Origin of the sequence: Buttiauxella izardii, assembly GCF_003601925.1 — a bacterium.
Classification (GTDB): Bacteria; Pseudomonadota; Gammaproteobacteria; order Enterobacterales; family Enterobacteriaceae; genus Buttiauxella; species Buttiauxella izardii.
Genome location: NZ_QZWH01000012.1, coordinates 1 through 57671, shown reverse-complemented (window position 1 = coordinate 57671; position 57671 = coordinate 1). Strand labels below are relative to the sequence as shown.

Here is a 57671-nt window from a genome sequence, read left to right as displayed (position 1 = left end):
TTCTGCGTGTTCCCGTTTTATTACGCGATTATTACCTCGCTTCGCACCGGGCAGGAGCTGTTTTTACCGGCCTATTTTCCGAGCGGCTACCACTGGGGCAACTACGTCACGGCGCTGGTGCAAAACGGCATCGCCCGCAGCCTGCTGAACTCGGTGCTGGTGGCGACCATCACCGTTGGCATCTGCCTGCTGGTGTCGATTACCGCCTCGTTTGCCCTGGCGCGCGTGCCGTTTCGCGGGCGTAAATTCCTGCTGTTTACCATTCTTTGTGTGTCGATGTTCCCGCAGGTGGCGGTGCTCAGCGGCATGTTTGAGCTGGTTCGTTTCCTGGGGTTGTACGATTCTCTCGGCGCGTTAGTGCTTTCTTACACCACGTTTTCGCTGCCGTTCACCGTTTGGGTGCTCACCACTTTTATGAAGTCGATTCCCGTTGACCTGGAAGAGGCGGCGATTGTCGATGGCGCGAAAACCTGGACCATTATCCGCCGCGTGTTCGCGCCAATTCTGGCTCCGGCGCTGGTCACGACCGGGCTGCTGGCGTTTATCGGCGCGTGGAATGAATTTATGTTTGCGCTGACGTTTATTATTTCTGGCGACAAACGCACGGTGCCGGTCGCGATTAGCATGTTCAGCGGCGCGTCAACATTTGAGCTGCCATGGGGCAGCATTATGGCGGCATCGGTGGTGGTAACGCTGCCGATTATCGTGCTGGTGCTCATCTTCCAGAAACGCATTGTCAGCGGGCTTACCAGCGGAGCGATTAAGGGATAACCATGGCGCAACTCGTGCTCGATAAAATTCAAAAACGTTACGGCTCGGCATCTGAAGTGATTAAACCGCTCGATCTCGAAGTGAATAGCGGCGAGTTTGTGGTGGTGGTTGGGCCGTCCGGTTGTGGGAAATCTACGCTATTGCGCATGGTGGCTGGGCTGGAGGAGATCAGCGGCGGCGAAATGCGCATCGACGGCGTTTGCGTCAACGACGATTCTCCCTCCGAGCGCGGCATCGGCATGGTGTTCCAGTCATACGCGCTGTATCCGCATATGACGGTGTACCAGAATATGGCGTTCGCGCTGGAGATGGCGAAGCTGCCGGTGAAAGTGATTGATGAAAAAGTGCGAGAAAGCGCGCGCATTTTGCAACTCGAGCCTTTGCTTGATCGTCGGCCGAAAGATTTGTCCGGCGGTCAGCGTCAGCGCGTGGCGATTGGGCGAGCCATTGTGCGCGAGCCGAGCCTGTTTTTGTTCGACGAACCACTTTCCAACCTTGATGCCTCGCTGCGCGTGCAAATGCGCATGGAAATCGCCGCACTACATAAGCGCATCAACGCCACGATTTTGTATGTCACGCACGATCAGGTTGAAGCCATGACGCTGGCTGACCGCATCGTGGTGCTGAACCAGGGGCAAATCGAGCAGGTGGGAACGCCGCTTGAGCTGTACGACCGCCCGGCGAATATGTTTGTCGCGCAGTTTATCGGCTCGCCAAAAATGAACCTGATCCCCGGCGTTTTTGTGAATGGCAACGCCCAGCGCACCGATGTGCTGCTGGAAAATCGTCAGCAAATTTCACTGCCAATTAACGGCGCGGGCGTGCCAGAGGGGCAAGCGGTGCAACTGGGGATTCGCCCGGAACACATTCAGCTTACCGAACTGGCGCAGGCGGATATCGAAGCCGAAGTGTTGTTTGTCGAGCAGATGGGCAACGAGACGCTGCTGTACGTCAATAGCGGCTACGGTAGCGAACCGCTGGTAATGCGCCATACTTTAAGGCTCGAAATTAAGCCCGACCAGCGAATCGGCCTGCGGCTACCGCCGGAGAATTGTTATCTGTTTAATCGCGACGGGCGGGCGTTTGTGCGGATTCCACCCTCATCCCAACCTTCTCCCTGAGGGAGAAGGAGAAAGCTGAATGATTCCCTCTCCCTGGGAGAAGGAGAAAGCAGAATGATTCACTCTCTCTGGGAGAAGGAGAAAGCAGAATGATTCCCTCTCCCTGGGGAGAGGGTTAGGGTGAGGGCGACCCTATCTACAAGGAGAAATCGGTGGAACAAAAATGGTGGCACAACGCGGTGGTGTACCAAATCTATCCGCGCAGTTTTATGGACAGCAATGGCGATGGCATCGGCGATATCAACGGCATCATCAGCAAACTCGACTACCTGCAACAGCTCGGCATTAACCTGATTTGGCTCTCGCCGGTTTACCGCTCGCCGATGGACGACAACGGCTACGACATTTCTGACTACGAAGATATTGCCGCCGAATTTGGCACCCTGGCGGAAATGGAAACCCTCATTGCGCAGGCCAAACAGCGCGATATTCACATCCTGATGGACTTAGTCGTCAACCACACTTCCGATGAACATCCGTGGTTTATCGAAGCCCTCAAATCCAAACAAAATCCGTATCGTGATTTCTATATCTGGCGCAAACCGGCGGCAGACGGCGGGCCACCGAATGATTTTCGCTCCTGGTTTGGCGGCAGCGGCTGGGCGTTTGACGAAGCCAGCGGTGAATATTATCTGCACCAGTTTTCAAAACGTCAGCCGGATCTGAACTGGGAAAACCCACGCGTTCACGAAGAAGTCCACGCCATGATGAACCGCTGGCTGGCGAAAGGCATCGGCGGTTTTCGCATGGATGTTATCGATCTTATCGGTAAAGAAGTGGACGCGCAGATCATGGCGAACGGCAAAAACCTTCATGCGCTGATTCGCCAGATGAACCGCGCCACGTTTGGCAAAGGTGATTTCGTCACCGTCGGTGAAACATGGAGTGCGACCCCTGACGATGCGCTGCTGTATAGCGGGGCCGAGCGAGAAGAGCTGTCGATGGTTTTCCAGTTTGACCACATCAAAGAGTTCTGGGACGAGCACGCCGGGAAGTGGCGCAGCAAGCCGTTCGAGCTGATGAGTTTTAAAGCGGTTATCGAGAAATGGCAAACCGCGCTGGCGCATCAGGGCTGGAATTCGCTGTTCTGGAGCAACCACGATTTACCGCGAGCGGTATCAAAATTTGGCGATGAAGGCGAGTTCCGTGAACCGTCCGCCAAAATGCTTGCCACCGCGCTGCACTGCCTGAAAGGCACGCCGTATATCTATCAGGGCGAAGAAATCGGCATGACCAACGTGCGCTTTGAGACCATCGACGATTACCGCGATATCGAGAGTTTGAATCTGTATAAGGAGCGGCTGGACGCAGGCGTGAGCCATGAAGAAATGATGCTCGGCATTCATGCCAACGGGCGCGATAACGCCCGCACGCCGATGCAGTGGGACGCCAGCCCGAACGCCGGTTTTACCTCGGGCACGCCGTGGATTGCCGTCAACCCAAATTACCGCGAGATCAACGTTGCGGCAGCGCTCGCACAACCGGATTCGATTCTATGGCATTACCAAAAAATGATTGCTCTGCGTAAACAATATCCGGTGCTGGTGTACGGCGATTTTCAGCCAGTTTTGCGAGATCACCCGCAGGTTTTCGCCTGGCTGAGAACGCTCAACGACGAGCGTTTATTGGTGATCAACAATTTTACCGCAGAACATCTGACGCTCGACATCCCGGAAGCCATGCAGAACTGGCACGGCGAATGTTTGATTAGTAACTATGCGCCGCGTGACAAGTTGGCGGTCAGCCTTGAGCTACAACCTTATGAATCATTTGCATTATTAATCGGGAGGTAAACGATGGCGAACTGGTGGAAAGAGGCGGTGGCCTACCAGATTTATCCGCGCAGTTTTAAAGACAGCAACGGTGACGGCATTGGCGACCTCAACGGCATCACCGAAAAACTCGATTACCTCAAAGACCTCGGCATCGATCTGATTTGGATCTGCCCGATGTATAAATCGCCGAATGACGATAACGGTTACGACATTAGCGATTACCAGGAAATCATGGCCGAGTTCGGCACGATGGCGGATTTTGACCGCCTCCTTGAACAAGTTCACGCTCGGGGAATGCGGCTGATTATCGATTTGGTAGTGAATCATACTTCCGACGAACATCCGTGGTTCCTGGAATCGCGTTCGTCACGGGATAACCCGAAACGTGACTGGTACACCTGGCGCGACGGCAAAAATGGTGCGGAACCGAACAACTGGGAAGGGATCTTTAAAGGATCGACCTGGGAATATGACGCCCATACCGAACAGTATTTTCTGCATCTGTTTACTCGCCGCCAGCCGGATCTGAACTGGGAAAACCTTGATGTACGCCGCGCGGTGTACGACATGATGCGCTGGTGGCTCGACAAAGGTATCGACGGCTTTCGCATCGATGCCATCGCGCACCTGAAAAAAGAACCGCTGCTGGCAGACGTGCCGAATCCGGACAAACTACGTTATGCGCCATCGATGAAAAGCCACCTGAACTACGACGGCCTGCTGGATTACGTCGACGATATGAGCCGCAACGTGCTCCAGCACTACGATATTGTCACCGTGGGCGAGATGAATGGCCTGTTTGCCGATCACGCCGAAGAGTGGGTGGGCGAGCACCGCAACCGCCTGAGCATGGTGTTCCAGTTTGAGCATGTGCGTTTGTGGGAACCGGAAGCCGGTTTGCGCCCGGAACCGGCGGTGCTGAAGAAGATTTTCACCGCTTGGCAAGAAGCGCTGGAAGGCAAAGGTTGGAACGCTTTGTATGTTGAAAATCACGATCTGACGCGAATCACTTCGCGCTGGGGCGACACCGAACACCACTGGCGAGAAAGTGCGACGTGCATCGCAGCGCTCTATTTTCTGATGCAGGGCACGCCGTTTATCTATCAGGGCCAGGAAATCGGCATGACCAATACCCGCTTCGAGCGGCTGGAAGATTTTGATGACGTGTCAGCGAAAAACATGTGGCGCGAAATGGCCGCGCAGGGCAAAAGCGAAGAAGAGATTATCGCCTTTCTGACCAATACCGGGCGCGATAACTCCCGCACGCCGATGCAGTGGAACGCCTGGCCGAATGCCGGTTTTAGCGACGCGAAACCGTGGTTTGCAGTGAATGCCAATTTTGAAATGATTAACGTCGCCAGCCAGCAGCAAGATCCCGATTCGGTGCTCAATTTCTATCGCGCATTAATCCAATTGCGTAAACAGGAACGCACGCTGATTTACGGGCGCTACGTGCTGGAACTGGAAGATCACGCGCAAATTTATGCTTATCGGCGGGTGCTGGAAGGCACTGAATTTGTGGTGCTGTGTAATATGTCGTCGAAATCTGCCCGCTGGACTGAGAGCGAGCTTTCGCTGGAAGCAGCAAGATTCCTGTTGGGGAACTACTCGCAGGTGGAAGAGGTTTATCGGCTGCATCCGTGGGAGACGCGGGTTTATAAGCTCGCGTAAACCATTTTGTCGGATGACGCTGGCGCTTATCCGACCTACGAAAAACGGTTTTGTAGGGTAGATAAGCGCAAGTGTACGCCCGGCTAATCGAAGTCTCAGAGCAACCCTATACAGTCACGGTGCGGCCTGCGTTATGATGTGCGCTGGTTTTTAACAAGGAGGGGTTATGTTGACGACAACATTTCCAGCTTTGCAGGCCACCACCCTTAACGCCATCAACACGCTGGGCGAGTGGCTTGCTCATAATGAGTTTGCCGCGCCGCCTGCGGTGGGTGATGCAGACATGATTATTCTCGCAGGCAATGCCGTGATCCCCACGATTGACGCCGCCTGTGAGCTTGCCGTCAATACCGAGCACACGCTGCTGATCACCGGCGGTATTGGTCATTCCACCACATTTTTATACGCCGCGATTGCAAAGCATCCCCGCTATAACACCATTCCAACCACCGGACGTGCGGAAGCGGCTATCATCAAAGATATCGCTATTCAGTTCTGGAAAATCCCGGCGGAAAAAGTGCTGACGGAAGAGAAATCGACCAACTGCGGCGAGAACGCCCGCTTTACGCACCTGTTAATGCAAGAGCAGAACCTCACGCCGGAACGCGCGATTATTATTCAGGACCCGACCATGCAGCGCCGTACCGTGGCGACGTTTGAGCGCGTCTGGCAGGGCGATACGCATCAACCGCAGTGGCGCAGTTGGCCCGGGTTTGTGCCGCGTCTGGTGAGCAACGAAACGCAAACTACTTTTGGCCCGGATAAAAAAGGGCTGTGGCCGGTTGAGCGTTACGTGTCGTTGGCGCTGGGGGAAATTCCGCGAATCAGAGACGATGCCAACGGCTACGGGCCGCAAGGGCGGGATTTTATTGCTCATGTGGATATTCCGTTGGCCGTCATTAATGCCTGGGAAATTCTGGCTAATGACGCCGCGCTGGCGCAATTGATGCACGAGCGCGGCTTGTAGCGTACTGCGATGACCGTTTTCACACCAGCGTGCTGAAAACGGTCATTTTCATGTTTCTGATATGTAGCCAAATTGATTCCTTTCTGTTGTTTTTATTGAATCTCATCACAATTCATGACCGTTTTGCCCGAATGGCGGTTGTTAAATCCTAAAGTGTTCACAAATGTTTTACATACATAAAACAAAACAGCGAACACAAAGGAGCCGGTCATGACTGCACCTGTACAACACCCGATGTATATCAATGGTCAATTTGTTCAATGGCAGGGCGATCAGTGGATTGATGTGATTAATCCTGCCACTGAAGCGCTGATTTCGCGCATTCCTGACGGTACGGCGCAACAGGCGCGTGATGCGATTGACGCCGCCGCACAAGCGCAAGCCGGTTGGGAAGCGTTGCCTGCTATCGAACGTGCGGGCTGGCTGCGTAAAATTTCTGCCGGGATTCGTGAACGTGCGAAATCCATCAGCGCGTTGATTGTTGCCGAAGGCGGCAAAACCCAACAACTGGCTGAAGTGGAAGTGGCTTTCACCGCCGATTATCTCGATTACATGTCGGAATGGGCGCGCCGTTACGAAGGCGAAATTCTGCAAAGTGACCGCCCTGGCGAAAACATTCTGGTGTTCAAACGCGCATTAGGCGTGACCACCGGAATTCTGCCGTGGAACTTCCCATTCTTCCTGATTGCCCGCAAACTCGCGCCAGCGCTGATTACCGGCAATACCATCGTCATCAAACCAAGCGAATTTACGCCGAATAACGCCATCGCTTTTGCGGAAATTGTTCATGATATCGGGCTACCGAAAGGGGTATTTAACCTGGTTCTGGGGCGCGGCGAAACGGTGGGTCAGGAACTGGCGAGCAACCCGAAAGTGGCGATGGTCAGCATGACAGGCAGCGTCGGCGCGGGTGAGAAAATCATGGCGGCGGCCTCTAAAAACATCACCAAAGTTTGCCTGGAATTAGGCGGCAAAGCGCCTGCTATCGTGATGGACGATGCGGATCTGGATATCGCCGTGAAAGCGATTGTCGATTCACGCATGATTAACACCGGGCAGGTGTGTAACTGTGCCGAGCGCGTGTATGTGCAAAAAGGCATTTACGACGAATTTATTACGCGCCTGAGCGAAGCCTTCAAGCAGGTGAGTTTTGGTGATACCGGCGAGCGCAACGATGTGTCGATGGGGCCGCTGATTAACGCCGCCGCCCTTGAACGCGTAGAGCAAAAAGTGGCTCACGCGGTGAGCGAAGGCGCACGAGTCTTGATTGGCGGCAAAACGCCGGAAGGGAAAGGGTATTTCTACCCGCCAACGCTGCTGGTGGATGTGCGCCAGGAAATGGCGATTATGCACGACGAAACCTTCGGCCCGGTGCTGCCTGTCACCACTTTTGAGACGCTCGAACAAGCGCTGGAAATGGCAAATGACAGCGATTACGGGCTAACTTCTTCGGTCTACACTCGCGATTTAAATACCGCGATGAAAGCGATTAAGGGGCTGAAATTCGGCGAAACTTACATCAACCGTGAAAACTTTGAAGCGATGCAGGGCTTCCATGCGGGCTGGCGTAAATCAGGTATTGGCGGGGCAGATGGCCGCCACGGTCTGAATGAGTATCTGCAAACTCAAATGGTCTATTTGCAGGTGTAATGATTTACTTTCTCATTTATAAATGATAATAATTATCAATAGTGCTTCAGCCTTTAGCTAACGTTCTGTTAGCTAAAGGTATTTCCATGCTATTGATAAGGATATTTATGTCTGCTCTCCCACAAACTCGCCTGCGCGTTTTACCTGCTTTGATGCTTTCCAGCCTGCTGTTTTCCGGTTCTCTGTTTGCTGACACCTCATTCACGGTTGAAAGAAAACCCGTTGGCAAAGGCGCGTACGAAATGGCCTACAGCGCGGATCAATCGGCGTTGTATGTCGCCACGTCCCAGAGTCGTAAAACCGACAAAGGCGGGGTGGTTTATCGTCTTGACCCGGCAACGCTGGAAGTGACTCAGGCGATTCATAATAACCTGAAACCGTTCGGTGTGGCGCTCAACAAGACCACCGGTACGCTGTTCCTCGGCAACACCACCAGCAGCGCGGTAACGGCGATTAACAGCAAAACCGGCGATGTGATTAAGTCACTGGTCGTGGACGAAACTAAACGTACCGAAACCGTGCGCCCGCTGATGCCACGCCAGTTAGTGGTGAATGAGGCGACGAATACGCTGTATATGGGCGGATTGGGCGAGTCGAGCGTGTTGTGGGTGATTGACGGCGACAAGCTCACGTTGCACGATACCATTAAAGATCTCGGTAAAATGGCGACGGGCCTGGCGATTGACCAGAAAGCGTCACGCATTTACATGACCAATGCCGACAACGAATTTATCGTTATCGACAGCAAAACCGACAAAGTGATTTCGCGCACCAAACTGGATAACGAAGGCGAGCATTTCTATCTGAATATTGCGCTGGATACCGCAAATAACCGTGCGTTTATCAGCGATTCCAAAACGCCGCAATTGTTGGTTGTGGACACTAAAACCAGTAAAATCATCAACAAAGTGGAAGTGCCGTTGGGCTTGGATGTGTTGTATAACTCGACGCGTAATGAAATTTACGTGACGCATCGCAAAGCCGGGAAAGTCAGCGTGATTGATGCGAAAAGCTACAAAGTGCTGGAAACGATCGATACGCCTGCCTTGCCAAATAGCCTAGCGCTTTCGCCAGATGGGCAGCAGTTGTATGTCAGCGTGAAACAGCCGGGCAGCCGTGAGAAAGAGCCATCCAGTCCGGACGATGTTGTGCGGATTAGCTTTAAATAAGATTCAAAAATGTCGGATGGCGCTAGCGCTTATCCGACCTACAAAAATGAATTCAAAGGGTGGATAAGCCACTGGCGCCATCCACCCTCTATACCGTTACTCGCTATCCGCCTTTTCTGCTTTCCCAGCCATCTGCGCCAGGAAGTCATAGCGTTTTTGCAAATCAACGGCAGCGTCTTTCCAGAGCTGTTCTGCGACTTCCGGCTGCTGCGCATTCAGGCGGCGGAAACGCTGCTCTTTCATCAACGTGTCAGCCAATGCGTCAGACGGAGGACGCGAATCCAGCGCCAGCGGTAGTTTGCCTTCATCCGCACGACGCGGGTCAAAGCGGTACAGCGGCCAGAAACCGGTTGCGGTCAATTGGCGCATTTGGTCGTGACTCAGCGCCAGGTCGTAGCCGTGTTCCTCGCATGGGCTGTAAGCGATGATCAGCGATGGCCCCGGATACGCCTCCGCTTCCTGAATTGCTTTCACCGTCTGGTTTAGCTGCGCGCCGAGGGAAATCTGCGCCACATAAACATGCCCGTACATCATCATGCTGACGCCGAGATCTTTACGCGCTTTACGCTTGCCGTGCTCGCCAAACTTGGTGACTGCGCCCAGCGGCGTGGCTTTCGACGCCTGGCCGCCGGTATTGGAATAACATTGAGTATCGAGCACCAGAATATTGACGTTTTCGGTCAGGCTTAAAACGTGATCCAAGCCGCCGAAACCGATGTCATACGCCCAGCCATCACCGCCAATCAGCCAGATTGATTTCTCAACCATCGCGTCGGCGTCGGTCATTAGCTGGCGCGCATCGGGATCGTCGATATTGGCCAGATGCTGGCGCAGGGCAGCAACTTGCTCGCGGCGCACTTCTGGCGTGGCGTCGCTGTGAAGCTGCTCGTTAAGTTCAGCAGGCAATTGGTCAGCAAATTTACCCACCAGGCGCATCACGCGGGCGCGGTGTTGATCCACCGTCAGGCGGAAGCCCAAACCAAATTCGGCGTTATCTTCAAAAAGTGAGTTCGCCCAGGCCGGGCCGCGCCCGTTGCCATCGGTGGTGTACGGCGTCGAAGGCAGATTACCGCCATAAATTGACGAACACCCGGTGGCGTTGGCAATTAACATGCGGTCGCCATACAGCTGCGTCAGCAATTTGATGTACGGCGTTTCACCGCAGCCGGAACACGCGCCGGAGTATTCAAACAGCGGTTGCAGCAGTTGCGAAGTACGAATGTCGATACGCTCAAGGCTGGTGCGCTCCATTTCCGGCAACTGAAGGAAGAAATCGTAATTTTCCTTTTCTTCTTCGACGTGCTCAAGGCGCGACATCATATTGATGGCCTTGATTTCCGGGTTCTGGCGGTCTTTCGCCGGGCAGACTTCGACGCACAAATTACAGCCGGTGCAATCTTCTGGCGCGACTTGCAGCACGTATTTTTGCCCACGCATATCGCGGGATTTCACATCCAGTGATTGCAGCGCGGCAGGGGCGTTTTCCATCGCTTCTGGCTGCACGACCTTGGCGCGAATCGCCGAGTGCGGGCAGGCGGCAACGCAGTGGTTACACTGGGTGCAAATGTCCGGTTTCCAGATTGGGATTTCTTCGGCGATGTTGCGTTTTTCCCACTTGGTGGTGCCTGGCGGCCAGGTGCCGTCTGGTGGCAATGCCGAAACAGGCAGCGCATCGCCAAGCCCTGCGAGCATCGCGGCGGTGACGGTTTTGACGAAATCTGGCGCAGCATCGGAAACCACCGGCGGGCGCATCGGGCTGGATTCGTTCACTTCCTGCAACGTGACTTCGGCGAGGGATTCACGGGCCAACGCCAGCGCCTGCCAGTTGCGTTCGACCAGTTCCTGGCCTTTGCTGCTGTAACTTTTGGCGATGGCACCTTGCAGTTCTGCCAGCGCGCTGTCACCCGGCAAAATGTGGGTGAGATGGAAAAATGCCATCTGCATAACGGTATTAATACGCGCCCCAAGCTGGCATTCGCGGGCGATTTTCGCCGCGTTGACCACGAAGAAACGCGCCTTTTTCTGGTTCAGCACCGCCTGAACTTCTTGCGGTAATCGATGCCAGACTTCATCGGCGTTGTATGGCGTGTTGAGCAGGAAAATGCCGCCGGGTTTCAGGCGCTCGGCCATCTGGTATTTGTCGATAAATTGCAACTGGTGGCAGCCGACAAAATCTGCTTTATCAATCAAATAAGTCGAGTTAATCGGCTGTTCGCTGACGCGCAAATGCGAAACCGTCAGGCCGCCGGCTTTTTTCGAGTCATAGACGAAATAACCTTGGGTATAAAACGGCGTCGAGTTACCGATGATTTTGATGTTGTTTTTGGTCGCAGACACGCTGCCATCGCTGCCGAGGCCGTAAAACAGCGCTTCGAGTTTGGCGCGGTTCGGCAGGGTGTTTTCTGGCAACGGTAAGGACAAATTAGTTACGTCGTCGTAAATGCCGACGGTAAAGCGCGGGCGCGGTTTCGCCTGGTTCAATTCGTTGAACACGGCCAGCACACAGTCCGGGCCAAATTCTTTCGACGAAAGACCGTAACGGCCGCCAATCACGCGCGGCAGGGTTTCGCGTTCGCCACGGTTAAAGGCTTCGGCCAGCGAGGTCATCACGTCGAGATACAGCGGTTCGGCTAATGCGCCGGGTTCTTTGGTGCGGTCGAGCACGGCAATCTGGCGTGCGCTTTCTGGCAACACTTCTAATAAATGATCGGCGGAGAAAGGGCGGAACAAACGCACTTTTAGCACGCCGACTTTTTCGCCGCGCGTCAGCAGTTCATCCACCACTTCTTCGCAGGTGCCGATGGCCGAGCCCATCACGATAATCACGCGTTCGGCCTGCGGGTGGCCGTAATATTCAAACGGGCGATACTGGCGGCCAGTGGCGGCGGCGAAGCTGTCCATCGCCTGTTCAACGTGTTGGTAAACCGCGTCGTACCACAGGTTGCTGGCTTCGCGGGACTGGAAATAGGTGTCCGGGTTGGCTGAGGTGCCACGAATCACCGGGTGTTCCGGGTTCAGCGCACGGGCGCGGTGTTCATCAATCTCTTTTTGCGGCAGCAGTTCCAGAATGGTGCTGTCCGCCAGCGGGACGATTTTGTTGATTTCGTGGGAAGTGCGGAAGCCATCGAAGAAATGAATAAAAGGCACGCGGCTTTTGAGCGTCGCAATATGCGAAATCAGCGCGAAGTCTTGAGCTTCCTGGACGCTGCTGGCGCATAACATGGCGCAACCAGTCTGGCGAATGGCCATGACATCGGAATGGTCGCCAAATATAGATAGCGCGTGGGTGGCGACGGTTCGCGCCGCGACATGCAAGACAAACGGCGTGAGTTGCCCGGCCAGTTTGTAGAGCGTCGGGATCATCAGCAGTAAACCCTGCGATGAAGTAAATGAGGTGGAGAGTGCGCCGGTTTGCAGTGCGCCGTGAACCGCAGCGATAGCGCCGGCTTCGGACTGCATTTCTACTACGCGAGGCGTATCGCCCCACACGTTTTGTCGCCCGTCCCCGGACCAGGCATCAGCAAGTTCAGCCATGGTTGAGCTGGGCGTGATTGGGTAGATGGCAATTACTTCGCTGGCACGAAACGCGACAGACGCAACCGCACCATTGCCGTCGATTGTGATCATGGGACACCCTTACATTGCGCAACAATAAGAAATCGAAAAGACCCGTATGCCTGCACGAGCCGAAGAATAATCATTTAATTCTAGCAAAGCCCACAAAAGGTGATTTTCGCTTTTGTGTCCTGCGTTGCGCTTTGATTGAGGTCGTGGAAAAGGGCGTGTGGGTGAGTTTTGCGCAATTAAGTGATCCGGTTTGCAAAATTACACACATTTTAGGGTTTTACGGCCTCGACGGAATGCCGCGCCAGCGCTTATGATTCTTAGGTTTTGCAACGTTCAGGGGGAGAAAAGTAATGCGCGCTGCGTTTTTAGTCGGTTGTGCGGCAATTTTATTGTCTGCGTGTAGTAGTGAACCACAGCAACAAGCCACCGCGGCTCACGTTCCACCGGGAATGCGTGCGGCAATGTCGAATCAGGGGCAGGCGAGTTGTGCAATGGTGGGTGGGACGCTGAGTGTGGCTCGTCAGTTGGACGGTTCGTCTACCGGGATGTGTGCGATGCCCAACGGCAAACGCTGTAGTGAAAACGCGCTTGCCGCCGGAACCTGTGGGGCGTTTTAGTTCATCAGATCGGCCAGTTTATAAACTAAAGTATGCTGGCTGGTTTTGAGCGTTAGCTGTTGTGGCTGCAAATCAACTTTTGCACCGCTGGTCAGCATATCGTTAATCATGTGATCCAACTCGTTAAGCTGCGGCTCCGCGCATAACATCATGGTCATTCCCAGACCTTTCGCTTTCAGCGTGCTGTCTTCCAGCGTCGCCTGGCCCATAAAGCGGTTACACATCGCACCGGAAATATGCATGTTTTCACCGAAGCTCAGCTCCGGCGTGCGTTTAATGCCGTCCAGCGGTTTGCCGTCTACGGTTTGCAGAACATAACGGTGATGTTGCAGATCTTGCGCGGTGACAGCGGATTTATCGCCCGATTGTGCACAGCCTGCAAGAACCATGGCTGCGAGTGCGATAGAAGCTAATTTTTTCATCTCTTTTCCCTAAGTTATTCAGTTCATCAATGAGTTGGCGACACTTTGGCAAAAAGTGCCGTGTGATTCTGTAAGGATAATCTTAAAACCACCCTCATCCCAGCCTTCTCCCTAAGGGAGAAGGGGCAGAGCGGTTTACCCCCTCACCTGAGGGAGAAGGAGCAGAGCGGTTTGTCCCCTCTCCTGTGGGAGAAGGAGCAGAGCGGTTTGTCCCCTCTCCTGTGGGATAAGGAGGAAAATGGTTTATCCCCTCTCCTGGGGGAGAGGGTTAGGGTGAGGGCGGCAATACGAAATCAATTCACCTGATTAACACAAGCCTCGCCGTTCTCTAACTGACGCAAATTCTCAAGCGTTGTCTCGGAAATGCTGGTCAGCGCTTCTGCGGTCAGGAACGCCTGGTGGCCTGTAAACAGCACGTTGTGGCAGGCCGACAGACGACGGAATACATCATCCTGAATCACGTCGTTAGATTTATCTTCAAAGAACAAATCGCGTTCGTTCTCGTAAACATCCATCCCCAAAGCACCAATTTTTTGGTTTTTCAGCGCATCAATCGCGGCCTGGGAATCAATCAAACCGCCACGGCTGGTGTTGATCACCATCACGCCATCTTTCATCTGCTCGAACGCAGTGCGGTTAAGCAAATGGTAGTTTTCAGGCGTTAGCGGGCAGTGCAGGGAAATCACGTCTGACTGTGCAAACAGCGTCGGTAAATCGACATATTCCACGCCCAGCTCCAGTGCCGCCGCACTTGGGTACGGATCAAACGCCAACAGGCGCATACCGAAGCCTTTTAAAATTCGCAGCGTCGCGATGCCAATTTTACCGGTGCCAATCACACCCGCTGTTTTGCCGTACATGGTGAAGCCGGTCAGCCCTTCGAGAGAGAAGTTGGCATCACGGGTACGTTGATAAGCGCGGTGAATACGACGATTCAGGCACATCATCATACCGATAGCATGTTCGGCGACGGCTTCTGGCGAGTAGGCTGGAACGCGAACCACTGGTAAACCGAGCTCTTTGGCGGCTTCAAGATCGACGTTGTTAAAGCCCGCACAGCGCAGCGCGATAAACTTCACGCCTTGTTTTTTAAGCTCTTCCAGAACCGGACGGCTACCGTCGTCGTTAACGAAGATACAAACGCCTTCACAACCATGCGCAGTTTTAGCGGTCTTCTCCGTTAACAAGAAGTCATAAAATTCAAGATCAAAGCCATATTCATTGTTAACCTGCTCCAGATACTTTTTGTCGTACTGTTTTGTGCTATACACTGCGAGTTTCATGAGACTTATCTCCAGAAAGAAATTAGTATGAAATTACCACGCTTAAAAATTTCTTACAAATTTTAAAATTTATTTTTAGTGATGATTTTCTGCCGTTCACTCAGGCCTGGCTACGCTTAAACCAGGCTCGACCTTCACGCCCGGTCCGATTCATGTAAGAATCATCGCATATGTCGGCTTAAATTGTCGCTGAATCAGGATATTAACCACCCATGAAGGGTAAATATAAAGCCATTATTGCGTTGGTGCTGATACTCATTCTGTTACCGTTAACGCTACTGATGACTATAGCCCATTGGCTGCCGACGCTTGCCGGAATCTGGTTGCCGCAAGGGACGCGAATCGCCATGGAGGCCAGCCCGCGCCTGAGTCGTGGTGCCATTCTGGTGCCCGATCTGCGTTATCTGGCCGGGGATTGCGAACTCGCCACGCTCAAAGACGCCACGCTAAGTCACCCCAAACGCTGGCGCATCCATCTCGACACGCTGAATCTCAATGTGGATTGCCTGAGTAAAATCCCTCTCGATCAATCGGGGCCAGCCGCGCCACGCTCGCTACAAGAGTGGCAATCCTTACTGCCTGAAAGCTTGTTAACTATAGATAGGGTCAATGTAACGCCGTTTCAACAATTCTCCGGCGCTTTACGTTTATCACTTTCTCCGCAGCAGCAAGCGCTGCATTACGACGGGCCATCGCTAAAAGTTGATGCTGAACTTAACGGCCAGATTCTGGAGCTGAAAAAGCTAAAAGTGCAGGCGCTGGCAGGGATGGAACCGGTCGAATTAGCCGGAACCGTGACCTTGCCGCTGATGACCGATGGTGTGCCGAAAAAAGGGCATCTGTCCACGAAATTGCATATTTCGCAAGAGCCGGAGTTGGTGGATTTGGTGCTCGACTGGAATGAAGACGAGGGCGCATTTATGGTGTCCAGACCCGATGCCACCGAAGCGCTGCTGAGTTTGCCATGGACTATCAGCGACACAATTTTTGAAGTCAACGGCGGGCAGTGGTTCTGGCCGTATGCGGGTTTCCCGTTGCGTGGCGGCGTTGCATTGCGAGTAGACGACTGGAAGCTGGGGCTGGAAAAAGCGGTGATCAGCGGGCGAATGAACGTCATTACCCAGGGAAACGCGGGCAAAGGCAACGCGGTGTTGAATATCGGCCCAGGGAAACTCAGCCTCGAAAACAGCGCATTACCGGTGCAATTAACCGGTGAAGCGAAGCAAGATGGGATGGTGTTTTACGCGGTGTTGCCAGGGGAAATTAGCGGCGCGATTTCTGATCCGAAACTGTTGTTCCGCCCGGGTGCGCTTTTACGTTCGCGTGGACGCGTCATAGATTCGATTGATGTCGATGAAATCCGCTGGCCGCTGGCGGGTGTGAGTGTCTCGCAACAAGGTGTGGATGGGCGTTTGCAGGCGATTGTTCGCGCTCACGAAAACCAGATGGGTAATTTTGTGCTGCACCTGGACGGACGCGCCGACAACTTTTTACCCGACGCCGGTCTATGGCGCTGGAAATACTGGGGCAAGGGTGAGTTCACGCCGATGCAGGCGAAGTGGGATGTGGGTGGGCAGGGCGAATGGCGCGATAGCGTCATTGAACTCAGTTCACTTTCTACCGGGTTCGACAAGCTCCAGTACGGCTCCATGTTAGTCAGCAAACCGCGCCTGAAACTCGAAAAACCGCTGCACTGGCAACGCGCTGAAACCGCACCGACTTTTGATGGCACATTCACCCTCAACGCCGGGGAAACCACCTTTAGCGGCGGCAGCACGCTTCCACCGTCCATATTAACGTTCAGCGTCAGTGGCGAAGATCCTGCATCGTTCCAGTACAAAGGTGATTTACATGCCGGAGCGATTGGCCCGGTACGCGTCAATGGCCGTTGGGATGGCGAGCGCTTGCGCGGTAACGCCTGGTGGCCGCAGCAAGATTTGACCGTGTTCCAGCCGCTGATTCCTGCCGACTGGAAGATGACCTTAAAAGACGGAACGCTGTATTCACAGGTCGCTTTTTCCGCCGCTGTGGGGCAAGGGTTTGAAGCGGGCGGGCATGGCGTGGTGAAAAGCGGCAGCGTCTGGATGCCCGATAACCAAATTAACGGTGTCGATTTTGTGCTGCCATTCCGCTTTAGCAATGGCACGTGGCAGTTGGGCACGGATGGACCGGTGACGCTGCGCATCGCCGAAGTTAAAAATCAGTTCAGCTCCACCAATATTACCGCCGATCTTGAAGGCTGGTATCCGTGGAGCGAAGCGCAGCCGCTGATGCTCAGTAACGTTAACGTCGATATTCTTGGCGGCAAACTGCGCGTGCAACAGCTCCGTTTGCCGCAGCATGACGCCGCGTTGCTACGCTTAGAAAATATCTCGTCGAGCGAACTGGTGACTGCGGTAAATCCTAAACAATTTACTATGTCCGGGCGCGTGAACGGCGCGTTGCCGCTGTGGCTCAATCATCCGCAATGGATTGTTAAAGATGGCTGGCTCACCAATCCAGGGCCGTTGACGCTAAGATTGGATAAGGACATGGCGGATGCCATCGTTGAAAACAATATTGCTGCAGGGGTGGCGGTTAACTGGTTGCGTTATATGGAAATTTCTCATTCCTGGACCCGAATCAATTTAGATAATCTGGGTCTGTTAACTTTACAGGCGAATGTGCAGGGCATAAGCCAGGTTGAAGGGAAAAGGAATGCGGTTCGGCTGAACTATAGTCATCAGGAAAACCTCTTTACGCTGTGGCGCAGCCTGCGTTTTGGGGATAATTTGCAAACCTGGCTTGAGCAACATACCGAATTGCCGGATGTGCGTTGTCAGACGCGGGATAAAGCTTGTGAGGAAACACAATGAAAATCGCCATCGCCACGCTCATGATTTCAGGGCTTGCTACGTTAACGGGATGCACGCCGCGTATCGAAGTCGCCGCGCCTAAGGAACCTATCACCATTAATATGAACGTGAAAATTGAACATGAGATTCATATTAAGGTTGATAAAGACGTTGAAACGTTGCTGAAAAATCGCAGCGATTTGTTCGGCCAGGAGTAAGCCAGATGAAAAATATCGTAAAGGGTGTTTTATTGGCGAGCGTGTTGATTAGCCAGCAGGCTTTAGCATTAACGCTGACTGAAGCCCGCCAGCAAGGGCGAGTTGGGGAGACATTAAGCGGCTTTATCGCGCCGGTTAAGCAAGATAAAGAGACGCTGGCGCTGGTAAAAAGCATCAACGAAGCGCGTTCAGAAAATTATCAGAAGCTGGCGGACAGTAATAATATTTCGGCAAATCAGGTCGCTGAACTTGCCGGGCAAAAGTTAGTTGCACGTGCGCAGGCGGGTGAATATGTGCGTGGAATTAATGGGCAGTGGATGCGTAAATAATATTATGCCTGTCACAGGGCATTATATTGTTCAAAATATATCTCTTAATGTTTATAAGTTTTTACCCTTCTAAGAAAGATCTCGCTGCAAAAACCCCACTTCCAGATTTTAACTCTGCTCAAACATGGTTTGGCAGAGTTTACGGCTATTGATTATATAACGCACTGATTTTCATAAAATAAGTACAAGATAAAAACATTAAGACAACATACAGAGATTAACAAAATAAAATATTGAGTAGAGAGAGAAAAGAACCTATATTGACGGCGTTTTTTACAGAGTGGTCAGTTTTTCTACATTTAATTATTCAACGGCGGGTTAACGAACCGGCAGTTGTGGGAGAGATATGATGACGGATAAAGTCCGTATTGATAGTTTCGGTGCTAATTCATTAAATGGTAACAATGAAACCTATTTGGCTCGACAGGCTGAATTTGAATCAAATGTCAGGAGTTATCCGCGCAAATTGCCTTTAGCTATCGCTCAGGCAAACGGCGTTTGGATCACCGATGTGGAGAATAATCAATATCTTGATTGTCTGGCGGGTGCAGGTACGCTTGCCCTTGGTCATAATCACCCTGATGTGCTGCAAAGCATCCAAAATGTCATTACCAGCGGCTTGCCGTTACATACATTGGATCTGACAACTCCGTTGAAAGATCAGTTCTCTGAATATCTTCTCTCTTTGCTGCCAGGACAGGGCAAAGAGTATTGCCTGCAATTCACTGGCCCATCCGGTGCGGATGCGGTTGAAGCGGCGCTGAAACTGGCTAAGAAAGTCACAGGCCGTGCAGGCATCATCAGCTTCTCTGGCGGCTACCACGGCATGACTCATGGCGCACTTTCTGTGACAGGCAACCTGTCTCCGAAAGAAGCGGTTGATGGCATGATGCCGGAAGTCCAGTTCATGCCTTACCCGCATCAGTACCGCTGCCCACTGGGTATTGGCGGCGAAGCTGGCGTTAAAGCATTAACTTATTACTTCGAAAACCTGATCAATGACGTTGAGAGTGGCGTGCGCAAACCTGCGGCAGTCATTCTGGAAGCGGTTCAGGGTGAAGGCGGCGTGAACCCGGCTCCGGCTGAATGGTTGCAGCGCATCCGTAAAGTCACCAAAGAACACGGCATTATGCTGATCATCGATGAAGTCCAGGCTGGCTTCTGCCGTACCGGTAAACTGTTCGCTTACGAGCACGCCGGTATTGAGCCAGACATCATCGTGATGTCTAAAGCAGTGGGTGGCGGTTTGCCACTGGCTGTATTGGGTATTAAGAAAGAGTTCGACGCATGGTCACCAGGCCACCACACCGGGACTTTCCGTGGTAACCAACTGGCGATGGCAACCGGCCTGACTACGCTTAAGCATCTGACTGAAAACAAGATTGCTGACAAAGTTGCGGCACAGGGCGAATGGCTGAAAGGCCAACTGGCTAACCTGCAAAAACGTTACCCGGTTATCGGCCAGGTTCGCGGTCTGGGCTTAATGATCGGTATCGAGATTGTTAAACCAAACGAAGCGCAAGATCACATGGGTTGCTACCCGTCTGACCCAGAGCTGTCCGCACTGTTGCAGAAAAACTGCTTCAAAGCTGGCCTGATTCTGGAGCGCGGCGGCCGTAACGGTTGCGTGCTGCGTCTGCTGCCATCCTTGCTTATCACTAACGATGAGCTGGCTATTTTCCTCGATAAGTTTGAGCAAGCGCTGCTGGCGTCTGGCATCAAACCTGTTTGAGCGGAGTGAGTGACCTGATGTCCGAACTAAACCCGATTCTGGCAGGCTCAGCCGAAAGCACTGATGCCTACCAGCAGGCGATTGCACAGGCCAGCGCGGCTGTTGTGCAGTGGCTACAGCAACCTGAGATGTATCAGGGTAAATCCGTGGCTGAACTGCGCGAGCGCATTCAGCTGGATTTCAATCCTCAGGGCCTGGGCAACCAGGCGGCTATCGAACGTGCGATTGAATATTTCTTAAAAGACAGCCTGTCGGTGCATCACCCACAATGTGTGGCGCACCTGCATTGCCCAAGCCTGGTGATTAGCCAGGCGGCGGAAGTGCTGATCAACGCCACCAACCAGAGCATGGACTCCTGGGACCAAAGCCCGTCAGCGACCATCATCGAGATGAAGCTGATCGAATGGCTGCGTGCACAAGTCGGTTATCAGGCTGGCGACGCCGGTGTATTCACCAGCGGCGGCACGCAAAGTAACTTGATGGGTCTGATGCTGGCGCGTGACGCATTCTTTGCGCGTCAGGGTCACTCTATCCAGCAAGACGGCCTGGTCGGCGATCTGCGTAAGATTAAAGTCCTGTGTTCTGAAAACGCCCACTTCTCTGTGCAGAAGAACATGGCGTTGATGGGCCTTGGCTATCAGTCTGTGACGCTGGTGAAAACTGACGAGTTCGCGCGTATGGATCTTAACGATCTGCGCGAGAAAGTGGCGCAGGCTCAGGCAAACGGCGAGCAAATCCTCGCGATTGTTGCCACTGCGGGTACTACCGATGCGGGCGCAATCGACCCACTGCGTGAAATCGCCGCACTGGCCGCGCAGCACCAGATTTGGGTGCATGTGGATGCCGCGTGGGGCGGGGCATTGCTGATGTCCGAGCAGTATCGTGACTATCTGGATGGTATTGAATTAGTGGATTCCATCACCCTGGACTTCCACAAGCAATACTTCCAGACCATCAGTTGCGGTGCCTTCTTGCTTAAAGAAGCTCGCCACTATGAATTGATGCGCTACCAGGCGGCTTATCTGAACTCTGAGTTCGATGAAGCAGCAGGCGTGCCAAATCTGGTGTCTAAATCTTTGCAGACCACTCGTCGTTTCGATGCACTGAAACTGTGGATGGGCCTGGAAGCGTTAGGTCAGAAGCAGTACGCGGCGATCATCGATCACGGTGTGACGCTGGCCCAACAAGTTGCACAGTATATTGCTGAACAGTCATCTCTGGAACTGGTGATGAAACCACAACTGGCGAGCGTGCTGTTCCGTTTCCGTCCTGAGCAACTGGCGGGTGCGGATGATGCAGCTATCGCACTGCTGAACCAGAAGATTGGTGACGCATTGCTGGATTCAGGCCGTGCGAACGTGGGTGTGACCGAGCATAACGGCGTGACCTGTCTGAAAATGACATTGCTGAATCCAATCGTGACGCTGGAAGATATTAAACTTCTGCTGGCGTTGGTTGAGAAAACAGCACAGCCATTAATTGGCTAAGTCTCTGGTTTGAGCATAAGAAAATGGGCGGTTTGATACCGCCCATTTTTATTTTTAACTCCCTCATAATATCCCCGTAAACAATCTGATTTTCACATATATAAATGTAATTACATTCATCATGACTATTATTCTTGTTAGGATAAATCCCAACTCGTTGATAAAGATTAAATATTTTTATTAAATCGCACTAATTGCAAAATAATATCCATGCAGTTAATATTGCCATTCATTGATTCCCGGATGGAATGAGATTTAACTCATCTCATTCATTGAGTGTGCCTGCGTTTCACGGATGATAACGTTATGATTATTCTGACAACATTAACTATTTTTATTTTAAAACTGTGCTATCCGCAATATGACTGGCATGGGCTGCGCAAACGGATTTTCTTTTGGTGGGCAATGAATTGCTTGTTTGCATTTGCCTTACTTTATACACAATGGTTTGGATTATCGTTTTTGGTTTCTTCTTTCTTATTAATATTTATGTTGTTGTAATAATTAAAACAATAAAAAAACGGCAAACAAATGTTTGCCGTTTTCATCAATGATTTAGATTTTCGTAGGGTGAATAAGCGTCATCCACCAAATGCAGCGAAACTTAAGCAGTTACGATGCTATCAATCGCCGCTTTCGCATCAGTCTGTGCTTTGGTCGCCACTTCAGGGCCGTAAGCAATACCTTCAGCGAACACGTAGTTCACATCAGTAATTCCGATAAAGCCCAGGAAAATGTTCAGATACGGCACCAGCAAATCGGTTGGGGTATCTTTATGAATGCCGCCACGGCTGGTCAGAACCACAGCACGTTTGCCTGTAATCAAGCCTTCTGGGCCTTTTTCGGTGTAGCGGAAAGTCACACCAGCACGCGCCACCAGGTCGAAATAGTTCTTCAACTGTGTTGGAATGTTGAAGTTGTACATTGGTGCGTTGATGACAATCACATCGTGAGCTTTCAGCTCGGCGATCAGTTCGTCAGACAATGCCAGCGCTTCTTGCTGACGTGGAGAAAGTGGGGCATCGCTTGGACGCAGTGCGCCAACCAGCTCACCATCCAGCACCGGGATTGGGTTTGCGGCCAAATCACGCACGGTGATTTCATCTGCGCTATGCTCTTCACGCCATTGTTCAACAAAATAGTCAGACAGCTGATTTGACTGAGAGTAACCTGCCAGGATGCTGGACTTCAGGACTAATACTTTGCTCATGGGTGATTCCTTTGTTGTGTTCATTCGGGACTGATTGCCCGTTGCTGTGGTGTACCACAAAATAATTCGAGCTGCATGAAGGCGGCGACGCAGTGAATCCCAGGAGCTTACTGAAGTAAGTGACTGGGGTGAGCGAGGAAAGCCAACGCACATGCAGCTTGAAGTATGATGGGGGTACTTTATTCACAATCCGATTGCAGTGATAGCGCAATATATCGAACTCAATGTTCGATTTTATTGAACAAGGCGTCAAAAGGCGTGGTGTGGTAATCTAGCGCTAATTGACGAAACAGACTTACCCGGCAGTGCGCTGCCCAGATGACTACCCAATGGAAAACATAAAACCCTCGCTGTCCTCATTATTCTCGCGTCTCGACGGCTTAATGTTACGCGACAGACAACGCTTCTCCCGCCGTATCCATGGTGCGAAGAAGGTGAAAAATCCTGAATCGCAACAGGCTGTATTAGATTCACTGGCCCAGGAAATCGAAGCGGCAGCCGGTAAGGTTCTGCTGCGCGAAGCCTCGCGTCCTAAAATCACCTACCCGGAAAACCTGCCTGTTAGCCAGAAGAAACAGGATATTTACGACGCTATTCGTGACCACCAGGTGGTTATCGTGGCGGGTGAAACGGGTTCCGGTAAAACCACGCAGTTGCCAAAAATCTGCATGGAACTGGGGCGCGGCTTAAAAGGGCTGATTGGTCACACGCAGCCACGCCGTCTGGCGGCGCGAACCGTCGCCAACCGTATTGCCGAAGAGCTGCAAACGGAGCCGGGTGGTTGCGTTGGTTACAAAGTGCGTTTCACCGATCATGTCAGTGAAAACACCATGGTGAAACTGATGACCGACGGCATTTTGCTGGCGGAAATTCAGCAAGACCGCCTGCTGATGCAGTACGACACCATCATTATTGATGAAGCGCACGAACGCAGTCTGAACATTGATTTCCTGCTGGGTTATTTGCGTGAGTTACTGCCGCGTCGCCCGGATCTGAAAATCATTATTACTTCTGCGACCATTGACCCGGAACGCTTCTCGCGCCATTTCAATAATGCGCCGATCATCGAAGTTTCAGGCCGAACTTATCCGGTCGAAGTGCGTTACCGTCCGATTGTCGAAGACGCCGACGATACCGAACGCGACCAGCTGCAGGCGATTTTTGACGCGGTTGACGAACTCGGCCACGAAAGCGCAGGCGACATTCTGATTTTCATGAGCGGCGAACGCGAAATTCGTGACACCGCTGATGCGCTCAACAAGCTGAATTTGCCGCACACCGAAGTGCTGCCGCTGTATGCGCGCCTGTCGAATAGCGAGCAAAACCGCGTGTTCCAGTCGCACGTTGGCCGCCGCATCGTGCTGGCAACCAACGTCGCTGAAACCTCCCTCACCGTGCCAGGCATTAAATACGTTATCGACCCCGGCACCGCGCGTATCAGCCGTTACAGCTACCGCACCAAAGTGCAACGTTTGCCGATTGAGCCGGTTTCACAGGCGTCTGCCAACCAGCGTAAAGGCCGCTGTGGGCGTGTCTCAGACGGGATTTGTATTCGTCTGTATTCCGAAGACGATTTCCTGTCGCGCCCGGAGTTTACCGACCCGGAAATTCTCCGTACCAACCTGGCGTCCGTTATCTTGCAGATGACCTCGCTCGGGCTTGGCGATATTGCCGCATTCCCGTTTGTGGAAGCGCCGGACAAACGCAATATTCAGGACGGTGTGCGCCTGCTTGAAGAACTCGGCGCGATCACCAGCGATGCCGATCTCAGCGTTTATAAACTAACAACATCGGGCCGCCAGCTGGCGCAATTGCCAGTCGATCCGCGCTTGGCGCGTATGGTGCTTGAAGCGCAGAAGTTTGGCTGCGTGCGTGAAGTGATGATCATCACCGCCGGTTTGTCGATTCAGGATCCGCGCGAGCGGCCGATGGACAAACAGCAGGCATCGGATGAAAAACATCGTCGCTTCCACGACAAAGAGTCGGACTTCCTGGCCTACGTGAATCTGTGGAACTACCTGGGCGAGCAGCAAAAAGAGCTGTCGTCTAATCAGTTCCGCCGCCAGTGTAAGCTCGATTATTTGAACTATCTGCGTGTGCGCGAATGGCAAGATATCTACACCCAGTTGCGCCAGGTGGTGAAAGAACTCGGCTTGCCGATTAATAGCGAACCGGCTGATTTCCGTTCCGTTCACTGTGCGTTATTGACCGGTTTGCTTTCCCATATCGGCCAGAAAGATGCCGATAAACAGGAATACACCGGTGCGCGTAACGCCCGTTTCTCCATCTTCCCAGGCTCCGGTTTATTCAAAAAGCCGCCAAAATGGACGATGGTTGCCGAACTGGTGGAAACCAGCCGCTTGTGGGGACGCATTGCGGCGCGTATCGACCCGGAATGGGTGGAGCCGCTGGCGCAACATCTGCTGAAACGCTCGTACAGCGAACCGCACTGGGAGAAATCGCAGGGCGCAGTGATGGCGACGGAAAAAGTCACGCTTTACGGCTTGCCGATTGTCGCCGCCCGCAGCGTGAACTACAGCCAAATTGACCCGGCGCTGTGTCGCGAGCTGTTCATCCGCCATGCGTTAGTCGAAGGCGACTGGCAAACGCGCCACGCGTTTTTCCGCGACAACCTCAAGTTGCGCAATGAAATTGAAGAACTTGAACACAAATCCCGCCGCCGCGACATCCTTGTCGATGACGACACGATGTTTGAGTTTTACGATCAACGCATCGCACACGATGTGATTTCCGCTCGCCACTTTGATAACTGGTGGAAACAGGCCAGCAAAGAGACGCCGGATCTGCTCAATTTCGAAAAGAGCATGTTGATCAAAGAGGGCGCGGAACAGGTCAGCAAACTCGACTATCCGAACTTCTGGCATCAGGGCAACCTCAAACTGCGCCTGACTTACCAGTTCGAACCGGGCGCTGACGCCGATGGCGTAACGGTGCATATTCCGTTGCCGCTGTTAAACCAGGTCGAAGAAGCTGGTTTTGAATGGCAAATCCCCGGTGTGCGCCGCGAACTGGTCATTGCGCTGATTAAGTCGCTGCCAAAACCGGTGCGCCGCAACTTTGTGCCTGCGCCAAACTATGCCGAAGCATTTTTAGGCCGCGCTACGCCGCTGGAATTGCCGCTGCTGGAAAGTTTAGAGCGTGAATTCCGCCGCATGTCGGGCATCACCATCGACCGCGAAGACTGGCATTGGGATCAGGTGCCCGATCACCTGAAAATGACGTTCCGCATCGTTGATGAGCACAATAAAAAACTCAAAGAGGGCAAAGATCTCACCGAGTTGAAAGGCGGCCTGAAAGATAAAGTCCAGCAAACGCTCTCAGCGGTGGCGGACGACGGTATCGAACAAAGCGGCCTGCACATCTGGAGTTTCGGAAAGCTTCCAGAAAGCTACGAGCAGAAACGCGGCAACTACCGCATGAAGGCGTTCCCGGCGCTGGTGGATGAAAAAGAGAGCGTGGCAATTAAGCTGTTTGATAATCCGCTCGAACAGCAACAGGCAATGTGGCGCGGTTTGCGCCGTTTACTGCTGTTGAACATTCCATCGCCGATCAAATATCTGCATGAAAAGCTGCCGAACAAAGCCAAGCTCGGCCTGTACTTTAACCCGTACGGCAAAGTCATGGATTTGATTGACGACTGCATTTCTTGTGGCGTCGATAAGCTGATTGCGCAGGCGGGCGGCCCGGTGTGGAGCGAAGAAGGTTTTGCGGCATTGCACGAAAAAGTGCGCGCGGAACTTAACGACACCGTGGTGGAAATTGCGAAGCAGGTCGAACAAATCCTGACGGCTGTTTTCAACATCAACAAACGGCTGAAAGGGCGCGTGGACATGACCATGGCGCTCGGTATGTCGGATGTGAAAGCGCAAATGAGCGGCCTGGTGTATCGCGGTTTTGTCACAGGAAACGGCTACAAACGTTTGGGTGATACGCTGCGTTATCTGAACGCCATTGAGAAACGCCTCGAGAAAATGGCCGTCGATCCGCATCGCGACCGCGTGCAAATGCTGAAAGTCGAGCATGTGCAACAAACCTGGCAGCAGTGGCTGAATAAGCTGCCGCCAGCGCGCCGCGTGGATGAAGACGTGCAGGAAATCCGCTGGATGATTGAAGAGCTGCGTGTGAGTTTCTTCGCTCAACAATTGGGTACGCCATATCCGATTTCTGACAAGCGTATTTTGCAGGCGATGGAACAGATTACGGCGTAATCAAAAACAGCCCTCACCCTCAGGGAGAAGGGATTGACCGATTTTCTCCCTCTCCTGGGGGAGAGGGCCGGGGTGAGGGCATTCAACAATGCAATAATCGCATCCCGATACCATACTCCATGAGCGGTCAAATTCTGACCGCTCCACTGGGGTTCTCTCATGAAACGATTAGCCGATAAAGTTGCCATTGTCACCGGGGCCAGTTCTGGCATCGGGTATGTCACCGCGAAGCTGTTTGCCGCAGAAGGGGCGAAAGTTGTGGTCGGTGCCAGGCGTGAAGCCGAACTTGCTCAACTGGTTGATGAAATCAAAGCTGCCGGAGGCGAGGCGGTTGCTGTAACGGGCGATGTGCGCGAAGAATCCTACGCCAAAGCGTTAGTGGAAAAAGCGGTGGCAACGTGGGGGCGGCTGGATATTGCGTTTAACAACGCAGGCACGTTGGGCGAAGGCGGCCCGAGTACCGAAGTCTCAGCGGAAGGGTTCGCCGATGCGGTTGCCATCAATCTGACCGGATCTTTCCTCGGAGCCAAACACCAGATTGCCGAAATGCTCAAACACGGCGGCGGCTCGGTCATCTTTACTTCTACTTTTGTCGGTTATTCATTCGCCTTTCCACAGGTCGCCGCGTACGCCGCCAGCAAAGCCGGTTTGATTGGTTTAACTCAGGCGTTAGCTTCGGAATTTGGCCCACAAAATATTCGTGTCAATTCTGTATTACCCGGCGCGGTGGATACCGATATGTATCGTGACATGAATGATACGGCGGAATCTCAGGCGTTTATCACCGGCCTGCACGCGCTAAAACGCGTGGCAAAACCGGAAGAAATCGCCCGAGCGGTATTATGGCTGGCGTCTGATGAAGCATCGTTTGTGACGGGAACAGCATCGCTGGTTGACGGCGGTGCGTCTATTAACGGGGCATGATATTTGTTGGGCGGGTAAATTTTACCCGCCGTAATCGTTTTATTTAGCCGCTAATAAGCACAGTTTCAGCGCCACGTTATATGAGGCCTCAAAGGCCCGCAGCGGTAAAAATTCAAACTTAGAGTGGAAATTATGCGCACCGGTAAAGAAGTTCGGTGTTAATAAGCCTTTTGCCGATAAGGCCGCGCCATCGGTGCCACCGCGCATTGGAATGATCTTAGGCTCGATATTCAACTCTTTCATCGCCTCGAAAATCAAATCAATCGCGCGACGATCGTCTTTGATCGCATTACTGATATTGCTGTAAGTATCGCTGATTGAAATTTCGACTTTCGCCGTAGGGTGTTGCGCGGCAATTATTTGCGCCACATCGCGTAATTGCTGTTTACGTGCTTCGAAATTTTGCGTATCAAAATCACGAATATTGGCTTTTAATATGGCGTCGTTTTGCGTGGTGTTCATGCCGTTAAACCAAATATAGCCTTCGCGGCCTTCGGTATTCTCTGGCGTCTGGTTGCGGTCAAAATGGCTGATGAAATCATGGGCCATCAGCAACGGGTTCACTAATACGCCTTTGGCGGACATTGGGTGTGCGGTGACGCCAGTAAAACGAATTTCAGCATGAGCGGCGTTAAAGTTTTCATACACCACTTCACCTAATTCACAGCAATCGATAGTCCAGGCAAAATCCACATCAAAGCGGGCTAAATCCAGCGCTTTTGCGCCACATAAACCAATCTCTTCATCCGGCACAAACGCAACCACGATATCGCCATGCTTCATCTCGTCGGTCAGGTTTTCCAGCAGCGTCATCACTACCGTAACGGCCGATTTATTATCCGCACCCAATACGCTGGTGCCGTCGCTGAAAATGATCTCTTCGTTTGGATAGGCGAGGATTTCCGGGTGTTCTGACGTGCGCAGCCAGATATCTTTCTCTTTATTCAGGCACAAATCGTCGCCGGTAAAACGCAAAACTTGCGGATAGATATCCGCTGAAAGCCCGACATCGACGGTATCAATGTGGGTAATAAAACCGACGCGTGGCGCACCGGGAACATTGCCTTTTTTCACGGCGGTGACGGTGGCATGCTCATCGATCACCACATCATCAAGGCCGAACTCGCGCAGTTCTTGCGCCAGTAATTTTGCCATTTCATGTTGGCCGGGAGTGCTCGGTAGCGTGGTCGCGCCCGCCTGGCTTTGGCTGGTAATCGCCAGATAGCGGAAGAAGCGTTGCGTTAATTGTTCTGTTAGTTGTAATGCCATGACTTCCTCTTGGACGAATATATTCATTTGTTTGCAATCGATATTTAATGTTATGTATTACGTTGTTTCATACAAGCTTTATTCTGTCTGGGTCAGGAAAATTATAAATAATAGGGTAAACATGAACATTCACATCACAAGAAAAGCCACAAAGCTCGCATTGATAATAGCGGCACTAACAGTCAGTTCCACTGTTGCTGCGAAAACTCTGGTTTATTGCTCTGAAGGATCGCCGGAAAACTTTAACCCGCAGTTATATACCTCGGGCACCAGCGTGGATGCCAGCGCGGTGCCAGTTTATAACCGCCTGGTGGATTTCAAAGTGGGCACCACCGAATTGCAGCCAAGCCTCGCTGAAAGCTGGGATGTCAGCGAAGATGGTAAGGTTTATACCTTCCACTTGCGCAAAGGGGTGAAATTCCAGAGCAACAAATACTTTAAGCCGAGCCGCGATTTCAACGCCGACGACGTTATTTTCTCGTTTATGCGTCAGAAAGATCCAAAGCATCCTTACCATAATGTTTCCAACGGAAACTATTCCAACTTTGAAAGTCTTGAATTCGGCAAGTTAATTACCGCCATTGATAAAGTGGACGATAATACGGTGCGCTTTACGCTGACTCACCCGGAAGCGCCATTTATTGCCGATTTGGGCTGGTATTTTGCTTCCATTCTTTCCGCTGAATATGCCGATTCCATGCTAAAAGCGGGCACGCCAGAGCGCGTGGATATGGACCCGATTGGCACCGGGCCGTTCCGCCTCGCACAATATCAAAAAGACTCGCGCATTCTGTTTACCGCCTTCCCGGAATACTGGCAGGGCAAAGCGAAAATCGACAAGCTGGTGTTCTCCATTACCCCAGACGCTTCGGTACGTGTCGCAAAACTTGAGAAAAACGAGTGCCAGGTGATGCCATTCCCGAACCCGGCAGATTTGCCGCGCCTGAAGGAAAACGCGGATGTTAACCTGATGCAAAAAGCCGGGTTAAACACCGGGTTCCTGTCCTTTAACACGCAAAAAGCGCCGACCGATAATGTGAAAGTACGTCAGGCGCTGGCGATGGCTATCAACAAACCGGCGATTATCGACGCCGTATTCCGTGGCACCGGAACAGCGGCGAAAAACCTGTTACCGCCGGGTGTTTGGAGCGCAGACGATACGCTGAAAGATTACGAATACGATCCGGAAAAAGCCAAAGCGCTGCTGAAGGAAGCGGGCTTCGCTAATGGCCTGACGATCGACCTGTGGGCGATGCCGGTTCAGCGTCCGTATAATCCGAATGCCAAACGCATGGCCGAAATGATTCAGGCCGACTGGGCGAAAATTGGCGTTACGGCAAAAGTCGTCACTTACGAGTGGGGCGAGTATTTAAAACGAGTGAAAGACGGCGAGCACCAGGCGGCGCTGATGGGCTGGACGACGGCAACCGGCGACCCGGATAACTTCTTCGGCCCGCTGTTTACCTGCCGTTCAGCCGATGGCGGTTCCAACTCTGCGAAGTGGTGTTACCAGCCGTTTGATAAATTGATTCTTGAAGCGCGTGCCTCAAACGATCATGGAAAACGCGTGGCGTTATATAAAGAAGCGCAGCAGATGATGCATGACCAAATGCCAGCGGTGATGATTGCTCACTCGACGATTTTCGAGCCGGTGCGCAAAGAAGTGACAGGCTATGAAGTGGATCCGTTTGGTAAACATATTTTTTACCAGGTGGATGTGAAGTAAAAAACAGAGCGGGTGCCAGGGCACCCGCTTTTTTTTGGCTTATTTCGCGTCTGGCAACGCGTAAGCAATAATGTAATCGCCACGGTCTGGAGACTGACGCGCTCCGCCTGCGTTAATCACGATGTATTGCTTGCCGGTTTTCGGTGACACATACGTCATCGGGCCGGACTGGCTGCCCACAGGCAGGCGTGATTTCCAGATTTCCTTGCCGTTTGCCGTATCAAACGCGCGCAGATAAAAATCCTGCGTACCCGCGAAGAACAACAGGCCGGATTGCGTAGACAGCGACGCGCCCAGTGTCGGCATACCGATTGGGATCGGCAGATGCATACGAATGCCGAGCGGGCCGGTGTCCTGCACGGTGCCAACCGGAACCTGCCACACCACTTTTCCTGATTTCAAATCAACCGCCGACATAGTGCCAAACGGAGGTTTCTGGCAGGGAATCCCCAGCGGAGACAAGAAACGCTCGCGCATTGCGCCAAACGGCGTGCCGTCCATCGGAACAATACCCATCTCGATACCACTGGCGTTTTTCGCCACATTGGCGCGCGGCACCATGTAGTTCGCCAGCCCCAGACGCATATCATTGACAAACATCAGGCTGTTGTTCGGGTCAACGGAAACGCTGCCCCAGTTCATGCCGCCGAGTGAACCCGGATATTGCAGGGAACGATCCAGGCCTGGTGGCGTATAAACACCTTCGTGGCGCATGCCTTTGAACTCGATTCGGCAAATCAGCAGATCGATTGGCGTGGCACCCCACATATCCGACTCTTTCAGCGTTTCGTTACCAATCATCGGCATACCCACCGAGAACGGCTGGGTTTTCGAGTAGCGCTCGCCTTCAACATTGCCTTGCGGAACCGGGCGTTCTTCCACTTTCGCGACCGGTTCACCCGTTTCACGATTGAGCATGAAAATCATGCCTTGTTTGGAGGTCTGCACGATGACCGGCGTGGTGCTGCCTTTGCCGTCTGGCAGGTCATACAGCAGCGGTTGCGACGGTAAATCGAAGTCCCACAAATCGTGGTGAGTGGTCTGGAAATGCCAGCGTACCTGTCCGGTTGCCGCATCGACCGCAACGATAGATGAGCTGTATTTGTCATCTTGCACCGTGCGCGTGCCGCCGAAGAAATCAGGCGTCGCGTTACCGGTCGGCAGATAAATCAGCCCCAGTTTGGCGTCGTAAGACATCGCAGACCACACGTTTGGCGTGCCGCGCGTGTAAGTTTGCCCTTCAGGTGGCAGGCCGGTAATCGCCGGATTACCCGGATCCCACGCCCACGCCAGTTTCCCGGTATGCACATCGTAAGCGCGAACCACGCCCGGAGGCTCGCCGGTGGAGAAGTTATCCGCCACGCGGCCACCCACCACAACCACATTTCCAGCGACCAGCGGCGTGGACGTTTGTTGGTAGTAACCCGGTTTGACTTCGCCCATACCGGCTTTGAGATCGACCGTACCGTGATCGCCAAAGTCTTCGCACAGCTTGCCGTTATCGGCATTAATTGCCAGCAAACGCGCATCGGTAGTCGGCAGGAACAAGCGGCGAGGGCACGCAGCAGGTTGCGCGGGCTCAGCCAGCGTTGCCGCGGCTTTCTGTGTGGTTTCTTCGAAATAGCCTAAACCACGGCAGCGCTGCCAGTTTGGTGCAGTCGCGTGGCTGTCGAAACGCCATTTTTCTTTGCCGGAATCGACATCCAGCGCCAGCACTTTGCTGTACGGCGTGCAGACAAACAGCGTGTCGCCGACCTGCAATGGCGTGTTCTGGTCTTCCGCACCCGAACCATTACTTTGCGGAATATCCCCGGTATGCGCTGTCCAGGCCACTTTCAATTCTGAAACGTTGCCTTTATTGATTTGATCCAGCGCGGCAAAACGGTCGCCGTGAGTGGTGTTGCCCCAGTGTTTCCAGTCTTTTTGCGCTTCATTCGGCGCAACCGGTTTCACCGGCACATCTTCATTGGTAGCGACTTGCACCTGCGGCACAAACATCCAGCCAGCACTCACCAGCATACACACCGCGAGCAGGGCGGCGATGCCATAAGCCGGGCCTTTTTTTACCGGCACATGACTGTGGGCGGCGCGTAAAATCGGCCATGCAATCGCGGCCAGGAATGCCAGCACCGCGAAAGTGAACAGGCGCGAAAATAGCGGCCAGAAATCCCAGCCCGCATCATTGATGGCCCAAATGATTGAGCCAATAAATGCGAGGGCATAAAGCACCAGGCCGGAGGTTTTTTTCTTCAAAATCAGAACGGCGGAAATGAGCATCACGATGCCCATAATTAAGAAATACCCGGTTCCGCCAAGGGCGACTAAATACGCTCCGCCGATGCCAATGGCGAGGCCAATCAGCGCCATCAGCCCGCCGAGAACCCAGAGCAGCCCTAATGCCAGGCCGCGAGGGGGTGTGTAACTTGCCATAACGTTCTCCTGTCGAAGCGTTTTCCTTTTGCTTCTTTATGATAAAACCGCGTAACGAACCAAATGGTTAATTGTGTGGCTATCATAATCTTCCGTTATGATATTGCAAAGTTGTTAATGAGAAATTTCGCATTTATTGCGAATTGGTAACTTACTAGCGGCGGGAAGTCGGGCAGTTGAAAACTACCCGGTAAATGCAGGGTGTCAGGCGATACGTTGAGTTTCTACGGACGCGGAGCGGCTAATTTTCACCGGTACAGATTTTGACGTTGGCGTACCCGTGCCATCGCCGACGCTGCTTAAAGGAACCAATGGGTTCGTTTCCGGGTAATAAGCCGCCAGGTTGCCGCGCGGAATGTTATACGGCACGATTTTGAAGCCGCTGACTTTACGTGTGATTCCGTCATTCCAGACAGTTTCGATATCCACTAAATCGCCGTCTTGCAGTCCAAGTTCCGCCAGATCTTCTGCGTTGATAAACAGCACTTCTCGTTGCCCGTAAACGCCACGGTAACGGTCATCCAGCCCGTAAATCGTGGTGTTGTATTGGTCGTGCGAGCGCAAAGTTTGCAGCGTAAACGGCGCGTTCAATTTACCGAATAACGAGTCAGGGAGCGGGGCGGCGCTAAATTCGGCTTTGCCGGATGGCGTATTAAAACGCAGTTCGGCGGCGGCATTTCCCAGATAGAAACCACCGGGTTTTTCACACAGCTGATTGAAATCTTTAAAGCCCGGCAGCGTGGCAGCAATATGGTTACGAATCAGATTGTAATCATCAGCCAGTGCCAGCCAGTCGAGTTTCTCATTCCCCAAAACCGCATCAGCAATTCCGGCGACAATCGCGGTTTCCGAACGCTGTGTATCAGCAATGGGTTTCCCGATGCCTTCGGAAGCGTGAACCATGCTGAACGAGTCCTCAACGGTGATGAACTGCCGCCCGCTGGCCTGCATATCTTCTTCGGTGCGCCCAAGCGTCGGCAAAATCAACGCCGCTTTGCCCGGCACCAGATGGCTGCGGTTCAGTTTAGTGCTGATGTGAACCGTCAGGCCGCAGCGCTGTAATGCTTCTTCGGTACGCGGACTGTCCGGTGCGGCGGCGGCTAAATTGCCACCCAGCGCAATCAGCACTTTGACTTCATCGCGCAGCATCGCGGCGAGCGCTTCAACGGTGTTATGGCCCTGGGCGCGTGGCGGTTCAAACTCGAAATGCGCGGCGAGGCTATCCAGCAGGGCGGCTGACGGTTTTTCGTCGATGCCCATTGTGCGGTTGCCCTGCACATTACTGTGGCCGCGCACCGGGCAAAGTCCGGCACCCGGTTTACCCAAATGACCGCCAAGCAATTGCAGGTTAGCGATTTCGCGCACCGTATTGAGCGAATGTTTATGCTGAGTAATACCCATCGCCCAGGTACAAATCACGCGCTCGGCCTGCTGCCATACGCTGGCGGCATCACGCAATTGCTGCTCGCTCAGGCCGGATTGCTGCGTGATGTGCGCCCAGTTGGTGTTGTCGATTTCCGCAAACCAGGCTTCGATGCCATGGGTGTTTTCATCAATAAACGCCTGGTCAAAAATGCCCGCATCGCCGTTCGCCAGTTGCTGACGGTGTGTTTCGAGCAGCGCTTTTGCCATGCCGCGAATCGCCGCCATATCACCGCCTAAATTCGGCTGGTAATAATAGGTGCTGATATTGCCCGCCAGCGGCGTTACCACTTCCAGCGGTTTTTGCGGATCGGCAAAACGCTCAAGACCACGTTCACGCAGCGTATTAAAGGTGACGATTTGTGCGCCGTTTTCGGCGGCGTGGCGCAGGCTGTGCAACATGCGCGGGTGGTTGGTGCCAGGGTTTTGCCCAAACACGAAAATCGCGTTGGCTTTATCAAAATCGTTCAGATGGATGGTGCCTTTACCGACGCCAATACTGCGCTTAAGGCCGCTGCCGCTGGCTTCGTGGCACATATTCGAGCAGTCCGGGAAGTTGTTGGTGCCGACCATGCGCCCAAAAACTTGATACAGATAAGAGGCTTCGTTGCTGGCTCGCCCGGAAGTGTATAACTCCATCTGGTTCGGGTTATCCAGCGCCTTGATATGTTGGCCGATGAGCGCGAATGCGTCATCCCAGCTAATCGCTTCATAATGATCGGTCTGCGGGTTATAGCGCAGCGGTTCGGTCAGTCGCCCTTGATATTCAAGGAAATAATCGCTTTGCTGATAGAGCTTGCTGACGCTGTGCTGGGCGAAAAACTCATGGTCGATAAAGCGGCGGGTGGCTTCCCAGGTCACGGCTTTTGCGCCATTTTCACAGAAGCTAAAAGTACTTTTATTATCATCGCCCCACGCACAGCCGGGGCAGTCGAACCCTTTGGCTTTGTTCATGCGCATCAAGTTGCGCAGGTTTTTCAGGGCGTGTTTGCTGTCGATAACAAAACGGGTGGTGGCTTCGAGTGAACCCCAGCCGCCAGCCGCAGCATGATAGGGTTTGATGGCAGATTTAAATTTCATAACGCTTATTCATTGTCCTGTGGGTGCCGCACGCGGCTACGCCATTTACTGTTACTTAGAGTTTACTCCTGTTTAACTTCTATGTAAGCCGCACAAAAATCATGGATAACTGTGATCGGGTTAACCTTTCGCCAGTGATTTGTTAACCGCGCCACAAAACGGCAACGTTTCGCTCAACCTTTTGTTTCTCAAGGCCGATGACCTCCTTACAGCAACCTCCCTACATAAAAAGAGAAACCAAGGACATGGCAAAAATAACCGTTCGATTCTGGCATCACATCCGGCTAGTGCCACTTTTCACCTCAATACTTGCGGGGATTTTGATCCTGTTCGCTTTGTGCGTGGGGCTTGCCAGCTTCTTTTTGATTCAGAGCGACAAGGCGCTGCAAGATGTGACTAACGAAATCCAGGTGCGAATCGGCCTTTCCGACAGCTCGGCGAATCTGCGCAGCGCGCGGTTAAATATCATTCACGCCGGGGCGGCAGGGCGCGTGGCGGACATGGACGATATGAAATTTAATATCGCCGAGGCTGACCGCCTGATCAAACAAGCGCAGGCCAGCTTCAACATTTACATGGCTCGAGCCGACAAAGCGGAAGAAGGCGACGTGCTGGATAACGAGTTGCGCACCCGCTTTGAGGATTACCTGAATAAAGGCATGGCGCCGATGATGAAATATGCCAAAAACGGCATGTTTGAGGCGATCATCAACCATGAAAACGAAGAAGCGCGTAAGCTCGATGCGGATTACAGCAGCGTGTTAGTGAAGGCGGCGCAAATCCGCACCGAACGTGCCGAAGCGCTGAAAGAGCAGGCGCAAACTCGCTCGCACCTCAGCGTGATGTTGATGGCGGGTGCCTTTGCGTTAGCGTTATTCCTGACGATTTTCACCTTTGTGGTTTTGCGTCGCGTGGTGATTCAACCGTTGCAACAAGCGGCGACACGCATCGAACACATCGCTCAGGGGGATTTAACCCTGGCACCGCAATCTTTTGGTAATAGCGAAATCGGCAAGCTGAACCAGAACTTGCAGGAGATGCAAAACTCTCTGGTGAACACCGTGGGTGCGGTGCGCATGGGGGCCGAAGCGATTTATCAGGGTACGGGTGAAATCTCGGCGGGCAACACGGATTTGTCTGCCCGAACTGAACAGCAAGTTGCCGCGCTCGAAGAAACCGCCGCCAGCATGGAGCAGCTTACTGCCACCGTGAAACAGAATGCGGATAACGCCCATCACGCCACCAAACTGGCGGAAGAAGCCTCGCATAAAGCCAGCGATGGCGGGCGCATTGTCTCCGGTGTGGTCAGCACCATGAACAATATCTCCGCCAGTTCGAAGAAAATTTCCGAGATCACCGCAGTGATTAACAGCATCGCGTTCCAGACCAATATTCTGGCGCTGAATGCGGCGGTAGAAGCAGCGCGAGCCGGTGAGCAAGGTCGCGGATTCGCGGTCGTGGCAACGGAAGTCCGCACTCTGGCCCAGCGCAGCGCCCAGGCCGCGAAAGAGATCGAAGGGCTTATCAGCGAGTCCGTCTCGCTGATTGATAACGGTTCAAGCCAGGTAGCACATGCGGGCGAAACGATGACCGGCATCGTCGGTGCGGTGCGCCGCGTCACCGATATTATGCAAGAAATTGCCGCCGCATCGGATGAGCAAAGCCGTGGCATTCAACAGGTTGGCATTGCGATAAACGAGATGGATAACGTGACGCAGCAAAATGCTTCGCTGGTTGAAGAAGCCTCGGCGGCAGCAAGTTCTCTGGAAGAGCAGGCCGCGCGCTTGACGGCGGCGGTGGGGATTTTCCGCTTAAATAATCAACCTCATAATGTGACAGTGGCGACTGAAAAACCGAAGAAAACCGCTGTAAAACCTCGCGCAATCATTGACGAAGACGATAACTGGGCGACGTTCTAAATATTATCAGGCGGGTAAATGATGAATGTTTACCCGCCCAATTCTTTATAAATTAACTTCACCATTAATTAGCTACATTCCTAAAAGCTTCCTGTAATCCCCGCCCATTGATTCCACGCATAACGAGAAAGAGTTACCAACCAGATAATGCATTTTCTTTTCGAGTAAATGCGATGACGAATAAAAATAATGACGACGCCTGTTCAGGGATCTCGCGCCGCCATTTTGTTAAGGCCACGAGTGCATTAGCCGCAGTACCTTTTGTCGGCGTTAAATTTGTGAATGCCGTAAATACCACCCGCTCTGCTGCGAATGCTGAGGCTCTCCCTGAACGAATTATTCCCACCTGTAGCACCTTCGACTGTGGCGGAAAATGCGATATCCGCGCCCATGTTCAGCAAGGTGTTGTCACCCGAATTACCACCCAACCCGACGCCGATTTAGACCCGGAAATGCCGATTATGCGCGCCTGCGTGCGTGGACGAGGCTACCGTAAATTCGTCTACCACCCGGATCGTTTGAAATACCCGATGAAGCGCGTCGGCAAACGTGGCGAAGGCAAGTTTGAACGCATTAGCTGGGATGAAGCGACCACGCTGATTGCCGATAATCTCAAGCGTACCGCGCAACAGTACGGGCCAGCGTCACGCTATGTACACGTTGGAACGGCGGTCAGCGGCGGGGCGTTTTCTGGCGACACCATGGTGCGCCGTCTGCTGAATCTCACCGGCGGATACCTCCAGTCTTACCATTCGGTGAGTATGGGAAACACGGCGGCGGCGACGCCTTATACCTACGGAACGCCAGCCAGCGGAAACACGCTGGATACGCTGAGCGATACACCGCTGGTGATTTTGTGGGGCCATAACCCGACGGAAACCATTTTTGGCCATACCAACCATTACTTCCAGCAGATGAAGCAAAACGGCACGCGCTTTATCGTGGTTGACCCGCGTTATTCCGATACCGCTTCTTCGCTGGCTGACCAATGGATCCCGCTGCGCCCGTCTACGGATAACGCGCTGATGGACGCGATGATGTTTGTTATCGTTAGTGAAAATCTGCACGACAAAGATTTTATTGAAAAATACACCCTCGGCTTTGACGAAAGTTCGATGCCGGAAGGGATTCCAGCCAATGAATCGCTGGTTGCATACCTGATGGGCACGAAAGACGGCGTTAAGAAAACCCCGGAATGGGCCGAAGTGATTACCCATGTTCCGGCGCAGACTATTCGCCAACTGGCGCGTGATTACGCCACCACCAAACCTGCGGCGTTGATACAAGGTTGGGGGCCACAAAGGCATAACTGCGGCGAACGTACCGCGCGTGGCTCAACGTTACTCGCCACCATTACCGGCAACGTGGGTAAAAAAGGGGGCTGGGCAGGCGGTTACGGGGGTATCGGCAACCGTAAATTCACCACCGGCCCGGAAATGCCGGACAACCCAATCAAAGAAAAAATCTCGGTGATGAACTGGGTACAGGCGGCTGATGATGCCAGCAAAGTCACGCCAGAAGATGGCCTGACCGATGCGCAGGAGCTGAAAAGTAATATCCGTATGCTGTTTTCCCTCGCCGGGAATTATCTGGCTAACCAAAACCCGGATATTCATCAGGCGATCAAGGTTCTGGAAGATGAATCGAAAATTGAGTTCATCGTTGCCAGCGATTTATATCTCACCCCGAGCGCGAAATATGCGGATCTGCTGCTGCCAGAAACCAGCTTTATGGAACGCTGGAACATTGGCGAAACCTGGGGTACCGCCAATTATCTTATTCTTTCCGAAAAGCTGATCGAGCCTGAATTTGAACGCCGCTCGGATTACGACTGGCTGCGCGAAGTCGCCGCGAAACTGGGCATCGAAAAAGAGTTTAGCCTTGGGCGTGATGAGAAACAGTGGATTGCGCAAATCTGGGAAAATACTCGTAAAGCCATGCCTGACGAGCATTTGCCGACATTCGACGAGCTGCAAGTGACGCGCCGCCATTTATTTAAAGGCAAACCACACATCGCTTTTGCCGACAATATTAGTGACCCGCAAAATAATCCATTCCCAACGCCGTCGGGGAAAATCGAAATATTCTCGCAGCGCTTGTACCAAATGGATCATCCGGAAATTCCGGCCCTGTCTCATTACGTTCCGGCGCATGAAGGCCCGGAAGATAAGCTGGCCGAGAAATATCCGCTGCAATTAATCACCTGGAAAGGTAAAAACCGCGCCAACTCCACGCAGTATGCCAACCCGTGGCTGCAAGAAGTGCAGACGCAGAAACTGTGGATCAACCCGCTGGATGCGCAAAAACGCTCAATTGCGCAGGGCGACAGTGTGCGCATTCATAACGATCGCGGCGTGTCGCAGGTTACCGCTGAAGTCACTCAGCGCATTATGCCCGGCGTGGTCGCCATGCAGGCGGGTGCGTGGTGGCAGCCGGATGCTAACGGTGTCGACCACGGCGGCTGCGCCAATGTGCTCAGTTCCGCGCGTATCACCGCGCTGGCAAAAGGAAACTCCCACCAAACCATGCTCGTGGAGGTTGCAAAAGCATGAGTAAATTTATTGATTACGCCCCTGTCAGCGAGCAGCAGTTGGGTTTCTATATTGATTCATCGCGCTGCTCGGGCTGCAAAGCCTGCCAGGTGGCCTGCAAAGACAAAAACAATCTCGAAGTGGGACGCCGCTTCCGCCGCGTTTACGAAGTGAAAGGCGGCGGTTTCATCGCCACGGGCCAGGGCGGCGTTCACAACAATGTGTATGCCTACACCTTGTCGATTTCCTGCAACCATTGCAAAGATCCGGTTTGTACCGTGAATTGCCCGACAACAGCGATGCACAAACGCCCCAGCGACGGCATCGTGCGCGTCAATACCGACAAATGTATTGGCTGCGGATACTGTGCCTGGTCGTGTCCTTACGGTGCTCCACAGCTCAATGAAGCGACCGGACAGATGTCAAAATGCGATTTTTGCGTCGATTTACTTGCGGCGGGCCAGCAACCGATTTGCGTGGCAACGTGTCCGTTAGGGGCCATTAAATTTGGCCCAATTAGCGAGTTACGCGCGCTTTACGGCGACGTGAGTGATGTACAGGGGCTGCCGGACTCTTCCATTACGCATCCGAATCTGGTCATCAAACCGCACCAGGGTGCAGAAAAAGGAGGTAAATAATCATGACCGAATGGCCACTTATCATCTTCACACTGTTAGTTCAGGGCTCCGTTGGGTTAACGGTTTTCACCGCTATCGCTATGTTTTCGGACAGTAACAAGCAAAAACCGGCTGCGGGTTTATCCGCCATGCTGGTGGCTTTTATTGCCGGAGCACTGGGGCTGATGGCCTCCACCGCGCATTTGGGCTATCCGCTAAATGCCTTCCACGCGCTAACGCATTTCGGTAGCTCATGGTTGAGCCGCGAAATCGTATTCGCCAGTTTGTATCTTGCGGTTTTAGGCCTGGCGACGTTGATTGCGTTAGTCAAAAAACGGGTGATTCCCTTGTTGTTACTGATTGCCGCAGTGCTGGGGCTTATCGACATCTTCTGTATGAGCGCCATTTATGTTCACGCGTCTGTCGTGACATGGATGCATTTCAATACTTATGTGATGTTCTTTGGTTGCGCATTGAGCTTGGGCGCGGTTGCCGCTTTATGGGTGCTGCCTGAGCAGTTAGTGCGAAAAGTCATGGTAATGGCGGTGCTGGTTCTTGTCGGCGCAACGTTAGTGCGTTTGTTGGAGCAGCCGCTTTATATGAGCTACCTGGCAAATGCCGGGATTAGTGACGTCGTGACCTTCCCACATCAACCGTTAGTTGCCTTTAAAGAGCAGAGTGTTTTGCGCCTCACCGCCTGGATCGCTTTGGTAGCGGGCAGTTGCCTGCTGGCTTTGAGTTTACGCTCCGCGCGTATTGCCAAAGGCTTGCTGGCGCTGGGCGGCGGCTTAGTGTTGGTTGCAGAAATCTTGCTGCGCTTCAGCTTCTTTAGCATCAACTAATTGATGAAATTCAATTTACAAAACACACGCTCAATCCTTGTCGGGGTTGGGCGTTCTTGTGTTCATTATCTTGTTGCAAAAAGCGATTGCCAGGCTTGCCTGGCCGTCTGCCCATCGGGTGCGGTCATTCTTGAAAATGGCAGGGTGCAAATTGATACCGATGCCTGCATCGCCTGCGGAGCCTGTTTGTTCGCCTGCCCGACAGCGGCGATTGAAACCCCTGAACCGCCACGGCGTTATTATCGGGACACAAGCCTGGTGATGCCGCTCAGCGTCACACCGCCAACCGTCGACGAACTTCTGATGTGGCACGCCCAGCTCCAGATTCGGGCGGTCGAATTTAATATTGCGCTCTATCCGGATTGGGTTGTGGCCATTGCAGCGCTTAATTTGAGGCTCAAAAAACTCAAGCAACCGCTTTGGGCGATTGTGCCTGCGCAAGAAACCGCCATTGATAAAGGGCGTCGCCATTGGTTACAGCTAAAAAATGGCGAGAATCAAACTGGTAGCGTGACGCCAGGCCGAAGGGCGCGCAGGGCCAGCTTCCCGGAGACAAGTGAGTATCAGGTTATCGTGGATAAATCGCGGTGTTTTCTCTGCGGAGCGTGCGCCAGAATCTGCCCGGAAGCGGCGATTCAAATGGATAGCGAGTCGATGGTTTTAAACTCTACGCGCTGCACAAGCTGTGGTTGTTGTCAGGAGATCTGCCTGCCTGAAGCGTTAAAAATCGTTGAAGAGAAACAGAACTCGCAGACAGTATTGCCCCTGTTTCAAAACCGCTGCAACACCTGCCATCGCTCGTTTTCTTGCTGGTCGAGTGGAGCATCACAATGCCCGATATGCCAGCGCCATGTTTTTGGTATGCGTGAAAGTTAAAACCCGTTACACCGTAACGCGTGTAACGGGTTTTGCCTTACTCCAGTTCTAACCGCATATTAAGCACGGCTATCTCTTCCCGCCAGGCCTGTTGTAATGCCGGTTTTTGATGGCTTTGCTTGCGCGCTAAATCCAGCGCAAGCTTTTCCTCCAGTTCAACCAACCTTTCAAGCCAGGCTTCTGCTTCCGTGTGAATAACCGTTTCGACGACTTCTCTTGATGGCGATATCTCAACGGCATTTTCAGCCGTCAGTTGTGCGTAAAGCCCCTCGAGAGAGTGCCATTCGCTTAGCTCGCCGTGATCAATCAGCCAGAAGCGGTTGCAGCTTTTGGCGATTAACGTCCGGTCATGCGTCACCAGTAACACGCCGCCATCGTAGCTTTGCAGCGTTTCAGCCAGCGCTTCTTTGCCTTCCATATCCAGGTGGTTGGTCGGTTCATCCAGCAACAGCAGCGAATAACGCGCCAGCGTCAGCCCAACAAACAGCAGGCGCGAACGCTCGCCGCCGCTTAACGTGCTGACCGTTTGCCCGTGACGCAACCAGGCAAAACCGGCGCTGATCAACGCCATTTTGCGGTCGCGTTCGGTTAATGCCGCGAACGGCTCCAGCGCTTCAAGCAACGTGTCGCTATCGCGTAACTGGTGCAGCGTCTGGTCGTAATACCCCATATTCACGCGCGGATGCAGGCGAATCGCCTCGCTCAGCGGCTGCTGATAATGCTGCCACAGCAGGCGCAACAGCGACGATTTGCCACAACCGTTACGGCCAATTATTGCCACCCGATCACCACTTTTCAGACGCTGAATATTCAGGCTAAACAGCGGCGGGCAATCAGGCGCAGGGCTGACGGCGAGGTTTTCCATTTCCAGTAATCTGTCAGCCGGTAACGCTTCGCCTTTAAGGATCAGTTGCCACTGATTCAACGCGGCAAGTTCCGTCTGGCTGTCCTTCAATTTGTCGATGCGCTTTTCCATTTGCTTGGCTTTACGGGCGAGATCTTCGTTGTCGTAAACGCGCCCCCAAATGGCGAGGCGTTTGGCGCTGGCGGCAATGCGGTCGATCTCTTTTTGCTCCGCCTGATGACGATGGACGTCGGTTTTGTCGCGCTCAACTAACGCTTCACGCGCCGCAGAGCAGGGCAACTGGAAGAAACTCAACGTGCGGTCGCGCAAAATCCAAGTGCCGTTGGTGACGTTATCCAACAGATGTTGGTCATGAGAAACCAATACAAAGCTGCCGTTCCAGTCGCGTAAAAACTGCTCCAGCCACAGTAACGTCGGCAAATCGAGGTGATTACTCGGTTCATCGAGCAGCAGAAGATCCGGCTCGCTGATCAGTGCTCGCGCCAGCAATAAACGCGTGTGCTGCCCGCCGCTGAGTGTTCCGGCAGTCAGTTGCCACGCCGATTCGTCAAAGCCCATGCTTGCCAGCAATGCTTGCGCGCGCCAGCCGTCAGTATGCTGCTGCGCTTCAGTCAGTCGCGCCATCACCGCTTCAAGCAGCGTCAGAGAGTGTAAATCTTCCGGCAAATGCTGTTCGACACGCGCCATCAGGCAATGATGCGCACGCGTCACGCTGCCGCTATTTGGTGAAATAGTGTCATCGAGCAGTTTCAGAAGGGTACTTTTGCCGCAGCCGTTATGGCCGATTAAGCCCAGCCGGTCGCCTTTTTTCAGCGTAAACGTGATGTCAGCCAGCAGAGGGCCAAAGGGGGTATCAAGGCTAAGGGATTGTGCAGTTAATAAAGTGCTCATTTTGCTTACTCAAGAGTCAGGCGATAAAACGCCTCGTCAATATGACGATAACCCGGTAAGCCCGAGGAATTTCCCTTCATACTTCAAGTTGTTGGTGCGTTGGCTGCGTTCAACTCGAATTATTTTGGGAATGAATAGTCTTCGCTCAAGCCGGATTATCGCAGTGCGATATCGATAACGCTTGAGCAGTGACGATCACCAAAAGTCTGCGAAATAAACAACATTTCACAAAACAGCATGGGATCCTCCTTATATATTCAGTTGGTTAATGGGTGAGTGAATCCTGGCAGAATTCATGGCTCATTGCCAGAGGCTCATTTTTGCTCTGCGGGTATGGCCGTAAAATGGGGGAAATATCCGTTTTAAAGAGCTTCAACCATTCATTTCAACAATCAACTCTCTAATCCAACGGTGCCCGGCGTGGCTGTGGCTGCGTTCGTGCCAGATCAGGCAAATATCGAATTGTTCTGCAAGCCAGGGTAATTCTATAACGGCGAGTTGAGCTGAGTGCGCCTGCAACAAGCGCCGGGGGATAAGCGCCACCAGGTCACTTTTCTGAACAATTTCAGGAATAAACAAAAATGATGCCGCCGACATCACGACGTTGCGTTTATGACCGAATGCTGCCAGCGCATCGTCAATCGGGGTGGTAAAACTGCCGCCGGATGGCGAGACGATTACGTGCTCCAGTTTCACAAACTCTTCTAGCGCCAGATTCGCTTTAAGCTTCGGATGGTCGTGTCGCCCAATCAGCACATAGCTTTCATCGAACAGGTGGCTGGTGCGTAAAGGCGTGCGGGAAGAGTCATGCGAGGCAAAAACCAAATCCACTTCGCCGCTCGCCAGCTGGTGGTCTAACTGGGCCATATCCAGATGCCGGACTGCGATGCGCACCCCCGGCGCTTTTTGGCGCAGGGCCAGCACCAATGGCATCACCACGGCGGCTTGAATGTAATCGGTGCAGGCAATCGTCACCGTCAGGTTCGCACGCTCCGGGTAAAAATCTTTATGTGAGTGCAAGGTGTGGCGTAGTTGTTCCAGCGATTCACGCAGCGGAACCAGTAGCTCAAGCGCTTTGGCGGTAGGCGTCATGCCGCGTCGGGCGGGGATCAGTAGCGGATCGTCAAACATCTCTCGCAGACGATTAAGCTGTGCGCTGACGGCAGGCTGGCTAAGGTAAAGTCGCGCCGCTGCTTTCGTCACATTCTGTTCGACCAGTAGCGCTTCGAGCGTCAGCAGCAGATTCAAATCGAGTTTTTTGGTATCCATCTGGTGGATTCCTTAATATAAAATAATCGATTTCTGTTATCCCTCAGTTGTCCTGATAATTCAAGCCAGGTAAATAAACCATCAGGAAAAAAATCATGTCATCGAATAACAAACCTCTTATCACCGTGGTCGGCGCACTGAGTAAACAAGGTCGCAGCGTGGTGCGTGCTTTGCTGGAAAGCCAGCGTTATGAAGTGCGGGCATTAACCCGTCGCGTAGATTCGCCGGAGGCCCAGGAACTGGCAAGTTTGGGCGCACACCTAATTCAGGTGCCGCTTGAAATCGGTCATAAAACCCAATTCATTGAGGCATTTAAAGGAGCGCACGGCGTATTTATGATGACGCCAGGCATCCCGCCAGAAGCGCCACATGCCCCAACGCATGAAACTGAATTAGGCAAAGAAATTGCCGATGCGGCAGTCGAAGCGGGCGTGCAGCATTTGGTTTTCACGACTCTTGAACACGTAGACAAAATTACCGATGGCAAAAAATGGGTGCCGCACTTCACTGATAAAGCCAGGGTTGAGGAATATATTCGCTCGCTGCCAATAAACAGTTCGTTTATTTCTATGGCGTTCTTTTACACCAATTTGCTGGAGTATTACCCGCCGTATCAGCAGGGCGACTCGTTAATCTTCCCAATCTATTTACCGGAAGATTTCCGCGCTCCTTTTGTTGACCCGCTAACGGCAACCGGCCCGGCAGTGTTGGAGATTTTCGACCATCAGGAAGAATACTCGGGCTGCTGGTTACCGGTTGTGGGGGAAATAATCTCACCAAAAGAAATGGTCGAAACATTCACTCGTGTCACGGGTATTAAAGCGCAATACCGCCCGGCGATGACGCTTGAGGAGTTGCTGCATCATTTCCCGTCCTATTCCGGCATGGAAGGGTTAACGGCGGAAATTGTGGGGATGGCTGAGTACGCATTTGAAAACGGTTACTACCGCGAAGAACGCGATTTGCAGTGGAGCCGTAAGGTCAACCCGAGCGCATTAACTTGGGCACAATTTCTGCACACCACTGGCTGGAAGGGCCAAACTCATGCCTTCAATGCGTAAAGCCAGAAAGCGCCTCCTCGATTAATTGTGCCAGCCGGGTTTGCGCAGTCTGATTGCTGCCAGGCGTTTTCTGCTGTTCAAGTGTGATACCCAGTTTGCCGAGAGGCGGCAGAAGCTGCGTTTCATTGCGCAGGTTTCCAGGCATTCCGATATGCGTGCGCACCGTCACGCCCAGCCCGGCCTGAATAGCCGCCCAAATGCCATTCAGGCTATGGCTGACAAACATCACGCGCCACGGTATTCCTGCTTGATCGAGTGCGGTGGTCGCGCGATTTCTCATCAGACACGTATGTTCAAACATCACCAGCGGCAGCGGTTCACCGCTGGCGAGCAGGGCAGAAATATCGAGATCCGGATGGTGAATCCATTCCAACTGGCACGCGCCCAGCGCCTTGCCGCCGCGTGATGGTGTGTCCGGTTGCCACATCAGCGCCATATCCAGCTGGTGACTATCAAGTGCCGTTTGCAGCGCCAGGTTGCGCTCAACTTTAGCCAGAATCCGTAATCCGGGATGATGACGTTTAAACTGGCCGAGAATCCCCGGCATCAGCGATTCGCCAAAATCCTCCTGCATCCCGATGCGCATTTCCCCGGTGAGCAGTTCACCTTTAACGGCGCGAAGCGCTTCATCGTTTAGCGCAAGCATTCGGCGGGCGTAGCTCATCAGCATTTCACCGTGGTGCGTGAGTTCGAGATGGCGTCCCTGCTTAACCACCAGAGCGGCGTCGCACTGCATCTCCAGTTTCTTCAACTGTGCGCTGACAGCCGAGGTGGAGCGGGACAGTTGCATTGCCGCTTGCGCAAAACTTCCGCACTCAATGCCCGCGACAAAACTGCGCAGCGCGTCGAGATCCAGCGCAGGACTGAGCTTTTCCATAATTGTCCTTATTTTCGGGATGATTGATTTTGAATTATTCGATTTTCAGGATGGAACTATTGCGCCACGATGGACTCACTGTCAACAACGAGTCAGCGCTATGAAGAAAACCCTCGATAAACACTCACTTTCCAACGTTGCCCCTAAACTGGCCGAATTAACTGAAACGGTGCTTTTTGGTGATATCTGGAAACGCACCCAGCTTTCGCCACGCGAGCGTAGCCTGGTCACCGTTGCGTCTTTAGCGGCGCTGGGACGGGTGCAACAATTACCGTGGCATATCAATTTTGCCAGGCAAAACGGGCTTAATAACGACGAACTGACCGAAGTGTTTACCCATTTGGCGTTCTACGCGGGCTGGCCTGCGGCTGTAACAGCGCTTAGCTGTCTGGATGAGGAAAACATCTGATGCCCTTTACCCGTATTACCCTCGGCGAGCATTACAGTGATGAACAGACGGCGGCAATCTCTGAAATCCTTCACCAAAGCCTGACGGATGAGTTCGCGGTTCCGCTTAAAGACAAATTCCAGGTTTTCGAAAGGTTACCCCCCGTGCAGCGAATATTTGATGCGAATTATCAGAGCGGCAGCCGCAGTAAAAATTTTATTCTCTTTCAAATCATCGCCGGAAAAGCGCGTACCGATGAGCAGAAACAGAACTTTTATCGCGTACTGAGCGAGGGATTACACAGGGATCTTTCCGTCGATCCCGATGATGTGATGGTCATTATCCAGTTCAACCATGCAAGCGACTGGAGTTTTAGCAACGGCCTGATGTATTGCCCGATGTGACCAGAAACGGCACCCGCGGCGGGTGCCGTTCGCATGAATTATAATCAGGCCAATAAATCCCTCAGCGCCTTTTTCTGCATATCACTCACATCCAGCGGATGGCGATACCCGATGTTTTCCACCGCGCGGGCGTATAACGCTACCAGCCAGTCGTAGACATAAATGGTGTTGCCGCGAGCGGGTTGTTCGCCCAAACGCACCAGCCGCGTGCTTGCCGTGGCCTGTTTAAGAGGAGCAAATACCGGCGAGCCTTTGTTGACGCGGCTTGCCGGGCGCAGGCTTGGCTCGATATGGGCGTAACCCAACCAGCTGACAAAATCGCCCAATACAGCGCTTACGCAGGTGATCTCCTGCGCCATGCTGCCATCACCGTGGCGCAACGCGGTTTCCAGTTGTTCCGGTAATTTCAGGCGATAACTGGCAACGATCAGCAATTGGCACAACGCCTGGAGTTGGTTGTTATCCATCCCGGAGAGTTGGGCGATTTCACGGCGTGTCGCGAGTTGGCGCAGATGGTTTATCCACAGCAGATGCACCACGCTGGCAAAGTTACTCGGTGCGTGATCTGGCGTATCGGTGCCTTCATCGTCAGCGAACAAGTCGATATCAAGCCGGAAATCAGCAGGCTGCTGCTGGCGAGTTTGTTGGTGGCTCAACCAGCATTGTTGCAGCGCATGGCGCTCTGGCAGCAGGCTGGCGAGCAGTTCGCCGTGTTGCGCCGCATTGGCTTGCAGGGCGCGCACCAGTTCTTCAGCCTGCGAACGAGCACGTTCTGGCGTGAGTTTTTCAGCGTCGATAATATGCGAGAAAAGGGCACGGATTTCGTCATTAAGCGCGACTTGCAACATCTCAATGCGCAAAGCGCGCTGCGCCGGAACCACCGCATCCGCCAGCCATTCCAGCAAACGGTGCATGTTGCGACTGTCCAGCGCTTGCAATGTTCCCCAGCGTTTACCGGGCAGGCCGATAATGCGCTGCACGCCGTTATCCAGATTAGCCCCGCTGAACCGCGCATCGTCTGGCGTTATCGCCCAAATCAGGCCCGGCGTGGTGGCGTTGCTGGCCTGGGTTTTATCCACCCAACGCGCCAGCATTTTACCCGCCGCATTCACTTCGCTGCGTTCGGCAGCGGCATTGCACACCACTAATTTGTCGGGCTGCAAAAACGGAGCGTAATCATCAAGTTGGGCCGTAGGAATATCCACAACATCGATCTGAGCCAGTTTCGGCGGATGGTTAAGCGAGAGCGCAATTTCAGCGCACAGTTGCTGCAAATCACGCTGCGCAAGGCTGATCTGCGTGCCGATTTCATGATTGAAAAGCGGGCAAACCATCACATCCGCGTCCATTTCCGGTTCATCCGGCGTGCCGGGGATCAGGAAACCTTCAACCGGCAATAAGAACGTGTCGACCAGCAGGCTGGCTGGAGCCAAAACCTGCTGCGCATTGCCCAGGTGATTCAGCGTTTCGGCCAGGTGTTGCCATTGTGCGGTGATCGCCGCGTTATCACCCCAAAGCGGCGCCAGTAATGCGGCTTGATCCGCACAATTCAGCCACGGCAGCAGTTCTGCGATTTGCTGCCACAGTGCGTTTTCCAGATGATGCTGGCGGCGCACCATTTGTTGGTAAGTTTGTGCGATTTCAGCGAGTTGTTGCTGCGTCAGCCCAGATGTGGCTTGCGCCTGGCGGCGAACCTGAAGCTCTTTTAATCGCGCGGCAATCACGTCGTGACGGGCAAATCGCGCAGCCGGTTCGGCGTGATACTGGCGAATCAAACGCTGAGCCAAAGTGCTGCTGGTGCCAAGCGTAATCAATAACGGATAGTGTTCCGCAACGGGCAACTCACGGCGCGTAAAGCGCACGGCAACGTTCGGCGCATGGCCGGGGTTAATGTGCGTCAGGTAATCCAGCACTTTGCCGCCGAGGGAAATCTCAATGCGCTTGACGTTATCGCCCAGCAGCATCATCAGCAGGTGATGCTTGCCGGAAACCGAGTGGCCGTATAAACCAATGGTTAGCGGTTGCTCCGCCTGCAAGTCAATGTGTTGCTGGCGATTGTGAAGCACTGCCAGTCTTTGCAGCAGGCCATCCGCTTCGTTTTCCACCAGCGGTACGGACAGGCGAGTTTGTTGAACCCAGTCGATTAAAGAGGTTATCGGCTTCATTTTTGGTACACGCTCCCGCTGTCAATCCAGTAATGGCTGGCTCCGCTGTAGCTTCCTGCCAGGGTATTCAATTTAAAACTCAACTGGTTGAGCGGCACTTTACTGCCGTCCTGCAACCAGGCTTCCGCCAGCACGAACGCGTCGGCTTCACGGGTTTGTTGCAGGCGCACGTTGAGCACGCCTTCTCCGGCAATCGTTTTTGCCAGTTCCGGCGAATTTATTGCCAGTGTGTAGAGCGGCGTAGCAGGCCAGCGGGCGTCATCAAGCTGGCGGAAGCCGAGGCAGGCATTGCCGCGCAACGGGAAATGCAGGCGCGTGTCGAGCGTCGATTTGGGATCGTCGAGATCCACATCCCGATACCAGACGTTTTCATCCACCAGCGTGTTATTGCCGTCGAGCATCCCGAGATAACGCACGGTGGAATAAGCCTGAATATCTGACGCTTTGAAGTTAAAGCCCGGCAGGCGCAAATCCATCGCCAGGCTGCATAACATCGCGCCGACGGCGGCAGTCGATTTCGGATTGCCGATGCGCCCCTGTTGGCTAAACGGATACCATTCATGAGTCTGATAGTTATCGAGCCAGACGATGCGATTCACCGGCACCGGTTGTTGGTAGCGCAATAATGCCTGCACCCCAGGCAAACAGGCCGGGCGGCCCGTCACTAATAAAACATCGCAGCAATAATGGCTGATCACTTCGCACAGCGCTTGCAGCGGGGCGGTCAGGGTGAATTGCCCGGCGAGCAGCGCCTCTTGCAACGCTGATAATTCAACTTGCAGCGGCACGCTAAACAGATCAAACGCGGGCGCATCCGCAGGCAGCGAGTGTTGCACCGCTTGCTGAACGTAATTAATCACGTTATCGGTCGGGCGGCTTGTGAGCAGCTCGCCAAATGTGGCGTCGAGTGTGGCGTGCTTATCGTCCGGGTCACTGTTTTCCCAATAAGAAAGCACCGCGTGGCCGAGAGGGATAAACAGTTGCAGCGCGGTTTGCTGTCGCAGCGTGCCGCGCGTGTCCATACGCCCGGACTCGCCAAACAGCGTCGTCATCAAACCGGCGGTATCAACGACTCCCGCCTGGTGAATTTGCGCCTGCAACGCGGGTAACACGCAGCGCTGAATCACATCCAGCAAAATGTCGTCGCCCGCCACTTTGAAACCTTCGCGGAACAGCAAACGCGGGGCGATTTTCACGTTGCTCCCCACGCCGCTATCAAGCTGATATTGCGTGATCGCCATGTCGGTGGTGCCGCCGCCGATATCAATCGACGCCACGCGCAGGGTTTTGCCCGGCAATTCGTCGGCGGCTAACTGGCGATCCGGGCGGGCGAGGCTGCGGAAGAAATTCCCCGTTTGCCCGGCATAGTTCACCAGCGCTTCGTTATACAGCCACACCAGTTGGCCGCAGGTCGCTTCGTCCCATTCCATTTGCACGTCCGGCACCGGAACCACGCTTTTCTGGAAATCGCGCTCGGTGATGAAACCGTCGTCCGTCGGGTGCCATTCCATCGCTTTCCACACCAGCCCTACCGCTTCCTGCATACGCTGGCGGAAGATTTCACGCTCCTGTTTTGGCATCGCCGAAGGCAGCGTGAGGATCAAATGGCGTAACTGGCGCGGCGCATTCAGGTGCCCCATGCTCTGGCGCGAACCGACGCTGTTGATTTGCATCAGCGCCTGAGCGAGTAATTCGCAGAGCATCAACGTCATTAATGAACTGCGGCTGTATTGGGGCGAAAACACCGGTAAACGTTCGTCTATCGGCAATGAATAGAGCGGTTGGCCGTCGTCATTCATCAGGTTCATCAATGGAAATGCGGTTGCCAACGGTTCGCGCTGAGTTTTCACGCCCATCTGGCTAAAGCGCCAGTCCTGGCTTGCCGGGGTTTCGTCCCACAGATAACGGCGCGGGCTGGAAATGCCGCTTGCGCCGTCAGTGCCTAAACGGGCGGTCGCCATGCTACGCGCTTCGTCGCCCACGCGGGCAATCGACGGCCAGACAAACGCATCATCGCGGCCACTTTCTACCGAGAAATGTTGTTTGCCGAATTTAGCTTCTGAGAACTCGAGGCGGCTGGTGAACATCGCTTCGTTGATGAGTTGCGGTTCGCTGAGCGAGCGGATTTCCAGCTCGGCGGTCTGGCGCAGGCCGTCGTTGGCTTCACCGTGATCTTCAATCAACACGCCGCAGGTATGCGTGTTGCCGACGTCCAGCACCAGATCGACCGGGATCGCCGGAGCTTGCAGCGTGGCGGTGACGATTTTCACTTCTGGCACCGCAAGCTGGGCACCGAGCATCTCGATAATATTGAGATAGTGCGCCTGATATTCGAACGTTTTCAGCGCATTGCTGATTTCGCGCTCGGTGCGCGATTCATGGCGTGTGGCAAACTGGGTGAACACTTCACGCAGCCAGCCATCGACCCAGGTTTGATCAATAAAATCGTTAATCTCTTCGTTATGCCAGGCCAGAGCAAAACGTGCGCCGTTGCGCACATCGTTGAGCGTCGGGGCCAGATGCGCCGCCGGGTTGTCATCGGCGAGGATTTTGGTGTCCAGCGCGAGAGTGATTCGTACGGTGTTGCCCGCAGCGTCCGGCGTTTCCAGGCAACGAATCTGCACCCGCGCCCAGTTGTCCGGCCCGCCAACAAAAGTGCGCGGCGGGTTAAAGCGCAGGAACGGCAGCGGCAACCAGGTTTTATCGAGCAGTTTCAGCGAATGACCCAGCGTAATCGTGCATTCGGGTTTCACCACTTCAGGAGCGGAACCCGTCGTGCCGGGCAGGGTAAATTTGCCTGGAATCACATCGTAATCAAGGCGCAGCAATGGGCCGTTTGCCGTTTTACGCACAAAGCGCCCGGTATGCGGGGCGTTTGGCTGCGGGGCGAGGCCGAAATCCAGGAACTGAATGCCGCTGTCTTTAATGAGCGTCACGCTCGGCTTATAAGGATACAACGTGGCAAACATGGTTAATCACTCACTTTTTTAAATGTCACAGGCACCACGGTGTCGCCTTCGTATTTGCCACTGCATTCGGCAACATCGTTCTCGCCTGGCTTGCAGGAAATCTCCGGCAGCGGATAACGCGAACCATCGCTACAACGCGCATTGCCACGGGTTTTGATCATCAACGTGCCGGATTGCATCAACCCGGAAAACACTTCCGCTTTGCAGACAATATTGTCGCCATGCACCAGCCGCACGTTGCCTTTGTTATTGGCAATCTGGTAACGCAGCGTGGGCGGTTTGCCGGTGATGGCATCTTTGACGTTAATGGCGACGCGCCAGTTGCCGTTGAGGAATTTTGTCGAGCCGATTTTTAGGGCATCAGCCGGTAAAACCAATGTGCCTTTTGGCACATCGACAGGCGCGGGTGTGGCGACGACCGGTTCGGGTTCTGGCGCAGGCGGTTCAATTACCGCGGCCTGAGCGACCGGCAGCGTGGAAACATGCGCAACGGGTTCAGTCTTTATTTCCGCCGAGGCGATTGGCTGTGGTTTCACTTCAACTTGTGCCAGGGGTTCAGCGTGGGGCGCTGACACCAGGTAATAAGAGAGCGGGGCAGCGATACAGGCAACGATGGCAGCGGCAACGGGTAAAATCCAGCGCTTCGGTTTTTTCGTCGCAGCCACCTCTGGCGCGGTTTCACGAAGCGGAGTGGGCACCAGCGGTTCGTCAATTTGCGGTGATGCAGGAACCGGTGCCGCCATGGAATAGAGCGGCGCATCTGGCTCGCTGATGATGACGGCAGGCGGAGCGGCGGCTGGCGGTTCAGGAAGAAACTCAATCACCGGTTCGTGTTCTTCGGTGATGCGCAGGCAATCCAGCGGGTCAGGGCGCGCGCTGCTGTTGAGGCTGACAAATCCCCAAAACGTCAGCACCGGTTTGCCGTCCACCAGATAAACGTGCTGGTTGCCGGGAAATTGCAAAGCGTTTGCCAACAAAGAAGCAAAGAGCTGAATGGCCGTTTTTTCTGACTGCTCGCAGCGCTGAATCAATGAGGCGACGTTGGCCTGGCAATTATCGAGATAGCGCAGCGCTTTTTTGCGTTGTTCATCGCTGGCTGCCGCCCAACTCAGCACCGAACCTTCGTGTGGCGCGTACCAGTCAACCCGGTCGCCATCATCGTTCGGCTGAGGAACCGCGAGGGAATCGACCTCCGCCTGCTGTTTGCGTAAGCGCAAAGTTTCGCGAATTTGTAATGCTGAGTCGAATACGGTTTGCCCGTTTTCACCTAACGAAAGGAAGTCATCTAAGCATCCGCTGCGCAATAATGTTTTTGCCACGTCATCAATCCTGCTGTTTTCAGCTCCGCATGAGCCATTTTCACACTTTCCATTTTACGGATTTCCGGCTCAGGCAAACGGCGGAGGAAGCGACACTTTTTTCTAATTATCGGGCGATTGCACTTAAGTCATTGGGGCGTTCGCGAGTTTTGTGCTACTGATTATTCTTCTCTATTTTTCAGGGGCGAATAATCAATGTCAGAAAAATTGCCGTTATTGCTGGTTCAAATGGGCCATCCACCCATGGATATTCGCAAAGCCGTAGGCGAGCAACCGCAGTGGTTTCATGCCGCTTTGGGCGATGTTGGGCCGGTAAAAGTGGTCTGCCCGTTTGAGGGCGAGCCGTTGCCCGCCGCCGGAACGTTTAGCGGCGCGGTGATTTCCGGGTCATGGGCGATGGTGACGGATCGTGAAGAGTGGAGCGAGCGCACCGCCGACTGGTTGCGTGAGATTATTCCAGCGGCCGTGCCGGTTTTAGGTGTCTGTTACGGTCATCAGTTAATGGCTTACGCGCTTGGCGGCAAAGTGGATTACCATCCGCAGGGCAGCGAAGTGGGGCAAATTGCCGTCACACTGAATGATTCAGCCCAGCACGATCCGCTGCTTAGCGGCCTGCCAAATTCGTTCGACACCTTCTTAAGCCACGAACAAAGCGTACTGGAGTTGCCAAAAGGCGCAACAGTATTAGGCGCATCCAGCCACGATCCGCACCAGATCGTGCGCTACTCACCCACCGCGTTTTCAGTGCAATTTCACCCGGAATTTAGCGCCCCAGTAATGAATAAAATCATCACCAGCCGCAGCGAAAGAGTGGCGATGAAAGGCAAAGACCGCGATGCGTTACTGGCAAAAGTGAGTGACACGCCAGATTCACGGGCGATCTTGCAGCGGTTTGTTGCGTTATTGTAAAACCAATAGTCGAGATTATGTGCTGACGATGGCGTTAATCTGCTCAAATCTCGCTGTTATTGAATAACCTGAGAGCCTTTTGTTATTTGTCAGAAGGGTTCAGCTATGGTGTGATTAACCCGCAAAAAAATAACGTCACGATCCATTTTGGCAAGCAAACAAAAGGCAAAAATATGTCGACAGGGAAAACACTTCTCGCGCTGCTGCTCACGAGTTTATTACCCGCAACGGCTGCATTCGCTGCCGCGAATAACACGCTGGTTTACTGCTCCGAAGCCTCTCCAGAATCCTTCAACCCGCAAATTGCCAGCTCCGGTCCGACCTTTGTCGCCAGCTCGCAAACCCTCTATAACCGCCTGGTGGAATTTCGCCCAAGCGATAATTTGCCGGTGCCGTCGTTGGCGACCGAGTGGAAAATCAGCCCGGATGGCAAAACCTACACCTTCACGTTGCGCAAGGGCGTGAAATTTAACAGCAATAAAGAGTTCAAACCGACGCGCGATTTCAACGCCGACGATGTGGTTTTCTCGGTCATGCGCCAGAAAGACCCGAAACACCCGTACCACAATGTGTCGCAGGCGAATTACGAATACTTCCATGATGTCGGGTTGGACAAGCTGATTACCGAGGTTAAAAAGCTCGATGATAACCACGTCCAGTTCACGCTAAGCGAGCCGAATGCGGCATTCCTCGCAGACTGGGGCATGGACTTTGCCTCGATTCTTTCGGCGGAATACGCCGATGCGATGCTAAAAGCCGGTACACCAGAAAAAGTAGATACCGCGCCAATCGGCACCGGGCCGTATGCCTTGCAGGAGTACAAAGTGGATTCGCTGATTCGCTACGTGGCGAACCCGAATTACTGGAATGGCGAAGTGCCGACCAAACACCTGATATTCTCCATCACGCCAAATGTGCAAACCCGTATGGCGAAATTGCAGAAGAACGAATGCCAGATTATTCCGGCACCTGCACCGGTACAGTTTGAGGCGATCAAAGCGAATAAAGATCTCCAGTTGCATACCGTTGATGGCTTAAACGTTGGATATCTGGCATTTAACACCACCAAAAAACCGTTCGATAATGTGCTGGTGCGCCAGGCGCTGAACTACGCGGTGGATAAACAAGCCATCATTAATGCGGTGTTTATGGGCTCGGGCACGGTGGCAAAATCACCGATTCCGCCAACCATGATGGGCTTTGATAAAAACCTGAAAGATCGCAGCTACGATCCTGAAAAAGCCAAAGCGCTGCTCAAACAGGCCGGGCTTGAGAAGGGCTTCGATACCGATTTGTGGTCAATGCCAGTTCAGCGTCCGTATAACCCGAACTCCCGCCGTGTTGCCGAGATGATTCAGGCGGACTGGGCGAAAGTGGGCGTGAACGCGAAGATTGTCACCTTCGAGTGGGGCGAATATCTTTCTGGTATGCGTAAAGGCGAACATTCCTCCGCGCTGTTTGGCTGGATGAGTGACAACGGCGACCCGGATAACTTCGCCGATACATTGCTCGGTTGCGGCAGCATCGAAAGCGGTTCCAACGCCGCCCGCTGGTGCGATAAGCAATATGATGCGCTGACGCAGAAAGCGAAGTTGACCAGTGACCCGGCAGTTCGCGCCAAACTCTACGAGCAGGCGCAAGAAGTGTTCTACGAACAGGCTCCGTGGATTGCACTTGCCAATGGCAAAACCTTCTACGCCACGCGCAGCAACGTGACGGGTTACAGCGTTAGCCTGAACGGCAGCGATTTCTCGAAAGCGAAATTGAACTGATAGTCCTTTTTGTAGGTCGGAAAAGCGCAGCGTCCTCCGACAATATGGGCATCAATGGTGGATGACGCCTGCGGCTTATCCCCCCTTGTATTAT

At 53.4% G+C, this 57671-nt stretch carries 39 protein-coding genes (1 of these 39 running past the window's edge); 26 read left to right on the top strand and 13 right to left on the bottom strand.

The window, feature by feature from the left end; all coding sequences use genetic code 11:
• The 7 genes from D6029_RS07350 to yncE all read left to right on the top strand — a co-directional run.
• Positions 1-771: the 3' portion of a carbohydrate ABC transporter permease gene (locus tag D6029_RS07350; protein ID WP_120064144.1), read on the top strand. Its footprint begins 75 nt before the window's first position; 771 of the gene's 846 nt are visible here — the last part of the coding sequence; its start codon lies off the left edge, out of view; the stop codon is at positions 769-771.
• 2 nt (positions 772-773) lie between these two features.
• On the top strand, positions 774-1892 hold the full coding sequence (locus tag D6029_RS07345) for an ABC transporter ATP-binding protein (RefSeq protein WP_120064143.1): 1119 nt from the start codon (positions 774-776) through the stop codon (positions 1890-1892).
• Between the two features lie 152 nt (positions 1893-2044).
• Positions 2045-3685: a glycoside hydrolase family 13 protein gene (locus D6029_RS07340; RefSeq protein WP_120064142.1), complete on the top strand. Its 1641-nt coding sequence runs from the start codon at positions 2045-2047 to the stop codon at positions 3683-3685.
• Between the two features lie 3 nt (positions 3686-3688).
• Positions 3689-5338: an alpha-glucosidase gene (locus tag D6029_RS07335; protein ID WP_120064141.1), complete on the top strand. Its 1650-nt coding sequence runs from the start codon at positions 3689-3691 to the stop codon at positions 5336-5338.
• A 166-nt stretch (positions 5339-5504) separates the two neighbouring features.
• A complete protein-coding gene (locus tag D6029_RS07330; protein ID WP_120064140.1) occupies positions 5505-6305 on the top strand; it encodes a YdcF family protein in 801 nt (266 codons plus the stop codon).
• Positions 6306-6515: 210 nt separating this feature from the next.
• Complete coding sequence (gene aldA / locus D6029_RS07325) at positions 6516-7955, top strand: aldehyde dehydrogenase (protein ID WP_120064139.1); 1440 nt, start codon at positions 6516-6518, stop codon at positions 7953-7955.
• Positions 7956-8062: 107 nt separating this feature from the next.
• Entirely contained in the window at positions 8063-9124 is a 1062-nt protein-coding gene (yncE, locus tag D6029_RS07320; protein WP_120064138.1) for a 7-bladed beta-propeller protein YncE, read from the top strand.
• Positions 9125-9220: 96 nt separating this feature from the next.
• On the opposite strand, the gene nifJ is transcribed toward yncE, so the two are convergent.
• Positions 9221-12751, bottom strand: a complete 3531-nt coding sequence (nifJ, locus tag D6029_RS07315) for a pyruvate:ferredoxin (flavodoxin) oxidoreductase (RefSeq protein ID WP_120064137.1) — start codon at positions 12749-12751, stop codon at positions 9221-9223.
• A 290-nt stretch (positions 12752-13041) separates the two neighbouring features.
• Between nifJ and D6029_RS07310 the strand changes: the two genes are divergently transcribed.
• The gene (locus D6029_RS07310) at positions 13042-13308 is read left to right on the top strand and encodes a putative hemolysin (protein WP_120064136.1); all 267 of its coding nucleotides are present in this window, start codon (positions 13042-13044) and stop codon (positions 13306-13308) included.
• On the opposite strand, the gene hslJ is transcribed toward D6029_RS07310, so the two are convergent.
• A complete protein-coding gene (gene hslJ / locus D6029_RS07305) occupies positions 13305-13730 on the bottom strand; it encodes a heat shock protein HslJ (RefSeq protein WP_120064135.1) in 426 nt (141 codons plus the stop codon). The genes D6029_RS07310 and hslJ overlap by 4 nt on opposite strands.
• 293 nt (positions 13731-14023) lie before the next feature.
• A complete protein-coding gene (locus D6029_RS07300) occupies positions 14024-15013 on the bottom strand; it encodes a 2-hydroxyacid dehydrogenase (protein WP_120064134.1) in 990 nt (329 codons plus the stop codon).
• 212 nt (positions 15014-15225) lie between these two features.
• Between D6029_RS07300 and D6029_RS07295 the strand changes: the two genes are divergently transcribed.
• From D6029_RS07295 to D6029_RS07275, 5 genes are all read left to right on the top strand, one after another.
• Positions 15226-17868, top strand: a complete 2643-nt coding sequence (locus tag D6029_RS07295; protein WP_120064133.1) for a YdbH family protein — start codon at positions 15226-15228, stop codon at positions 17866-17868.
• A complete protein-coding gene (locus D6029_RS07290) occupies positions 17865-18065 on the top strand; it encodes a YnbE family lipoprotein (RefSeq protein WP_120064132.1) in 201 nt (66 codons plus the stop codon). The genes D6029_RS07295 and D6029_RS07290 overlap by 4 nt, the downstream gene beginning before the upstream one ends.
• 5 nt (positions 18066-18070) lie before the next feature.
• Entirely contained in the window at positions 18071-18394 is a 324-nt protein-coding gene (locus tag D6029_RS07285; protein WP_120064131.1) for a YdbL family probable chaperone protein, read from the top strand.
• A 346-nt stretch (positions 18395-18740) separates the two neighbouring features.
• A complete protein-coding gene (locus D6029_RS07280) occupies positions 18741-20126 on the top strand; it encodes a diaminobutyrate--2-oxoglutarate transaminase (RefSeq protein ID WP_120064130.1) in 1386 nt (461 codons plus the stop codon).
• Between the two features lie 17 nt (positions 20127-20143).
• Positions 20144-21613, top strand: coding sequence for a pyridoxal phosphate-dependent decarboxylase family protein (locus D6029_RS07275; RefSeq protein ID WP_120064129.1), 1470 nt, complete (start codon positions 20144-20146; stop codon positions 21611-21613).
• A gap of 604 nt (positions 21614-22217) precedes the next feature.
• On the opposite strand, the gene azoR is transcribed toward D6029_RS07275, so the two are convergent.
• Positions 22218-22823, bottom strand: a complete 606-nt coding sequence (gene azoR / locus D6029_RS07265; protein WP_115628733.1) for an FMN-dependent NADH-azoreductase — start codon at positions 22821-22823, stop codon at positions 22218-22220.
• 329 nt (positions 22824-23152) lie between these two features.
• Between azoR and hrpA the strand changes: the two genes are divergently transcribed.
• Both hrpA and D6029_RS07255 read left to right on the top strand, forming a co-directional pair.
• Positions 23153-27052, top strand: a complete 3900-nt coding sequence (hrpA, locus tag D6029_RS07260) for an ATP-dependent RNA helicase HrpA (protein WP_120064127.1) — start codon at positions 23153-23155, stop codon at positions 27050-27052.
• Positions 27053-27211: 159 nt separating this feature from the next.
• Positions 27212-27976 (top strand): SDR family oxidoreductase, encoded by a 765-nt coding sequence (locus D6029_RS07255; protein WP_120064126.1) that lies wholly within the window; start codon positions 27212-27214, stop codon positions 27974-27976.
• 39 nt (positions 27977-28015) lie between these two features.
• Here the strand turns inward: D6029_RS07255 and pepT are convergent, their stop codons facing one another.
• Positions 28016-29245, bottom strand: a complete 1230-nt coding sequence (pepT, locus tag D6029_RS07250; RefSeq protein WP_120064125.1) for a peptidase T — start codon at positions 29243-29245, stop codon at positions 28016-28018.
• A gap of 121 nt (positions 29246-29366) precedes the next feature.
• Here pepT and D6029_RS07245 point away from each other — a divergent pair, with 121 nt between their 5' ends.
• Positions 29367-30971 carry an ABC transporter substrate-binding protein gene (locus D6029_RS07245; RefSeq protein ID WP_120064124.1) on the top strand — a complete coding sequence of 535 codons (1605 nt, stop codon included), beginning with the start codon at positions 29367-29369 and terminating at the stop codon, positions 30969-30971.
• A gap of 39 nt (positions 30972-31010) precedes the next feature.
• Here the strand turns inward: D6029_RS07245 and D6029_RS07240 are convergent, their stop codons facing one another.
• Both D6029_RS07240 and D6029_RS07235 read right to left on the bottom strand, forming a co-directional pair.
• Positions 31011-33401 (bottom strand): glucose/quinate/shikimate family membrane-bound PQQ-dependent dehydrogenase, encoded by a 2391-nt coding sequence (locus tag D6029_RS07240; RefSeq protein ID WP_120064123.1) that lies wholly within the window; start codon positions 33399-33401, stop codon positions 31011-31013.
• A gap of 204 nt (positions 33402-33605) precedes the next feature.
• Complete coding sequence (locus D6029_RS07235) at positions 33606-35903, bottom strand: FdhF/YdeP family oxidoreductase (protein ID WP_120064122.1); 2298 nt, start codon at positions 35901-35903, stop codon at positions 33606-33608.
• Between the two features lie 245 nt (positions 35904-36148).
• Between D6029_RS07235 and D6029_RS07230 the strand changes: the two genes are divergently transcribed.
• The 5 genes from D6029_RS07230 to D6029_RS07210 all read left to right on the top strand — a co-directional run bounded on the left by D6029_RS07230 (position 36149) and on the right by D6029_RS07210 (position 42688).
• On the top strand, positions 36149-37822 hold the full coding sequence (locus tag D6029_RS07230) for a methyl-accepting chemotaxis protein (protein ID WP_120064121.1): 1674 nt from the start codon (positions 36149-36151) through the stop codon (positions 37820-37822).
• A 173-nt stretch (positions 37823-37995) separates the two neighbouring features.
• A complete protein-coding gene (locus D6029_RS07225) occupies positions 37996-40374 on the top strand; it encodes a DMSO/selenate family reductase complex A subunit (protein ID WP_120064120.1) in 2379 nt (792 codons plus the stop codon).
• Positions 40371-40991 (top strand): DMSO/selenate family reductase complex B subunit, encoded by a 621-nt coding sequence (locus D6029_RS07220; protein WP_120064119.1) that lies wholly within the window; start codon positions 40371-40373, stop codon positions 40989-40991. Before D6029_RS07225 ends, D6029_RS07220 begins: the two co-directional genes overlap by 4 nt.
• A 2-nt stretch (positions 40992-40993) precedes the next feature.
• The gene (locus tag D6029_RS07215) at positions 40994-41812 is read left to right on the top strand and encodes a dimethyl sulfoxide reductase anchor subunit family protein (protein WP_120064118.1); all 819 of its coding nucleotides are present in this window, start codon (positions 40994-40996) and stop codon (positions 41810-41812) included.
• A 3-nt stretch (positions 41813-41815) separates the two neighbouring features.
• Positions 41816-42688, top strand: a complete 873-nt coding sequence (locus D6029_RS07210; protein ID WP_120064117.1) for a 4Fe-4S binding protein — start codon at positions 41816-41818, stop codon at positions 42686-42688.
• A gap of 37 nt (positions 42689-42725) precedes the next feature.
• Here the strand turns inward: D6029_RS07210 and D6029_RS07205 are convergent, their stop codons facing one another.
• Positions 42726-44444, bottom strand: a complete 1719-nt coding sequence (locus tag D6029_RS07205) for an ABC-F family ATP-binding cassette domain-containing protein (RefSeq protein WP_120064116.1) — start codon at positions 44442-44444, stop codon at positions 42726-42728.
• A gap of 372 nt (positions 44445-44816) precedes the next feature.
• Positions 44817-45713 (bottom strand): LysR family transcriptional regulator, encoded by an 897-nt coding sequence (locus D6029_RS07200; RefSeq protein ID WP_120064115.1) that lies wholly within the window; start codon positions 45711-45713, stop codon positions 44817-44819.
• Between the two features lie 95 nt (positions 45714-45808).
• On the opposite strand from D6029_RS07200, the gene D6029_RS07195 reads away from it, so the two are divergent.
• Positions 45809-46774 (top strand): NmrA/HSCARG family protein, encoded by a 966-nt coding sequence (locus tag D6029_RS07195; protein WP_120064114.1) that lies wholly within the window; start codon positions 45809-45811, stop codon positions 46772-46774.
• On the opposite strand, the gene D6029_RS07190 is transcribed toward D6029_RS07195, so the two are convergent.
• On the bottom strand, positions 46764-47651 hold the full coding sequence (locus tag D6029_RS07190; protein WP_120064113.1) for a LysR substrate-binding domain-containing protein: 888 nt from the start codon (positions 47649-47651) through the stop codon (positions 46764-46766). The genes D6029_RS07195 and D6029_RS07190 overlap by 11 nt on opposite strands.
• Before the next feature lie 100 nt (positions 47652-47751).
• Between D6029_RS07190 and D6029_RS07185 the strand changes: the two genes are divergently transcribed.
• Entirely contained in the window at positions 47752-48060 is a 309-nt protein-coding gene (locus D6029_RS07185) for a carboxymuconolactone decarboxylase family protein (protein WP_120064200.1), read from the top strand.
• Positions 48060-48443, top strand: a complete 384-nt coding sequence (locus tag D6029_RS07180) for a tautomerase family protein (protein WP_120064112.1) — start codon at positions 48060-48062, stop codon at positions 48441-48443. Before D6029_RS07185 ends, D6029_RS07180 begins: the two co-directional genes overlap by 1 nt.
• Before the next feature lie 44 nt (positions 48444-48487).
• On the opposite strand, the gene D6029_RS07175 is transcribed toward D6029_RS07180, so the two are convergent.
• The 3 genes from D6029_RS07175 to D6029_RS07165 are packed head-to-tail and all read right to left on the bottom strand — an operon-like array spanning position 48488 to position 54896.
• Positions 48488-50608 carry a virulence factor SrfC family protein gene (locus tag D6029_RS07175; RefSeq protein ID WP_120064111.1) on the bottom strand — a complete coding sequence of 707 codons (2121 nt, stop codon included), beginning with the start codon at positions 50606-50608 and terminating at the stop codon, positions 48488-48490.
• Positions 50605-53577, bottom strand: coding sequence for a virulence factor SrfB (locus tag D6029_RS07170; RefSeq protein WP_120064110.1), 2973 nt, complete (start codon positions 53575-53577; stop codon positions 50605-50607). The genes D6029_RS07175 and D6029_RS07170 overlap by 4 nt, the downstream gene beginning before the upstream one ends.
• A gap of 2 nt (positions 53578-53579) precedes the next feature.
• Positions 53580-54896, bottom strand: a complete 1317-nt coding sequence (locus D6029_RS07165; RefSeq protein ID WP_120064109.1) for an SrfA family protein — start codon at positions 54894-54896, stop codon at positions 53580-53582.
• Between the two features lie 195 nt (positions 54897-55091).
• Between D6029_RS07165 and D6029_RS07160 the strand changes: the two genes are divergently transcribed.
• Together D6029_RS07160 and D6029_RS07155 are read left to right on the top strand one after the other, a co-directional pair.
• Positions 55092-55805, top strand: a complete 714-nt coding sequence (locus tag D6029_RS07160) for a glutamine amidotransferase (protein WP_120064108.1) — start codon at positions 55092-55094, stop codon at positions 55803-55805.
• A 173-nt stretch (positions 55806-55978) separates the two neighbouring features.
• A complete protein-coding gene (locus D6029_RS07155; protein WP_120064199.1) occupies positions 55979-57577 on the top strand; it encodes an ABC transporter substrate-binding protein in 1599 nt (532 codons plus the stop codon).
• Positions 57578-57671: the final 94 nt, after the last annotated feature.

Excerpts from the sequence above, each read along its gene's own strand:
- D6029_RS07345 (WP_120064143.1), top strand. The coding sequence starts at position 774 with ATGGCGCAACTCGTGCTCGATAAAATTCAAAAACGTTACGGCTCGGCA.
- D6029_RS07335 (WP_120064141.1), top strand. The coding sequence starts at position 3,689 with ATGGCGAACTGGTGGAAAGAGGCGGTGGCCTACCAGATTTATCCGCGC.
- D6029_RS07330 (WP_120064140.1), top strand. The coding sequence starts at position 5,505 with ATGTTGACGACAACATTTCCAGCTTTGCAGGCCACCACCCTTAACGCC.
- aldA (WP_120064139.1), top strand. The coding sequence starts at position 6,516 with ATGACTGCACCTGTACAACACCCGATGTATATCAATGGTCAATTTGTT.
- yncE (WP_120064138.1), top strand. The coding sequence starts at position 8,063 with ATGTCTGCTCTCCCACAAACTCGCCTGCGCGTTTTACCTGCTTTGATG.
- nifJ (WP_120064137.1), bottom strand. The coding sequence starts at position 12,751 with ATGATCACAATCGACGGCAATGGTGCGGTTGCGTCTGTCGCGTTTCGT.
- D6029_RS07310 (WP_120064136.1), top strand. The coding sequence starts at position 13,042 with ATGCGCGCTGCGTTTTTAGTCGGTTGTGCGGCAATTTTATTGTCTGCG.
- hslJ (WP_120064135.1), bottom strand. The coding sequence starts at position 13,730 with ATGAAAAAATTAGCTTCTATCGCACTCGCAGCCATGGTTCTTGCAGGC.
- D6029_RS07300 (WP_120064134.1), bottom strand. The coding sequence starts at position 15,013 with ATGAAACTCGCAGTGTATAGCACAAAACAGTACGACAAAAAGTATCTG.
- D6029_RS07295 (WP_120064133.1), top strand. The coding sequence starts at position 15,226 with ATGAAGGGTAAATATAAAGCCATTATTGCGTTGGTGCTGATACTCATT.
- D6029_RS07290 (WP_120064132.1), top strand. The coding sequence starts at position 17,865 with ATGAAAATCGCCATCGCCACGCTCATGATTTCAGGGCTTGCTACGTTA.
- D6029_RS07285 (WP_120064131.1), top strand. The coding sequence starts at position 18,071 with ATGAAAAATATCGTAAAGGGTGTTTTATTGGCGAGCGTGTTGATTAGC.
- D6029_RS07280 (WP_120064130.1), top strand. The coding sequence starts at position 18,741 with ATGATGACGGATAAAGTCCGTATTGATAGTTTCGGTGCTAATTCATTA.
- D6029_RS07275 (WP_120064129.1), top strand. The coding sequence starts at position 20,144 with ATGTCCGAACTAAACCCGATTCTGGCAGGCTCAGCCGAAAGCACTGAT.
- azoR (WP_115628733.1), bottom strand. The coding sequence starts at position 22,823 with ATGAGCAAAGTATTAGTCCTGAAGTCCAGCATCCTGGCAGGTTACTCT.
- hrpA (WP_120064127.1), top strand. The coding sequence starts at position 23,153 with ATGGAAAACATAAAACCCTCGCTGTCCTCATTATTCTCGCGTCTCGAC.
- D6029_RS07255 (WP_120064126.1), top strand. The coding sequence starts at position 27,212 with ATGAAACGATTAGCCGATAAAGTTGCCATTGTCACCGGGGCCAGTTCT.
- pepT (WP_120064125.1), bottom strand. The coding sequence starts at position 29,245 with ATGGCATTACAACTAACAGAACAATTAACGCAACGCTTCTTCCGCTAT.
- D6029_RS07245 (WP_120064124.1), top strand. The coding sequence starts at position 29,367 with ATGAACATTCACATCACAAGAAAAGCCACAAAGCTCGCATTGATAATA.
- D6029_RS07240 (WP_120064123.1), bottom strand. The coding sequence starts at position 33,401 with ATGGCAAGTTACACACCCCCTCGCGGCCTGGCATTAGGGCTGCTCTGG.
- D6029_RS07235 (WP_120064122.1), bottom strand. The coding sequence starts at position 35,903 with ATGAAATTTAAATCTGCCATCAAACCCTATCATGCTGCGGCTGGCGGC.
- D6029_RS07230 (WP_120064121.1), top strand. The coding sequence starts at position 36,149 with ATGGCAAAAATAACCGTTCGATTCTGGCATCACATCCGGCTAGTGCCA.
- D6029_RS07225 (WP_120064120.1), top strand. The coding sequence starts at position 37,996 with ATGACGAATAAAAATAATGACGACGCCTGTTCAGGGATCTCGCGCCGC.
- D6029_RS07220 (WP_120064119.1), top strand. The coding sequence starts at position 40,371 with ATGAGTAAATTTATTGATTACGCCCCTGTCAGCGAGCAGCAGTTGGGT.
- D6029_RS07215 (WP_120064118.1), top strand. The coding sequence starts at position 40,994 with ATGACCGAATGGCCACTTATCATCTTCACACTGTTAGTTCAGGGCTCC.
- D6029_RS07210 (WP_120064117.1), top strand. The coding sequence starts at position 41,816 with ATGAAATTCAATTTACAAAACACACGCTCAATCCTTGTCGGGGTTGGG.
- D6029_RS07205 (WP_120064116.1), bottom strand. The coding sequence starts at position 44,444 with ATGAGCACTTTATTAACTGCACAATCCCTTAGCCTTGATACCCCCTTT.
- D6029_RS07200 (WP_120064115.1), bottom strand. The coding sequence starts at position 45,713 with ATGGATACCAAAAAACTCGATTTGAATCTGCTGCTGACGCTCGAAGCG.
- D6029_RS07195 (WP_120064114.1), top strand. The coding sequence starts at position 45,809 with ATGTCATCGAATAACAAACCTCTTATCACCGTGGTCGGCGCACTGAGT.
- D6029_RS07190 (WP_120064113.1), bottom strand. The coding sequence starts at position 47,651 with ATGGAAAAGCTCAGTCCTGCGCTGGATCTCGACGCGCTGCGCAGTTTT.
- D6029_RS07185 (WP_120064200.1), top strand. The coding sequence starts at position 47,752 with ATGAAGAAAACCCTCGATAAACACTCACTTTCCAACGTTGCCCCTAAA.
- D6029_RS07180 (WP_120064112.1), top strand. The coding sequence starts at position 48,060 with ATGCCCTTTACCCGTATTACCCTCGGCGAGCATTACAGTGATGAACAG.
- D6029_RS07175 (WP_120064111.1), bottom strand. The coding sequence starts at position 50,608 with ATGAAGCCGATAACCTCTTTAATCGACTGGGTTCAACAAACTCGCCTG.
- D6029_RS07170 (WP_120064110.1), bottom strand. The coding sequence starts at position 53,577 with ATGTTTGCCACGTTGTATCCTTATAAGCCGAGCGTGACGCTCATTAAA.
- D6029_RS07160 (WP_120064108.1), top strand. The coding sequence starts at position 55,092 with ATGTCAGAAAAATTGCCGTTATTGCTGGTTCAAATGGGCCATCCACCC.
- D6029_RS07155 (WP_120064199.1), top strand. The coding sequence starts at position 55,979 with ATGTCGACAGGGAAAACACTTCTCGCGCTGCTGCTCACGAGTTTATTA.